48 protein-coding genes (1 of these 48 only partly in view) are annotated in these 57,195 nt (G+C 71.4%); 18 read left to right on the plus strand and 30 right to left on the minus strand.

What is annotated here, in order from left to right; genetic code table 11:
• Window positions 1–91 precede the first annotated feature (91 nt).
• The 4 genes from ACZ7L5_RS42140 to ACZ7L5_RS42155 all read right to left on the minus strand — a co-directional run bounded on the left by ACZ7L5_RS42140 (window position 92) and on the right by ACZ7L5_RS42155 (window position 3,038).
• Window positions 92–964, minus strand: coding sequence for a GNAT family N-acetyltransferase (locus ACZ7L5_RS42140; protein WP_471524036.1), 873 nt, complete (start codon window positions 962–964; stop codon window positions 92–94).
• Window positions 965–1,467: 503 nt separating this feature from the next.
• On the minus strand, window positions 1,468–2,112 hold the full coding sequence (locus tag ACZ7L5_RS42145; protein WP_471524037.1) for a GNAT family N-acetyltransferase: 645 nt from the start codon (window positions 2,110–2,112) through the stop codon (window positions 1,468–1,470).
• A gap of 23 nt (window positions 2,113–2,135) precedes the next feature.
• Window positions 2,136–2,534: a Zn-ribbon domain-containing OB-fold protein gene (locus tag ACZ7L5_RS42150; protein WP_471524039.1), complete on the minus strand. Its 399-nt coding sequence runs from the start codon at window positions 2,532–2,534 to the stop codon at window positions 2,136–2,138.
• Between the two features lie 57 nt (window positions 2,535–2,591).
• The gene (locus ACZ7L5_RS42155; protein WP_471524041.1) at window positions 2,592–3,038 is read right to left on the minus strand and encodes a DoxX family membrane protein; all 447 of its coding nucleotides are present in this window, start codon (window positions 3,036–3,038) and stop codon (window positions 2,592–2,594) included.
• A gap of 185 nt (window positions 3,039–3,223) precedes the next feature.
• On the opposite strand from ACZ7L5_RS42155, the gene ACZ7L5_RS42160 reads away from it, so the two are divergent.
• From ACZ7L5_RS42160 to ACZ7L5_RS42180, 5 genes are all read left to right on the plus strand, one after another.
• Window positions 3,224–4,912, plus strand: a complete 1,689-nt coding sequence (locus ACZ7L5_RS42160; RefSeq protein ID WP_471524187.1) for a subtype B tannase — start codon at window positions 3,224–3,226, stop codon at window positions 4,910–4,912.
• A 269-nt stretch (window positions 4,913–5,181) separates the two neighbouring features.
• Window positions 5,182–6,387, plus strand: a complete 1,206-nt coding sequence (locus ACZ7L5_RS42165; RefSeq protein ID WP_471524043.1) for a flavin-containing monooxygenase — start codon at window positions 5,182–5,184, stop codon at window positions 6,385–6,387.
• Between the two features lie 366 nt (window positions 6,388–6,753).
• Complete coding sequence (locus ACZ7L5_RS42170; protein WP_471524045.1) at window positions 6,754–8,163, plus strand: flavin monoamine oxidase family protein; 1,410 nt, start codon at window positions 6,754–6,756, stop codon at window positions 8,161–8,163.
• 179 nt (window positions 8,164–8,342) lie between these two features.
• Entirely contained in the window at window positions 8,343–10,568 is a 2,226-nt protein-coding gene (locus tag ACZ7L5_RS42175; RefSeq protein ID WP_365058720.1) for an acetate--CoA ligase family protein, read from the plus strand.
• A gap of 7 nt (window positions 10,569–10,575) precedes the next feature.
• Window positions 10,576–11,397: an enoyl-CoA hydratase/isomerase family protein gene (locus ACZ7L5_RS42180; protein ID WP_471524047.1), complete on the plus strand. Its 822-nt coding sequence runs from the start codon at window positions 10,576–10,578 to the stop codon at window positions 11,395–11,397.
• A gap of 9 nt (window positions 11,398–11,406) precedes the next feature.
• Here ACZ7L5_RS42180 and ACZ7L5_RS42185 read toward each other — a convergent pair whose 3' ends face one another.
• Window positions 11,407–12,351: a hypothetical protein gene (locus tag ACZ7L5_RS42185; protein ID WP_471524049.1), complete on the minus strand. Its 945-nt coding sequence runs from the start codon at window positions 12,349–12,351 to the stop codon at window positions 11,407–11,409.
• Window positions 12,352–12,433: 82 nt separating this feature from the next.
• Between ACZ7L5_RS42185 and ACZ7L5_RS42190 the strand changes: the two genes are divergently transcribed.
• Window positions 12,434–13,063, plus strand: a complete 630-nt coding sequence (locus ACZ7L5_RS42190; RefSeq protein WP_471524051.1) for a flavin reductase family protein — start codon at window positions 12,434–12,436, stop codon at window positions 13,061–13,063.
• A 115-nt stretch (window positions 13,064–13,178) separates the two neighbouring features.
• Here the strand turns inward: ACZ7L5_RS42190 and ACZ7L5_RS42195 are convergent, their stop codons facing one another.
• Entirely contained in the window at window positions 13,179–14,486 is a 1,308-nt protein-coding gene (locus tag ACZ7L5_RS42195; RefSeq protein ID WP_471524053.1) for an MFS transporter, read from the minus strand.
• A gap of 71 nt (window positions 14,487–14,557) precedes the next feature.
• Here ACZ7L5_RS42195 and ACZ7L5_RS42200 point away from each other — a divergent pair, with 71 nt between their 5' ends.
• A complete protein-coding gene (locus ACZ7L5_RS42200) occupies window positions 14,558–15,577 on the plus strand; it encodes a GlxA family transcriptional regulator (protein ID WP_471524055.1) in 1,020 nt (339 codons plus the stop codon).
• A 39-nt stretch (window positions 15,578–15,616) separates the two neighbouring features.
• Here the strand turns inward: ACZ7L5_RS42200 and ACZ7L5_RS42205 are convergent, their stop codons facing one another.
• From ACZ7L5_RS42205 to ACZ7L5_RS42215, 3 genes are read right to left on the minus strand one after another with little or no spacing between them, the layout of a single operon-like run.
• Window positions 15,617–16,666, minus strand: coding sequence for a Zn-dependent alcohol dehydrogenase (locus ACZ7L5_RS42205; protein WP_471524057.1), 1,050 nt, complete (start codon window positions 16,664–16,666; stop codon window positions 15,617–15,619).
• Window positions 16,666–17,817, minus strand: coding sequence for an acyl-CoA dehydrogenase family protein (locus ACZ7L5_RS42210; protein WP_471524059.1), 1,152 nt, complete (start codon window positions 17,815–17,817; stop codon window positions 16,666–16,668). Before ACZ7L5_RS42210 ends, ACZ7L5_RS42205 begins: the two co-directional genes overlap by 1 nt.
• 49 nt (window positions 17,818–17,866) lie before the next feature.
• On the minus strand, window positions 17,867–18,778 hold the full coding sequence (locus ACZ7L5_RS42215; protein WP_471524061.1) for an SDR family NAD(P)-dependent oxidoreductase: 912 nt from the start codon (window positions 18,776–18,778) through the stop codon (window positions 17,867–17,869).
• Window positions 18,779–18,874: 96 nt separating this feature from the next.
• Between ACZ7L5_RS42215 and ACZ7L5_RS42220 the strand changes: the two genes are divergently transcribed.
• Window positions 18,875–19,801 carry a cyclase family protein gene (locus ACZ7L5_RS42220; protein WP_471524063.1) on the plus strand — a complete coding sequence of 309 codons (927 nt, stop codon included), beginning with the start codon at window positions 18,875–18,877 and terminating at the stop codon, window positions 19,799–19,801.
• A 400-nt stretch (window positions 19,802–20,201) separates the two neighbouring features.
• On the opposite strand, the gene ACZ7L5_RS42225 is transcribed toward ACZ7L5_RS42220, so the two are convergent.
• The 3 genes from ACZ7L5_RS42225 to ACZ7L5_RS42235 form a co-directional block, all read right to left on the minus strand.
• Entirely contained in the window at window positions 20,202–20,675 is a 474-nt protein-coding gene (locus ACZ7L5_RS42225) for an ATP-binding protein (RefSeq protein WP_471524065.1), read from the minus strand.
• Between the two features lie 493 nt (window positions 20,676–21,168).
• Window positions 21,169–22,044 carry an acyl-CoA dehydrogenase family protein gene (locus tag ACZ7L5_RS42230; RefSeq protein WP_471524067.1) on the minus strand — a complete coding sequence of 292 codons (876 nt, stop codon included), beginning with the start codon at window positions 22,042–22,044 and terminating at the stop codon, window positions 21,169–21,171.
• A 3-nt stretch (window positions 22,045–22,047) separates the two neighbouring features.
• Window positions 22,048–23,181: an acyl-CoA dehydrogenase gene (locus ACZ7L5_RS42235; RefSeq protein WP_471524069.1), complete on the minus strand. Its 1,134-nt coding sequence runs from the start codon at window positions 23,179–23,181 to the stop codon at window positions 22,048–22,050.
• Between the two features lie 156 nt (window positions 23,182–23,337).
• On the opposite strand from ACZ7L5_RS42235, the gene ACZ7L5_RS42240 reads away from it, so the two are divergent.
• A complete protein-coding gene (locus tag ACZ7L5_RS42240; RefSeq protein ID WP_471524071.1) occupies window positions 23,338–24,846 on the plus strand; it encodes a class I adenylate-forming enzyme family protein in 1,509 nt (502 codons plus the stop codon).
• 3 nt (window positions 24,847–24,849) lie between these two features.
• Here the strand turns inward: ACZ7L5_RS42240 and ACZ7L5_RS42245 are convergent, their stop codons facing one another.
• Both ACZ7L5_RS42245 and ACZ7L5_RS42250 read right to left on the minus strand, forming a co-directional pair.
• Complete coding sequence (locus tag ACZ7L5_RS42245; protein ID WP_328880942.1) at window positions 24,850–25,362, minus strand: EF-hand domain-containing protein; 513 nt, start codon at window positions 25,360–25,362, stop codon at window positions 24,850–24,852.
• A gap of 172 nt (window positions 25,363–25,534) precedes the next feature.
• The gene (locus ACZ7L5_RS42250; protein WP_328880941.1) at window positions 25,535–25,915 is read right to left on the minus strand and encodes an STAS domain-containing protein; all 381 of its coding nucleotides are present in this window, start codon (window positions 25,913–25,915) and stop codon (window positions 25,535–25,537) included.
• A 347-nt stretch (window positions 25,916–26,262) separates the two neighbouring features.
• On the opposite strand from ACZ7L5_RS42250, the gene ACZ7L5_RS42255 reads away from it, so the two are divergent.
• Together ACZ7L5_RS42255 and ACZ7L5_RS42260 are read left to right on the plus strand one after the other, a co-directional pair.
• Window positions 26,263–26,847 (plus strand): sigma-70 family RNA polymerase sigma factor, encoded by a 585-nt coding sequence (locus ACZ7L5_RS42255; protein ID WP_363039101.1) that lies wholly within the window; start codon window positions 26,263–26,265, stop codon window positions 26,845–26,847.
• Between the two features lie 104 nt (window positions 26,848–26,951).
• A complete protein-coding gene (locus tag ACZ7L5_RS42260) occupies window positions 26,952–28,229 on the plus strand; it encodes a zf-HC2 domain-containing protein (RefSeq protein ID WP_471524189.1) in 1,278 nt (425 codons plus the stop codon).
• Window positions 28,230–28,346: 117 nt separating this feature from the next.
• Here ACZ7L5_RS42260 and purU read toward each other — a convergent pair whose 3' ends face one another.
• Window positions 28,347–29,228 (minus strand): formyltetrahydrofolate deformylase, encoded by an 882-nt coding sequence (purU, locus tag ACZ7L5_RS42265; protein ID WP_471524073.1) that lies wholly within the window; start codon window positions 29,226–29,228, stop codon window positions 28,347–28,349.
• 47 nt (window positions 29,229–29,275) lie between these two features.
• On the minus strand, window positions 29,276–29,776 hold the full coding sequence (locus tag ACZ7L5_RS42270; RefSeq protein WP_471524075.1) for an SCO4402 family protein: 501 nt from the start codon (window positions 29,774–29,776) through the stop codon (window positions 29,276–29,278).
• A gap of 117 nt (window positions 29,777–29,893) precedes the next feature.
• On the opposite strand from ACZ7L5_RS42270, the gene ACZ7L5_RS42275 reads away from it, so the two are divergent.
• The gene (locus tag ACZ7L5_RS42275) at window positions 29,894–31,201 is read left to right on the plus strand and encodes an ABC transporter substrate-binding protein (protein WP_467479648.1); all 1,308 of its coding nucleotides are present in this window, start codon (window positions 29,894–29,896) and stop codon (window positions 31,199–31,201) included.
• 40 nt (window positions 31,202–31,241) lie between these two features.
• Here the strand turns inward: ACZ7L5_RS42275 and ACZ7L5_RS42280 are convergent, their stop codons facing one another.
• A complete protein-coding gene (locus tag ACZ7L5_RS42280; RefSeq protein WP_471524077.1) occupies window positions 31,242–33,098 on the minus strand; it encodes a hypothetical protein in 1,857 nt (618 codons plus the stop codon).
• Window positions 33,099–33,300: 202 nt separating this feature from the next.
• The gene (locus ACZ7L5_RS42285) at window positions 33,301–34,686 is read right to left on the minus strand and encodes a transcriptional regulator (RefSeq protein ID WP_362387929.1); all 1,386 of its coding nucleotides are present in this window, start codon (window positions 34,684–34,686) and stop codon (window positions 33,301–33,303) included.
• 317 nt (window positions 34,687–35,003) lie between these two features.
• On the opposite strand from ACZ7L5_RS42285, the gene ACZ7L5_RS42290 reads away from it, so the two are divergent.
• The 3 genes from ACZ7L5_RS42290 (at window position 35,004) to ACZ7L5_RS42300 (ending at window position 38,116) form a co-directional block, all read left to right on the plus strand.
• On the plus strand, window positions 35,004–35,666 hold the full coding sequence (locus ACZ7L5_RS42290; protein ID WP_471524079.1) for a bifunctional DNA primase/polymerase: 663 nt from the start codon (window positions 35,004–35,006) through the stop codon (window positions 35,664–35,666).
• Between the two features lie 93 nt (window positions 35,667–35,759).
• A complete protein-coding gene (locus ACZ7L5_RS42295; protein ID WP_328880933.1) occupies window positions 35,760–36,527 on the plus strand; it encodes an ABC transporter ATP-binding protein in 768 nt (255 codons plus the stop codon).
• The gene (locus tag ACZ7L5_RS42300) at window positions 36,524–38,116 is read left to right on the plus strand and encodes a transporter (protein ID WP_471524082.1); all 1,593 of its coding nucleotides are present in this window, start codon (window positions 36,524–36,526) and stop codon (window positions 38,114–38,116) included. Before ACZ7L5_RS42295 ends, ACZ7L5_RS42300 begins: the two co-directional genes overlap by 4 nt.
• A gap of 147 nt (window positions 38,117–38,263) precedes the next feature.
• Here ACZ7L5_RS42300 and ACZ7L5_RS42305 read toward each other — a convergent pair whose 3' ends face one another.
• Complete coding sequence (locus ACZ7L5_RS42305; protein ID WP_328884411.1) at window positions 38,264–39,133, minus strand: alpha/beta fold hydrolase; 870 nt, start codon at window positions 39,131–39,133, stop codon at window positions 38,264–38,266.
• Window positions 39,134–39,817: 684 nt separating this feature from the next.
• Window positions 39,818–40,510, minus strand: coding sequence for a metal-dependent transcriptional regulator (locus ACZ7L5_RS42310; protein ID WP_062703554.1), 693 nt, complete (start codon window positions 40,508–40,510; stop codon window positions 39,818–39,820).
• Window positions 40,511–40,892: 382 nt separating this feature from the next.
• Between ACZ7L5_RS42310 and ACZ7L5_RS42315 the strand changes: the two genes are divergently transcribed.
• Window positions 40,893–41,648 carry an SIS domain-containing protein gene (locus ACZ7L5_RS42315; RefSeq protein ID WP_471524083.1) on the plus strand — a complete coding sequence of 252 codons (756 nt, stop codon included), beginning with the start codon at window positions 40,893–40,895 and terminating at the stop codon, window positions 41,646–41,648.
• Between the two features lie 50 nt (window positions 41,649–41,698).
• On the opposite strand, the gene ACZ7L5_RS42320 is transcribed toward ACZ7L5_RS42315, so the two are convergent.
• Entirely contained in the window at window positions 41,699–43,129 is a 1,431-nt protein-coding gene (locus ACZ7L5_RS42320; protein WP_471524085.1) for a PAS domain-containing protein, read from the minus strand.
• Window positions 43,130–43,670: 541 nt separating this feature from the next.
• A complete protein-coding gene (pdxH, locus tag ACZ7L5_RS42325; RefSeq protein WP_471524087.1) occupies window positions 43,671–44,339 on the minus strand; it encodes a pyridoxamine 5'-phosphate oxidase in 669 nt (222 codons plus the stop codon).
• A 294-nt stretch (window positions 44,340–44,633) separates the two neighbouring features.
• On the opposite strand from pdxH, the gene ACZ7L5_RS42330 reads away from it, so the two are divergent.
• Together ACZ7L5_RS42330 and ACZ7L5_RS42335 are read left to right on the plus strand one after the other, a co-directional pair.
• The gene (locus ACZ7L5_RS42330; protein ID WP_328880928.1) at window positions 44,634–45,734 is read left to right on the plus strand and encodes a citrate synthase 2; all 1,101 of its coding nucleotides are present in this window, start codon (window positions 44,634–44,636) and stop codon (window positions 45,732–45,734) included.
• Window positions 45,735–45,969: 235 nt separating this feature from the next.
• The gene (locus tag ACZ7L5_RS42335; protein ID WP_471524089.1) at window positions 45,970–47,478 is read left to right on the plus strand and encodes a serine/threonine-protein kinase; all 1,509 of its coding nucleotides are present in this window, start codon (window positions 45,970–45,972) and stop codon (window positions 47,476–47,478) included.
• A gap of 30 nt (window positions 47,479–47,508) precedes the next feature.
• Here ACZ7L5_RS42335 and ACZ7L5_RS42340 read toward each other — a convergent pair whose 3' ends face one another.
• From ACZ7L5_RS42340 to ACZ7L5_RS42375, 8 genes are all read right to left on the minus strand, one after another.
• The gene (locus tag ACZ7L5_RS42340; protein ID WP_471524091.1) at window positions 47,509–48,132 is read right to left on the minus strand and encodes a TetR/AcrR family transcriptional regulator; all 624 of its coding nucleotides are present in this window, start codon (window positions 48,130–48,132) and stop codon (window positions 47,509–47,511) included.
• Window positions 48,120–48,854 (minus strand): enoyl-CoA hydratase family protein, encoded by a 735-nt coding sequence (locus ACZ7L5_RS42345; protein ID WP_471524093.1) that lies wholly within the window; start codon window positions 48,852–48,854, stop codon window positions 48,120–48,122. The genes ACZ7L5_RS42340 and ACZ7L5_RS42345 overlap by 13 nt, the downstream gene beginning before the upstream one ends.
• The gene (locus ACZ7L5_RS42350) at window positions 48,851–50,428 is read right to left on the minus strand and encodes a 4-coumarate--CoA ligase family protein (protein WP_471524095.1); all 1,578 of its coding nucleotides are present in this window, start codon (window positions 50,426–50,428) and stop codon (window positions 48,851–48,853) included. Before ACZ7L5_RS42350 ends, ACZ7L5_RS42345 begins: the two co-directional genes overlap by 4 nt.
• Window positions 50,429–50,465: 37 nt before the next feature.
• Window positions 50,466–51,605 (minus strand): acyl-CoA dehydrogenase family protein, encoded by a 1,140-nt coding sequence (locus ACZ7L5_RS42355; protein WP_471524097.1) that lies wholly within the window; start codon window positions 51,603–51,605, stop codon window positions 50,466–50,468.
• Between the two features lie 87 nt (window positions 51,606–51,692).
• On the minus strand, window positions 51,693–53,540 hold the full coding sequence (locus ACZ7L5_RS42360) for an acetyl/propionyl/methylcrotonyl-CoA carboxylase subunit alpha (RefSeq protein ID WP_471524098.1): 1,848 nt from the start codon (window positions 53,538–53,540) through the stop codon (window positions 51,693–51,695).
• 4 nt (window positions 53,541–53,544) lie between these two features.
• Window positions 53,545–55,143: an acyl-CoA carboxylase subunit beta gene (locus tag ACZ7L5_RS42365; RefSeq protein WP_471524100.1), complete on the minus strand. Its 1,599-nt coding sequence runs from the start codon at window positions 55,141–55,143 to the stop codon at window positions 53,545–53,547.
• Window positions 55,140–56,858 (minus strand): acyclic terpene utilization AtuA family protein, encoded by a 1,719-nt coding sequence (locus tag ACZ7L5_RS42370; protein ID WP_471524102.1) that lies wholly within the window; start codon window positions 56,856–56,858, stop codon window positions 55,140–55,142. Before ACZ7L5_RS42370 ends, ACZ7L5_RS42365 begins: the two co-directional genes overlap by 4 nt.
• On the minus strand, window positions 56,855–57,195 hold the final stretch of the coding sequence (locus ACZ7L5_RS42375; RefSeq protein WP_471524104.1) for a TIGR03084 family metal-binding protein. The gene runs 454 nt beyond the window's last position; the window shows 341 of its 795 coding nt (coding positions 455–795); the start codon falls outside the window, past its right edge; the stop codon is at window positions 56,855–56,857. Before ACZ7L5_RS42375 ends, ACZ7L5_RS42370 begins: the two co-directional genes overlap by 4 nt.

Here is a 57,195-nt window from a genome sequence, read left to right on the forward strand (position 1 = left end):
CGTTCCCACTCGGCATCCGTGAGATCACCCCGCCCCATGAGCACATCAACGTCCTCGACGCGAAGTAGTCACATGATCGGCCGGACAGGTCCTAGATGCCCCGGGCCCCCCGGAAGTCGTACGCCGCGAAGTCGGCCACGGCCCGGTACCCGATGCGCTGGTAAAGGCTGTTGCTCGTCTGGTTGGCGAGGTCGGTGAAGAGCAGTACCTCACGCACCCCGGAGGCGAGTACGGCCCGGCTGACCTGGGCCGTGACCGCGCCCGCGTAGCCGCGTCCGCGCAGATGGGCCGGGGTGTAGACGGGGGCGACCCGGACCTGGCCGGCGACCACCGGGGTCACGCCGGCCATGGCGAGGGGAGTGCCGTCGACGTCCTCCCAGATGGTGATGCCTCCGTAGGAGATCCGCGAGTCGGCCCACGCGGCGGCGTCACGGGCGGCGTGGTCACCGACGGCCTCGATGAACTCGCCGTACCAGAGCGTCAGTTGCTCCCGGTCCTCCTTGCCCGCGACCCGCGCCCGGCCGGCCGGGAAGGGCTGCGGCAGGGTCAAGTTGCCGAGTCGGTACAGGCGTTGGCTCTGCCCGGCCGTGGCCCGGCCGCCCGCGTGCCGGCGCCAGGCGGCGGCGAACGCCTCGGCGGTCTCGCGCGCCGCGATGACGCCGGGGACCGAGTGACCGAGGGCGACCAGATGGGCGGCGAGGGAGTCCGCCTCGTCCGGGGTGAGCGGGGTGACGTTCAACCGGTAGGGCGGGGTGCGGAAGTAGGCGGCCCGTACCTGCCCGCCCACCTCCAGCACCCCGAAGACCGGCGCCTCGTCGCCGTACGCACGCAACCCGCTGGTGCGCAGCGTCTCGGTCACCGTCAGGACGACGGTGTGCAGATCGGGGCGTGAGCGCAGGAAGCCACCGGCGTGGGAGAGGAAGCCGGTGAGATCCTGGGTGCAGTACCAGTCGTCCGGGCGCATACCTCATGATCCCGCGCCCCGGCGCCGACTGTGCACTTTTTCCCGCTGTGGACACCAACCCGACACAAGACCCCACTCCCAGGCGGGGGTCGAGGGGCTCGGGGTTCACGGGTCTGCGGGTCTACAGGTTGACGTTCGGGGCGGGGTGGGGCCGGTTGCGGGGCTGATTCCGGGCGCGGGGTTGAGTCCTTGGCCGGGGCCGAGTCTGGGTACGAGGCCGGGAGAGGGCTGGGTCTGGACGCGGGCGGAGCCGGGGCCGGAACTGAATCCGGAGCTGAATCCGGAGCCGAGGTTGGAGTTGAGGCCGGAGCCGAGGCCGGAGTTGGATCCGGGCCCGGAACCGAGGCCGGGGTCCGAGAACCGGGGCGAGCCCAAAGCCGAGACCGGGACCGGAGCCGATCCCAGGACCGGGACCGGAGCCGATCCCCGGGCCGGGACCGAGTCCGAGACCCAGGTGCGAGGCCAGCCCCAGACCGGGTGTCAGGCCCAGTTCGGAGCCGGGCCTACTCCGGAGCTGAGCGCGCGGCCGCGTCCGGCTCCGGGTCAGCAGCCAAGCGCGCGTGCAGATGGACGTCCCGGTACGCGTCCTTCCGCCCCGCCTCCCACATCGCGTCCCGCAGTGTCCCCTCGTACCGGAACCCGCACCGCTCGGCGATGCGGCAGGAGGAGTCGTGGCCGACGGCATGGCCGAGTTCGAGACGGTGCAGGGCCAGGCCGGGCTCGGCGAGGGCCCATTGGGCGACGAGGGTGAGCGCGTGGGTGGCGACACGGCGGCCGCGGGCCTCGGGGAGGACCCAGTAGCCGACGCGGGCGGAGCGCATGATCCAGTCGATGGCGTTGATGGCGACATGTCCGACGGCGGTGCCGGTCGCCGCGTCGGTGACGCAGTACGCCGCGGAGGCGCTCTCCCTCATGTTCCGTGCCGCGTCACGGAGGGACTCCCGGGCGCTGTCGAGGTCCGTCGTGATCCGCAACGGGGTGTTCCAGCGCCGGAATTCAGGGTCGCTGCGGCCCCGGAACCAGGTCGCGGCGTCGTCCTCGGAGTCCGGGTCCCAGGGGCGCAGGCGCAGGCCGTGGCCGTGCAGGTCGGGATGGGCGTACGGGTGGGGGTGCGGGTGACCGGCGGGGCGTATGTCGGGGTGAGGCATACGGCCATTGAAACCCGCGTGGGTCAACCGGCAGCGCGGAACACCGGTACCCCGTCCCGGAAGACGACCGACAGCTCCATCCCGGCCCGCAGCCGCCCGGCGTCCGCGCACTCCACGACCTCGGTCATCATCCGCGGCCCCTCGACGAGATCGACCACGGCGGCGACGTACGGCGTCCGCTCCCCGAAGGGCGGCAGGTCGTTGCGGTGCACGACGGACCAGGTGTAGAGGGTGGCCCGGCCGCTCGCGGGCTCCCACGCCACGTCCTCGCTCCAGCAGTGGGGACAGAACTCGCGAGGGTAGTGGTGGGCGCGGGCGCAGGCGCGGCACTTGCGGATGAGCAACTGCCCCTGCGCCGCCGCGTCCCAGTAGGCGCGGGTGAAGGCGTCGGCCTCCGGGATGTCGTACCGCTGCACGCTCATCAGCGCTCCCCATCAGAACAACACCCGTCAGAGCAACACCCGTCAGAGCAACACCCGTCAGAACAACCCCAGCGCGCTGTCCACCGACCACGACTGCCACGACATCCCGAACAACGCGACCACCGAGATCAGCGCCATCATCGAGTTCTGCCCCTGCTCACCCCAGTCGTGGATCATGAGGGTGAAGTAGAGGACGTTGAGCAGCAGCCCGCCGACGAGGGCGGCCGGGGTCAGGAACCCGAGGATGAGCCCGAGCCCGAGAGCGAACTCCGCGTACAGGACGACGTACGCCATGGTCCGCGGCCGGGGTGTCACGACGGCCTCGAAGCCGGATCGTACGGCGTTCCAGCGGTGCTTGGCCGCCACGTCCGCCGCCCAGGAGATCCCCGCCCCCTCGAACCAGCTCTTCTTGTCCTTGTGCCGCCAGCTCTCCAGCCACCACACCCCGAGGCCTATGCGGAGCACGGCCAGCCATTCCGCACCTGTGAGCCAGATCGCGTCCATGGATCTGACGGTACGTCAGATAAGAGGAGCCTGACAATCGCCTGTGCATCCCGGATGAGTCCCACGGATTGTTGGCAATCCTGTCCACAATTTGGCTAGGTTCGCAGAGACGCAAGCCGAGGACACCGAATGAGCCGAGGGAGCCGGACGTGAGGCACAGGGCAGTCAAGCGCAGGAGCGTGGTCATGGGGATCGGGGCGACCGCAGGGGTCGCGGCGGTCGGGGGCATCGCCCTGACCGCGCAGGCGTCGAGCGGGTCGAGCGCGTCGGGATCCTCCGGGGCGTCCTCCGGGGCGTCGTTGGGATCGCCCTCGGGATCGTCCTCGTCCGACGCCCTGGTCTTCGACAAGGACGCCTACTCGACCCTGACGACGACCATCACGGACGCCGGCGGGGCCGAGCACGACGTGGAGTACCGCTTCTACAAGGCGATCACCTACGTCGCGAAGCCGGTCGACGAGAAGTACCAGAGCCTTAACGTGAGCGTCCCCGTGAAGATCGACGGTACGGCCGTCGACGCCACGCACGCCCCGATCCTGTTCGCCAACTCGGTCGGCGGCTACATGCCGTCGTCGGTCGCGGACGCGACAGGCGTGGGCGGCGGCGGGACGACCGGGGCGCCGGGTGGGGGCGCGCCGAACGCCTCCGCGTCGCCGAGCGCCTCCGCGTCATCAGCCTCCGTCTCGCCTAGCGCCTCCACGTCGGCCTCGGGTGAGGTCGCCTCCGGCGGCAATGGCATGGTGAACGCCCAGGGCGGAATGGTCAGCCTCCCCAAGCTGGCGCTCGCGGCCGGTTACGTCGTCGTCGAGCCCGGCGCCCGCGGCCGTACGCTCAAGAACTCCGCCGGCGAGTACTACGGCGTCGCCCCCGCGGCGATCGTCGACCTCAAGGCCGCCGTCCGCTATGTGCGGTTCAACAAGGGCCGCATACCCGGCAACGTCGACCGCATCGTCTCCTCCGGCACCAGCGCGGGCGGCGCCCTGTCCTCCCTGCTCGGCGCGTCCGGCGACAGCCCGCTTTACGCCAAGCACCTCAAGGCGATCGGCGCGGCCGACGCGAGCGACGCCATCTTCGCGACCGGCGCATGGTGCCCGATCACCGACCTGGAGCACGCGGACGGCGCCTACGAGTGGAACTGGGGTTCCAACGCGACGAGTTCCGGCGCCGAGGTCGACCGGACGGTGTCAAAGGAACTGCAGTCGCGCTTCGCCGAGTACCAGGCGTCCCTGAAGCTGAGGGGCCTCGGCGGCTTCGGCACGCTCACCGCACGCAACTACGACGAGTACCTGGTCAAGCAGTACTTGGAGCCGTCAGCGACCAAGTACCTGACGGCCCTGTCGAAGGCGGACCGCGAGTCCTACCTCTCCTCCAACACCTTCATCACCTGGTCCGGCGGCAGGGCGACCTTCTCCTGGGCCGACTTCCTCACCCACGTCGGCGCCCGTAAGAAGACCGCGCCGTCCTTCGACGCCTTCGACCTGTCGACGGGCGAGAACAACCTCTTCGGCCTCGGCACCACCCAGGCCCGCCACTTCACGGCCTACGGCGCCAAGAACGACACCACGGGCCTGAGCAGCAAGCGGGTGCCGAGCGACATCCCCGACACCCTGCGGCTGATGAACCCGATGCCCTTCCTGGTCGCGAAGCCCAACCCGCACCGCACCAAGCACTGGTGGATCCGCCTCGGCACCAACGACTCCGACACCTCCCACACCGTCTCCGCCAACCTCGCCGCCGCCGCCCACACCCTCGGCGACGACGTAAGCCACCTCTACTACTGGGACGAGGGCCACGGCGCCAACTCGGACCCGGGCGACTTCATCGAGTGGATCGCCGGGATCAGCGGCTACGAAGCCAAGCGCTCCGCCGGGTAACCACCCGCCGAAGCAGCCCCTCAGAACGCGGTACCGGTCTCCCGTCATGACGCCGGCCACCGCCCCAGGACGCCGAGTCCCGCCATGCCTGCGGTGGCTCGGCGTCCTGTCACGCCATCCGTCCTGTCACGCCACCCCCACCCCACCCCCACAACCAGGAGACCTACGCCACAGATCCCACCCACCCCTCCTACAGCCGTGATCGATCCGCAACCAATTCCGGTCTTGACCGAGACCCATCAACCGGCTGCGTGATTACGCTCGCGAACATGGCCGACTCCATAGCGTCCCCGACCCCCACGGACCGCCCCGTCTACGTCATCGGCGGCGGCCCCGGCGGACTCTCCGTCGCGCACGCGCTGCGTGCCCGGGGACTGCGTGCGGTGGTGCTGGAGAAGTCGGACCGGGTCGGCGCCTCCTGGCGGCGCCACTACGACCGGCTCCATCTGCACACCACCCGACGACTGTCGGGCCTGCCCGGGCTGCCGATACCGCGCCGGTTCGGGCGCTGGGTGGCCCGGGACGACGTGTCGCGCTACCTGGAGAAGTATGCGGAGTTCCACGACCTGGAGATCGTCACCGGCGTCGAGGTCTCCCGCGTCGAGCCCGCCCCCGACGGCTCCGGCTGGCTGCTGCACGCCACCGGCGGCCGGGAACTGACCGGCGCCGCCGTCGTCGTGGCCACAGGCCACAACCACACCCCGCGCATCCCGGACTGGCCCGGCCTGGACACCTACAGCGGTGAGTTCCTGCACGCCGGCGAGTACCGCAACCCGGCGCCCTACGCCGACCGCGACGTCCTGGTCGTCGGCATCGGCAACACCGGTGCCGAGATCGCCGTGGACCTGGTGGAAGGCGGCGCCTCGCGAGTGCGGCTCGCCGTGCGTACGGTGCCGCACATCGTGCGCCGCTCCACCGCCGGGTGGCCCGCCCAGCGCACCAGCATCCTCGTACGGCGGCTGCCGGTCGGGCTCGTCGACCGGCTGGCCAAGCCCGTGGCGAAGCTGAGCGTGCCGGACCTGTCGGCCCAGGGGTTGCCGCGCCCCGACACCGGGCTCTACAGCCGGGTCAAGGAAGGCGCGATCCCGGTCCTCGACGTCGGCCTCATCGACGCCGTGCGCAAGGGCCGCATCGAGATCGTGGCCGCCGTCGACGGCTTCGAGGACGGGAAGGTCCTCCTCGCCGACGGCACCCGCGTCTCACCGGACGCCGTCATCGCGGCCACCGGCTACGTCCGCGCCCTGGAAGGCCTCGTGGGCCACCTCGACGTCCTCGACCCCCGCGGCAAACCCGTCGCCCAGGGCGCCCGCACCGCCGCCGTCGCCCCCGGCCTGTACTTCACCGGCTACACCAACCCCATCAGCGGCAACCTCCGCGAGATGGCGATCGACGCGCAGAAGATCGCGAAGGCCGTCGCCCGCGGCGCTGACGGTGACAGGGATGGCGGCCGACGGGTCTCCCGGCTGCCGGTCTGACCCTGGGGGCCTCAGGCCTCTTCCTCCCTCGAACACCTCAACTCCCCTCAACTCCCCTACATAGATCTCGCGTTACTTGAGGGCCAGAAGTTACGCAAGGGCTGTACCGCGCCACCGCACGGAGCCAGAATGTGAGCCCTGTTCACCTTTTCGTTCCGGCTCCACTCCCTCTCGCTACGACGGAGGACGCACGTGGCAAGCGAAAGACAACTCCCCCGGGTTTCCGGGACTTCCCCCGCCCTTAGGTCCCCCGAGGCTCGGGTCCCCAAGTCTTCCAAGCCCTCCAAGCCCCTCAAAGCCCCTAAGTTCTCCCGGCGTTCCCTACTCGGCAGCGCGGCCGCCGCGGCCGGTGCCGCGACTCTCGCCGTGACCGGCGCCGGCACCGCCTCCGCGGCCACCCGCGACGTGGATGTCGCGATCGTCGGCGCCGGTCTGGCCGGCCTCACCGCGGCCCGCGACCTGGTGGCGGCCGGCAAGTCGGTCGTCGTCCTTGAGGCCCGCGGCCGAGTCGGCGGCCGGGTGCTGGGGCTCGACCTGGCGGGCGGCGGCGTCACCGAAGGCGGCGGTGAGTTCATCGGCCCCACCCAGGACCGGATCAAGGCCCTCGCCGACTCCCTCGGCGTGGAGACCTTCACCACCTACAACACCGGCAACAACCTCCTCTACAAGGACGGCAGGAAGACCCCCTACGCCACCGACGGCATCCTCGGCGCGGTCCCGCCCATCGACGCGGCCGGCCTCGCCAACGCCGCGATCGTGCAGGCCACGCTCAACGACCTGGCCAAGAAGATCCCGGTCGACGCGCCCTGGACCGCGGCGAAGGCCGACGAGTGGGACCGGCAGACCTTCGAGACCTGGCTGCGCGCCAACGCGGTCATCCCGTCGGCCAAGTTCCTCTTCGACGTGGCCTGTACGTCGATCTTCTCGGCCGAGCCCCGTGAACTCTCCCTCCTGTTCGTCCTCTTCTACATCGCCGCCGCCGGCAACGCGTCCGCCCCCGGCACCCTGGAACGCCTCACCGAGACCGCTGACGGCGCCCAGGAACTGCGCTTCGTCGGCGGCTCCCAACTGGTGCCCCTCAAGCTCGCCGCAGCCCTCGGGGACCGGGTGGTGCTGAGCGCCCCGGTGCGCACGATCAGCAAGTCCGGCGGCGCTTACGTCGTCACCGCCGACGGCATCACCGTCACGGCCAGGAAGGTCGTCGTCGCCGTACCCCCGCCCCTCGCCGCCCGCATCACCTACGCGCCTCTTCTCCCCGCCGCCCGCGACCAGCTCACCCAGCGCCTGCCGATGGCCTCGGTCGGCAAGGCGATCGCGATCTACGACACGCCCTTCTGGCGCGCCGACGGCTTCAACGGCCAGGTCGTCAGCGATACCGGCGTCATCAGCTCGACCTTCGACAACTCCCCGCCCGACGCCTCCTACGGCGCTCTGATGGGCTTCATCGAAGCCGACGAGGCCCGCAAGCTGGACGCGGCGAGCGAGGCGGAGGTCCGGGCTGCCGTGCTGAAGGACTACGTGACGTACTTCGGCGAGAAAGCGGCCTCCCCCACCTCCTTCGTGCTGCAACGCTGGAACAACGAGGCCTACACCCGAGGCGGCCCCGTCTCCATCGCCGCCCCCGGCGTCCTGACCCGGTACGGACCCGCCCTGCGGGAGCCGGTCGGCGGAATCCACTGGGCCGGGACGGAGACCTCCACGCACTGGATGGGCTTCATGGACGGGGCGGTGCGGTCGGGAGAGCGGGTGGCGAAGGAGGTGCTGGCGGTGCTGTGAGCGGGGGCCCGCAGACCGGCGCCCCGACAACGCCACCGACATCGACCCCGACATCGATCCAGAGATCGACCCCGACATCGCGACCAACTTTGCGTGCACAGCCGTTCCTGACATGGCGTCAGTTCCTTTAATCTGACACTGCGTCAGTTAATCGCTGTCACACAGGAGCGGGCGGACCGATGCTTGGATCAACCCACGGCACCCTCACCACCGACTCCCGCCGGGCCCGGGTCATCGCCTGTGGCGAGCAACCCGGGCCCGCCGTCCACGGCCGGCCGGCCGAGGTCGACGATCTCGACGTCAGCGGTCGTCCGCTGTACTGCGACGTGCCCGATCTGGGCCGCTTCTTTCGGCCGGAGTCGGTCGCCGTGATCGGCGCCTCGGACGCCGACGGCCGGCCGAACACCGGTGTCACCCGCCAGCTGATCGCCTGGTCCGAGCGGGTCGGCGCCCGGCTCCATCCGGTGCATCCGAGCCGTCCTTCGGTCTTCGGCATCCCCTGCTTCCCTTCCGTCGCCGACCTGCCCGAGCAGATCGATCTCGCCGTGCTGCTGGTCGCCGACCCCCTTCCGGTGGTCGAGGAACTGGCCGAGGCCAAGGTGAAGTTCGCCGTCGTCTTCGCCTCCGGGTTCGCGGAGACCGGCGAGGAGGGGGCCGCCGCACAGGACCGGCTCACCGCCGCCGTCGAACGGTCCGGCATGCGGCTGCTGGGCCCCAACACCAACCTCAACGCCTTCGAGCGGTTCCGGGACGACCTGGACGGTCCGGCGATCGCCCTGATCACCCAGTCCGGCCACCAGGGCCGCCCCGTCTTCGCCCTCCAGGAACTCGGCATCCGCCTCACCCACTGGGCACCCACCGGCAACGAGGCCGACCTGGAGACCGCCGACTTCATCTCCTACTTCGCCGAGCAGCCCGACGTGGGCGCCATCGCCTGCTACGTCGAGGGCCTCAAGGACGGCCGCTCCTTCCTCCTCGCCGCCGATCGCGCCGCCCGCCGCAAGGTGCCCGTCGTCGCCGTGAAGGTGGGCCGCACCGAGACCGGCGCCCGCACGGCCGCCTCACACACCGGCAAGCTGACCGGCGCGGACACGGTGGTGGACGCGGCGATGCGGCAGTACGGGGTGATCCGGGTCGACGGCCTGGACGAACTCCAGGACACCGCAACCCTGTTGGCCCGTGCCCGGCCGCCTCGCGCCGACGGCGTCGTCGTCTATTCGATCTCGGGCGGCACGGGAGCGCACTTCGCCGACCTGGCGACCGAGGCGGGGCTCCCCCTGCCGGTGCTGTCGGAGGCCAGGCAGGCCGAGCTGCACCAGTGGATACCCGAGTATCTGAGCGTGGCCAACCCGGTCGACAACGGCGGGCACCCGGTCGGGGACTGGCGCGGCCGGAAGATCATCGACTCGATCCTCGACGACCCGCAGGTCGGCGTCCTGATCTGCCCGGTCACCGGGCCCTTCCCGCCCCTCAGCGACCGGCTCGTCCAGGACCTGGTGGACGCCGCCGAGCGGACGGACAAGCTGGTGTGCGTGGTGTGGGGGTCGCCGGTCGGCACCGAGCCGGCGTACCGAGACGTCCTGCTCGGCTCCTCGCGCGTGGCCACCTTCCGGACGGTGGCGAACTGCATCACCGCCGTCCGCGCCTACCTCGACCACCACCGCTTCGTCGCCGGCTACCGCTCCCCCTTCGACGAGGCCCCGCGCACGACCTCGCCGTCCTTCCGCAAGGCGCAGGCACTGATACGCCCGGGCGAGCAGCTGAGCGAGCACGCGGCGAAGCAACTGCTGCGGGCGTACGGGATCCGTGTCCCGCGCGAGCAGTTGGTGACCAGCGCGGCGGCTGCCGTACGGGCCGCGGGGCTGGTGGGCTACCCGGTGGTGATGAAGGCGTCCGGCGCGCGGATCGCCCACAAGACCGAGCTCGGCCTCGTCAAGATCGGGCTGACCTCCGCCAGCCAGGTCCGGGACGCCTACCGTGAGTTGACCGACATCGCCCGCTACGAGGACGTCTCGCTGGACGGTGTCCTGGTCTGCCAGATGGTCGAGCGGGGCGTCGAGATGGTTGTGGGCGCCACGCACGACGACCTGTTCGGACCGACCGTGACGGTCGGGCTCGGCGGGGTGCTCGTGGAGGTACTCGGCGACACCGCGGTGCGTGTGCCGCCCTTCGGGGAGGAGCAGGCCCGCGACATGTGCGCCGAATTGCGCGGGCGGGCCCTCCTCGACGGGGTCAGAGGGCGGCCCCCGGCGGACCTCGACGCGCTCGTGGAAGTCGTGTTGCGTGTGCAGCGCATGGCGCTGGAGCTCGGGGACGACCTGGCGGAGCTCGACATCAATCCGCTGATGGTGCTGCCCAGGGGGCAGGGCGCGGTGGCGCTGGACGCGCTGGTGGTGTGCCGCTGAGATGGACATGACCGATTCCCCCCGTGTGCCCCGAAATTCCGTCGATTCATTGGTACAGCACGCCACTGACAACCAGGTCTGCCGCATCACCCTCAACCGCCCCGAAACCCTCAACGCCATCACCCCTGACCAGCGCGAACGCATCATCGAACTGCTCACCGACGCCTCCGCGGACCCCGGCGTACGGGCCGTCGTACTCACCGGAACGGGCCGGGGTTTCTGTGCCGGCGCGGATCTGCGGGGCGGGTCGGCGGCCGGCGAGCGGGTCCCCGGCGATGTCGCCCGCACGATCCGCGTCGGCGCCCAGCGGCTGATCTCGGCCGTACTCGACTGCGAGAAGCCGGTGATCGCGGCGGTGAACGGCACGGCGGCCGGCCTCGGGGCGCACCTCGCGTTCGCCTGCGACCTCGTACTGGCCGCCGAATCCGCCAAGTTCATCGAGGTGTTCGTGCGACGCGGCCTGGTGCCCGACGGCGGTGGCGCCTATCTCCTCCCCCGTCTCGTCGGCCCCCAGCGGGCGAAGGAGCTGATGTTCTTCGGCGACGCGCTCACCGCCGCCGACGCGGAGCGGCTCGGGCTCGTCAACCGGGTCGTGCCCGGCGGGGAACTGGACAAGACGGCCAGGGAGTGGGCGGCCCGCCTCGCCACCGGCCCGACCCGGGCCCTCGCCCTCACCAAACAGCTCGTCAACGCCTCCCTCGACTCCGACCGCACCACCGCCTTCGCTGCGGAGGCGGCCGCGCAGGAGATCAACATGACGACGGAGGACGCCCGGGAGGGGGTGGCGAGTTTCGTGGAGCGCAGGGGCGCCGAGTACCGGGGGCGTTGAGTCCGGGACTCAGCCCCGCACCAGGATCCACACCTCACTGGCATCCGGGTCGCCGAACTGGGCGAAGAGCTCGGGGGCGCCCTCCGTGCCGCCGATCCTCCAGTACGTCTGCCGCCCGCATCCGCTGTCGAGTCGTACGACTACGGCGTCACGTTCACCGAACCTGCTCGTCGACCAGGTACCGGTGCCCTCGCACACGGTGTAGGGCGGGTCGGCGAACCAGTCACCGGACTCGGACTCGGTGGGCAGCCTGGTGAGCTCGGACTTTCCGCCCGGGTCCAGCCGCAGGGCGGCTCCGTCCGCGCCGCGCCAGACCCCGGTGAGCTGACCGGCGGACAGCGCAGGGGGCTGGTACCCGACGAGCCCCGCGACGGTGCCCAGCACACCACCGACGAACACCAGCAGGAAGAGAGTGACGGAGGCGAACAGCGAGGGGAGCCACACGGCCCAGAACCCCTGCGGGCGGCCCGTGACCCGCGCGCGTCTGCGGAGGTATCCGAGGCCGAGCACCGGCAGCACGCCGAGGGCGGCGAGGAGAGCCGCCGTGACGGTGACCGGCCAGCCCCACAGCAAGGCAGCGACGGCCGCCCAGACGACCGCGAGCGCCACGGTGCACACCAGATGCCAGGCCCATGCGGGCCCACGTACGTGACGAGCGACGAGGCGGGCGAGATGGCCCGCGGGCACGATGTGAGCGACCGCGTGCGCGATACCGACGAACGGCATCACCAGCGGCGTCACGAGGACCACGAGGCCCAGGGCGAGATAGAAGAGGAGCGTGTACGAGCCGCCGTAGTCGTCCCCCTGCTGCGTCCCGGCCCACCAGATGAGGCCGGCCGTCGGAAACTGGGCAGCGCACACCGCGGCAGCCGCGTTCAGTTCGGCCAACGACCGGACCACGTCGCCGGGTCTGTCACCCTCCGGGTCGTCATCAGCTCTGTTCTCCCACCCCATACGCGCAGCGTACGCACCGTTCGCGTGCGCCTTTGCACAGCCCTTCCAATCTGACGCTCCGTCAGTTTCAATGGATGTCGTGATGGGACACGCAGGAATGGCCGCCGCCGCCGTCCGCTACCTCAGGTCGGCCGACGCACCGCCCGTGGAGGCGCTGCCGCGCCCGGCGCTGCGCTGTGTCCGCGAGGACGAGCGGGCGCCGGTCCCGCAGGCACAGTTCCGGCGAGTGCTCGGGAACTTCGCGTCGGGGGTGGCCGTTGTCACGGCACCTGCCACCGCCACCGCCACCGATCCACAAGTCACCGCCGACGCCCCTCAGGGCGCAGCCCCCGCCGGTTTCGCATGCCAGTCCTTCTCCTCCCTCTCCCTCGACCCGCCCCTGGTCGCCTTCATGGTCGGCCGTACGTCGACGACGTGGCCGCTCATCGCCCGCGCGGGCGTCTTCTGCGTGAACGTCCTGAGCGCCGGCCAGGGCGAGTTGTGCCGCGCCTTCGCGGTGAGCGGCGCGGACAAGTTCGCGGGGGTCACGTACGACGCGGCCCCCGTGTCCGGCTCGCCCCGCCTTGCGGGCACGCTCGCGTGGATCGACTGCACGATCCACGCGGTGCACACGGGCGGCGACCACCTCATCGTCGTAGGACGGGTGGACGCCCTGGGGGCGAGCGAGGGCGACGAGGCGCCGCTGCTGTTCCACAAGGGGCGGTTCCTCTAGGCAGTCCGACGCAGCGCCGAGCCGCACCGCCCGCCGCCGCACCGCCCGCGCCGTCTGCGCCGCACCGCCGGCCGATCCAGCCGCCGTCGGGCCCCGGCCGCCCCCGGCGAGGCCGTCACGCCACCGCCACCACCGGCGGGGCCGGCCTTCGCCGGATCACCAGCGCCATCAGTGCCGCCGCCGCGCACAGCGCGCCCGAGGCGTACCAGACCATGTCGTACGTCCCGAAGACGTCCCGCGCGACCCCGCCGAGGAAGGCCACCAGCGCGGCGCCGACCTGGTGGGAGGCGAGGACCCAGCCGAAGACGATGGCGCTGTCCTCGCCGTAGTGCTCCCGGCACAGGGCGACGGTGGGCGGAACGGTGGCGACCCAGTCGAGGCCGTAGAAGACGATGAAGAAGAGCATCGACGGGTGGACCGTGGAGGCAAGCAGCATCGGCAGGAACAGCAGCGAGATGCCACGCAGGGCGTAGTAGACCGCCAGCAGTCGGCGTGACTCGAAGCGGTCGGTGAGCCAGCCGGAGGCGATCGTGCCGACCACGTCGAAGACGCCGATGACCGCGAGCAGCGAGGCAGCCGCCGGGACGGGCATGCCGTGGTCGTGGGCGGCGGGCACGAAGTGGGTCTGGATGAGGCCGTTGGTGGAGGCGCCGCAGATGGCGAAGGTGCCGGCGAGCAGCCAGAAGGGGCCGGTGCGGGCCGCCGAGAAAAGCACCGTCACCGCCCGGCGCGCGGCGCCCCGGGCGGGGGGCGGCTTGGGCACGAACTCCTTCGCGCCGTAGGGCTTCACGCCCACGTCGGCCGGGTGGTCGCGCAGCAGCAGCCAGACGAACGGGACCACCACGAGGGCAGCGAGGGCGACCGTGACGGCGGCCGGGCGCCAGTTGCCCGCATCGACCATCAGGGCCAGCACGGGCAGGAAGATCAGCTGGCCGGAGGCCGAGGCGGCGGTGAGGATGCCGGTGACCAGACCGCGCCGCTCGGTGAACCAGCGGTTCGTGACCGTCGCGGCGAAGGCCAGCGCCATCGAACCGGTGCCGAGCCCCACCAGCAGGCCCCAGCACAGCAGCAGTTGCCAGGCGGCCGTCATCCACACCGTCAGACCCGAGCCGATCGCGATCATGGTGAGCGCGAACGCGACCACGCGCCGCATGCCGAAGCGGTCCATCAGGGCGGCGGCGAAGGGGGCGGTCAGGCCGTACAGGGCAAGGTTGATGGAGACAGCGGCCCCGATCGTGCCGCGTGACCAGCCGAACTCCTCGTGCAGCGGGTCGATGAGCAGCCCCGGCACGGAGCGGAAGGCGGCGGCGCCGATGATCGTCACGAAGGCGACGGCGGCGACGAACCAGGCGCGGTGGATACGGTTACGACCGGGCCTCGGCGGGGTCCGGTCGACGGCGGCGGCTTCGGTTGTCTGCGTCACGACAACGAGCTTCGGGCCTGCGCCGCCGCGGATCCATTGGCCCGAAGGACAGCATTCGTTAGGATCGGGCCATGAGCCCTCAGCCGGAGTTCCGACCGCACCGCGTGGTCGTCCTCGCCCTGGACGGGCTGCTCCCCTTCGAGCTGGGCATCCCGCACCGCATCTTCGGCCGCCCCAAGGACTCCGAGGGACGGCTTCTGTACGAGGTCGTCACCTGCTCGATCCGGCCGCCCGGACCCGTCAGGACGGACGCCGACTTCGACATCCAGGTGGGCTGCGGCCCGGAGGCGCTGGCCACCGCCGACACCGTGATCATCCCGGCGTCGTACGAGCTCGGCCCGGTCTTCGAGGAGGGCGTCCTGACCGACGAGCTGGCCGCCGCGCTGGCCCGCATCCGCCCCGGCACCCGGCTCGCCTCCATCTGCACCGGCGTCTACGTCCTCGCCGCCGCCGGCCTGCTCGACGGCCGCCCGGCCACCACGCACTGGGCCGACGCCGAGCGCTTCCAGCGGCTGTTCCCGAAGATCAAGGTCGACGCGGACGTCCTGTTCATCGACGAGGGCGACGTGCTGACCTCGGCGGGCGTCGCGGCCGGGATCGACCTGTGCCTGCACATGGTCCGCCGCGACCACGGCACGGCGATCGCCAACGAGGTGGCCCGCCGCACGGTCGTACCGCCCCATCGGGACGGCGGCCAGGCCCAGTACATCCACCGCCCGGTCCCCGACCCGCAGCAGGCGTCCACCACCAGCGCCCGCGCGTGGGCGCTGGGCCGCCTCCACGAGCCGATCCAGCTGCGCGACATGGCCGAGCAGGAGTCCATGTCCGTACGGACGTTCACGCGCCGCTTCCGCGAAGAGGTCGGCGTCAGCCCGGGCCAGTGGCTCACCCAGCAGCGCGTCGAACGTGCCCGGCATCTCCTGGAGTCCACCGACCTCTCGGTCGACCAGGTGGCCGCCGACGCCGGCTTCGGCACGGCCCAGTCGATGCGCCAGCACCTGCAGACGGCGCTCGGCGTCACACCCACCAACTATCGCCGCACCTTCCGTACCGGAAGCCAGACCGACGCCCGGGCCACCAGCGGCACGTGAGCCGCTCCGCCGGGCGGCCGGCCCCGCACGGACTGAACCTCAGAACGTGAGCACGCCCCGCGCCACCTTCCCCGCCTCCGCATCCGCCGCCGCCCTCTCGAACTCCTCGACCGGATACGTCTGCGTCACCAGCTCGTCCAGCAGCAGCCGCCCGTCCCGGTACAGCTCGGCGTACAGCGCGATGTCCCGCTGCGGCCTGGACGAGCCGTACCGGCAGCCCAGGATGGACTTGTCGAGGTACATGGAGGACACGACGAAGGAGGCCTCGGCGCCGGCCGGCGGAACTCCCAGGAGAATCGCCTGCCCGTGCCGGTCGAGCAGGTCGACGGCCTGCCGGACGAGCTCCACCCGTCCGACGCACTCGAAGGCGTGGTCCGCCCCCGTCGGCAGCAGTTCCCGCACGCCCTCGGCCGAGGTCAGAAAGTCGGTCGCCCCGAACTGCCGCGCCACCGCCTCCTTCGCCGGATTCGCGTCCACGGCGACGATCCGCAGCGCACCCGCGAGCCGCGCACCCTGAAGAACGTTGAGGCCGATACCGCCGGTGCCGATCACGACCACGCTGTCCCCGCGGTCCACCTTCGCCCGGTTCAGCACGGCGCCCACGCCCGTCAGCACCCCGCACCCGATGAGCGCGGCCGAGGGCATGGGAATGTCCTTCGGGATACGGACGACCTGTACGGCCTTCACCACGGTCCGTTCCGCGAAGGCGGAGTTGGACGCGAACTGGAACACCGCCTGCTCACCCCGCCGGAACGGCCGCCCCGGCCGCCCGATCGCCTGCCGGCACATCGTCGGCCGCCCCCGGTCGCACTCCGCGCACGTACCGCAGTTGGCGAGCGTGGACAGAGCCACATGATCCCCGGGCTCGACATGGGTGACGCCCACACCCACCGCTTCCACGACTCCCGCGCCCTCATGGCCCAGAACCACAGGAACCGGGAAGGGTATGGTCCCGTCCACCACAGACAGATCGCTGTGGCACAGGCCGGCCGCCGAGATCGCGACCAGCACCTCGCCGGGCCCGGGTTCCCGCACCTCCAGATCGTCCACGACCTGCACCTGCTTGCCGTCGAACAGCACACCGCGCATCAAGCGACCCCCTTGGGCTCCCTGGGCAGACCGAGCACCCGCTCGGCGATGATCGTGCGCTGCACCTGATCGGACCCGCCGTAAATGGTGTCGGCCCGGGAGAAGAGGAACAGCTGCTGCGCCTCGTCGAGTTCATACGGCGCCGAGGGCGACCACTCCCCGGGCCCGACCCCGGCAGCCGCGCCCCGCACCAGCACCGCCAGCTCCCCGAGCCGCTGATGCCAGCCACCCCACAACAGCTTGGCAACGCTGGGCGCACCCGCGTCCCCGGAACGCCCCAGAGTGCGCAAGGCGTTCCACCGCATCACCCGCAGCTCGGCCCACTGCCGCACGAGCCGCTCACGCACCGCGGGGTCCTCGACCGCCCCCGACTCCAAGGCGGCCCGCACCACCCGCCCCAGCTCCTCTGCGAAGCCGACCTGCTGGGCCAGCGTCGACACGCCCCGCTCGAATCCGAGCAGACTCATCGCGACCTGCCAGCCACCGCCCTCGCCCCCGACGACGTGCTCCACGCGCGCGTGGGCCCCGTCGAAGAACACCTCATTGAAGTCGCTGGTCCCCGTCAGCTGCCGAATGGGCCGCACCTCTATGCGCCCCGGCTGGTCCATGGGCACGAGCAGGAACGTCAGCCCACGATGCCGGCTCGACTCGGGGTCCGTGCGGGCGAGTACGAAGCACCAGTCGGCCTCGTGGGCGAGAGACGTCCAGATCTTCTGCCCGGTGACCCGGTACGCCCCGTCCGACCCGAGCTCGGCCTTGGTCCGAATCCCGGCGAGATCCGACCCGGCGCCGGGTTCGCTGTACCCCTGACACCACAACTCGTCCCCGGCCGCGATGGCCGGCAGGAAACGACCCTTCTGCGCCTCGGTCCCGTGCGCGACGAGAGTGGGCGCGAGAAGCTTCTCCCCGATGTGCCCGGACCGCGCCGGCGCCCCCGACCGCGCGTACTCCTCGGCCCAGACGACCTGCTGGGTGAGGGTGGCGCTCCGGTTGCCGTATCCGTGCTCGGCCCAACCGAGCCCTATCCATCCGGCTTTGCCAAGCACCCGCTCCCAACTGCGGCGGTCCTGAGCGTCCTTGGCGTACTCGTCGAGCCACGCCCGCGCTTCCGCACGAAACGCTTCGTCCTCCGCCGCGAACCCGAAGTCCATAGGGGTCTCCTTGTAGTTTGGCCAGGAACAACGCCCTTCCTCCGAACTTTCAGGCGTTGGGCCGTGATCCCTCCGCCGCAGCCCGCGCCATCGCCTCCACCCGCTCCAGCATCGGCATCGGGTCCACCCCGACCGACCCCGGCAGGCACTCGGCAATCCGCTCCGGCGTCCAACCCCCCTCGGCATACGCGGCACGCAGCTCCCGCGGCTGCGCCCACACCGCGATCTTCGGCCCGGCGACGGTGTAGACCTGCCCGGTCACCCCGTGCTCCCGAGCCGCGTCCGACAGCAGGTAGACCACCAGGGCCGCCACATCCTCCGGCTCCCCGATCTCCGCCAGCTCCATGGGAACGCCCGCCGACATCCGCGTACGAGCCACCGGCGCCACCGCGTTGGCGGTCACCCCGTACCGGTGCAGGCCCAGCGCGGCGCTCCGCACCAGCGAGATGATCCCGCCCTTCGCCGCGCTGTAGTTGGCCTGCGACACCGACCCCTGATGGTTACCGCTGGTGAACCCGATCAGGGTCCCGGCCCGCTGCTTGCGCATGACCGCCGAGGCGGCGCGGAACACCGTGAACGTCCCCTTCAGATGAGTGGCGATCACCGGATCCCACTCCTCCTCGGTCATGTTGAACAGCATCCGTTCGCGCAGGATCCCGGCGACACAGACGACCCCGTCAAGGCGTCCGTACGACGACAGCGCGACGTCCACCAGTCGCTGCCCGCCCGCCATCGTGGAGATGTCGTCGGCGACGGCGACCGCCTGTCCGCCCGCCGCCTCGATCTCCTTGACCACGGCCTCGGCGACCTCGCTCGTGGGTGAGCCGCCCTCCACCGACACCCCGTAGTCGTTGACGACGACCCGCGCGCCCTCCGCGGCAGCCGCGACCGCGACCGCCCGGCCGATGCCACGCCCGGCGCCCGTGACGGCGACGACCTTGCCTGCCAAGAAGTTCCCCATGCCCCGGCCCCTTCCCGCAGTTTCTGACGGTCCGTTAGATTCGATTTGATTCTACGACCCGTCAGATACGCGGAGACAAGCCCCCGGGGAGTACTCATGTCACTGCCGGACGCGTTCCACGAGATCGCCAAGCGCGTGAACAACTGGGGCCGTTGGGGCGCCGAAGACGAGATCGGCACCCTGAACCTGATCACCGACGAGGTGGTCCGCGAGGCCGCCGCCCGCGTCCGCACCGGCCGTCGCATCCCCCTCGCGCTGCCCCTCCAGCAGGACGGCGTGCAGACCGGGATGATCCCCGGCCGCGTCAACCCGCTGCACGCCATGGTGCAGATCAACCAGGAGATCTTCGGCCCGGGAACCGTGGCCTGCAGCGACGACGCCGTGACCATGGGCCTGCAGGCCGCCACCCACTGGGACGCGCTCACCCATGTCTCGCACTCGGGCCGGCTCTACAACGGCCGCCGCGCCGACACCATCACCCCACACGCCGGCGCCGAGTTCAGCGGCATCGACAAGGCACGGCACATCGTCTCGCGCGGGGTGCTGCTGGACGTGGCACGCGCGCGTGGCGTCACACGGCTCGACGGCGGGCACGCGGTCACGCCGGAGGACCTGGAGGCGGCCGAGGAACTCGCGGGCACGCGCGTGCGCGGCGGCGACGTCGTGCTCGTACGGACAGGGCAGATCCAGGTCTATCTCGCCGGCGACAAGCATGCGTACGGCTATCCGTCGCCCGGTCTGTCGATCCGTACACCGGAGTGGTTCCACGCGCGTGATGTGGCGGCCGTCGCGAACGACACCCTCACGTTTGAGATATTTCCGCCCGAGATAGAGGATTTGTGGCTGCCCGTGCACGCGCTGGACCTGGTGGAAATGGGGATGATCCAGGGTCAGAACTGGAATCTCGAAGAGTTGTCCACAGCCTGTGGACAAGAGGGTCGCTACGCATTCCTGCTGTCGGCGATGCCCGAACCGTTCGTCGGCGGTACGGGGACTCCGGTCGCACCCGTGGCCGTGCTCTGACCAGGCCGGTTGGCGGCGCGGCTTCCCCAATCGGCTCCACCCGAGCGGGAGGTGCCCCCATCCGCCCCGAGCACGGCACCGCGCGCCGCCATCCGACTCCGGCGTACCCGCCCCTGCCCTCCTGGCCCCCGGGAGAACCGACGCCGAATCACGACCCACACTCGGCAAGGGCCTCCGTCACCGAAGCCCTTGTCGTCCCCTCGCGGCGAATCGCTGACCACCAGCGTGATCAGCCGACCACGCGGCGTCAACACCCAGTCGGGGATTTGTTACTTACGCCCTATTTGCAGGAGACGCGCATAGAAGCATGCCCGGGCGCATCGATGCTCCACCGAGCTGGAGGTGCAGCACGTTCTGCAACCGTGCACCGGATCCGGCGACATTGCAGCCTTGTGCGCCGTCACACCGCTTCGTACGCGAGCCCCTCGTAGGCCGACGCCCCACTCCCGTAGGCGGACGCGCCGCGTGACTGAGCGCCCCGGTCCAGTTCGCACCAGATCCGCTTGCCGGCACCCTCGGAGCTCCAGCCCCACCGGTCGGCGAGACCGTCGACGAGTGCGAGTCCACGCCCGCCCGTCGCGTCGCCGTCGACGCAGCGGGGCACGGGCGCACGGTCACTGCGGTCGGCCACCTCAAGTCGCACAGTGGCGCAGCCCTGAGCCGCTCCCTGCAGCGACAGCCGCAGCACGGCCGGACAACCGGTGTGCACCACGGCGTTGGTGACCAGTTCGGAGACGAGCAGGATCAGCGTCTCGGCGAGCGGCTCGTCGGCCTCTATCCCGGAGCCTGCGAGCCGCGAGCGGGCCCACCGCCGGGCTCGTCCCACCTCAGCGGGATCGGGCCGGATCTCCAGCTGCACTTGAAGCACCTGCACCGCTCACACCATCCGAACCGGCGGACACAAAGCCCCGCGCCTCACGAGGGCCACGATCCTAGCCATTCTTTTCATGGCCAGAACAATGGCCAAAGCCAGGGTCACGGAACGTGAATCCCTTAGCTGACAGCATGGTTGACGTACAGTCACCCCAACAAGCGCTTCGGGCATATTCCAGCGCGAAGGAGTACCCCTGCGGCATACTGTGCGACGCTTGTCGTGGGGAGTCGAACAGGCAGGGACAGAGCGCCCTCCCGCCCCGCAAGCAGCGGCGAGCACCGCCGGATCCGGGGCCGCCTCAAGGGCAACTCCGGGATGGCTCGTGCTCGGAACCACTCGCATCTCACACAAGGTACCGGAGCGGACGGCCGACTCCAGGCCGTGACGAGTCACACGTAGGACACAACCCGATATCAACGCTCCGTAATTCCGGTATGCCACAATCCGCGACATCCGTGCGGGCGCCTTGGGCGATGCCGCAGACCAGGGGCTCTTAGATCGGCTGTGCGAGAAGTTCGGCGGCCAGAGCTTCCTCACTCTGCGTAGCTTCTCCCGCACGGTGCGTCCGGACCCACGCGCGCTTGAGATGCAGATGGAGCTCGAACTCCCAGGTGAACCCCATGCCGCCGTGCACCTGGAGGCAGTCGCGGGCGCCGCGCACGGCGGCCTCGTCGGCGAGCAGCCGCGCGGTGTGGATGTCGGCCGGGTCGGCCGTGACGGCCGCCGCGTAGACCGCGGCACGGGCCGTCTCGGTGCGCACGAGCATCTCCGCACACAGGTGCTTGACCGCCTGGAAGGCCCCGATCGGCTGCCCGAACTGCTCACGCGTCCGGGCGTGTTGCACGGCCAGCTCGCACGCGCGTGTGGCCCCGCCCAGTTGCTCGGCCGCGGTGAGGAGGACGGCGACGGGGTCCACGGTGCCGGCGGCGGGGACCCGGTGCAGGGGCGTCAGCGGGTCCACCGACCGCAGGGGTACGGCCCCCGCCGCATCGCCCCGCACGACGTCCGCCTGTTCCAGCCACTCCACGAGCCCGTTGCCGGCGGCCGCCACGACCGCTTCCCCGGTGGCCGCTCCAGGCACCGTCCCGGCCGCGAGGTGCGTCGCCACGAGGGGCCCGGGCAGCAGCGTCCGCCCCGCCTCCTCGAAGGCCAACACCGCTTCGGGCAGCCCGAGTCCGACGCCGCCGCGCGCCTCCGGCAGCCGCAGCGCGAAGAACCCGGCCGCACCCAGCTCCCGCCACACCGCCCGGTCCAGGCGGCCCGGCTCGTCGATGGCGGCCCTGAGCTCCTGCGGGCCGAAGCGGCGCGCCAGCAGCTCGCGCACCCCGGCCCGCAACGCGAGCTGGTCCTCGGTCAGTTGGAAACGCATTGCTCAACGCCCCTTCGGCAGTCCGAGGATCCGCTCGGCCACGATGTTCCGCTGGATCTGCGAGGTGCCGGCGGCGATGGTGTACGACAGCGAGGACAGCCGGTCGAGGACCCACGGCCGGTCCAGGTCGAGGGACTCCGGCCCCAGCACGTCGGCCGCGGCGTCGTAGAGCTCCTGACGGGCGTGCGAGTACCTCAGTTTGAAAACCGAACCCCCGACGCCGGGCACCCCACCGGTCAGCTCGGCCTCGCTCACGTTCCACTGCGTCAGCCGCCACAGCGCCCGGAACTCGGCGTTCAGCCGCCCCAGCCGGCGCCGCAGTGCCGGATCGTCCCAGCGCCCGTTCTTGCGTGCCTCGACGGCGAGTTCGCGCAGTACACGCCGGCAGGCGACGACCTCGCCGACGAAGGCCGTACCGCGCTCGAAGGAGAGGGTCACCATCGTCACGCGCCAGCCGTCGTTCTCGGCGCCGACCCGGTTGGCGACCGGCACCCGCACGTCGTCGAGGAACATCTCGGCGAACTCGGCCGACCCGGCGAGGGTCTTCAGCGGCCGTACGGTGACGCCCGGCGCGTCCATGGGCATGGCCAGCCAGCTGATGCCGCGGTGCTTGGGCGCCTCGGGGTCGGTGCGCACCAACAGCTCGCACCAGTCGGCCACTTCGGCATGGGAGGTCCAGATCTTGGACCCGCTCACCACATAGTCGTCGCCGTCCCTACACGCGCGCGTGCGCAGTGCCGCGAGGTCGCTTCCGGCGTCCGGTTCGCTGAAGCCCTGGCACCAGACCTCGTCCCCGCGCAGGATCGGCGGCAGCCAGCGGGCCCGCTGCTCGGCCGTTCCCTCGGCGGCGATGGTCGGCCCCGCGTGCAGCAGCCCGACGAATCCCGCCCCCACATAGGGCGCGCCTGCCTTCTCGGTCTCCTCCAGGAAGATCAGCCGTACGGTCGGGGAGGCGCCCCAGTGGACGTCGCCGTACCCGGCGTCGTGGAGCATGCGCTGCCAGCCGAGGTCGTGGGCGCGGCGCCCCGGCCAGTCGTCGGGAGACGGCTTCGGCGGCAGCGTGGGCAGCGCCTCGCGCAGCCACTCCCGCAACCGGGCGCGGAACTCCTCTTCCTCGGGTGTGTACGCCAGATCCACGGACCGGTCCCCCTCCGCCGCAAGAGCACGTACCTGACGTTCCGTCAGATCTCATCACCACAGGAAGGCTAGACCCGCACCCCTGGACCGACAAGGCGGTGAGCCCTACGCTCTGCCCACGATCTGACTGACCGTCAGCTGACGCAGGGGGCTGTCATGAACGACACCGCTCACGCCCTGAGTTCCTCGCGCACTCTCTGGGACCTGGTCACCGGCCGCGCCGACCGCACCCCCGACCGCCCCGCCCTGCTCCAGGAGGACCGCTCGCTGTCCTTCGGCGCCCTGCGCGCGCGTGCCGAGCGCGTGGCGGCGGGCCTGTACGACATGGGCGTACGCCCCGGCACGGTCGTCGCCTGGCAGCTGCCCACACGTATCGAGACGGCCCTGCTGTCCTTCGCGCTGGCGCGCCTGGGTGCCGTGCAGTCGCCGGTCATCCCGTTCTACCGGGACCGCGAAGTGGGCTTCGCGCTGCGGGAGTCGAAGGCGGAGTTCTTCGCCGTGCCGGGCGAGTGGCGGGGCTTCGACCACACGGAGATGGCACGGCGCCTGGGCGCGAAGGGCGTCTTCGAGGCGTACGGCACCCTGCCCGACGGCGATCCCGCGGTCCTGCCCCCGCCGCCCGCCGAAGGCACCTCGGTGCGCTGGATCTACTGGACCTCGGGGACGACGTCCGACCCCAAGGGCGTCCTGCACACCGACCGCTCCCTGCTCGCGGGCGGCTCCTGCCTGGCGCACGCCCTGCGCCCCACGTCGGCCGACGTCGGCTCGATCGCCTTCCCCTACGCCCATATCGGCGGCCCGGACTACATGGTGATGCTGCTGCTGTACGGCTTCCCCGCGGTGATGTTCGAGCAGTTCGCGCTGCCGGACGCGCTGGAGGGGTACCGCCGGCACGGGGTGACGATCGCGGGCGGGTCCACGGCGTTCTACTCGATGTTCCTGGCGGAGCAGCGCAGGATGCCGGCCGGCGAGAAGGCGGTCCCCTCGCTGCGGCTGCTGGCGGGTGGCGGGGCACCGAAGCCGCCGGAGCTGTATCACGCCGTGGTGCGCGAGATGGGGGTGCAGCTCACCCACGGGTACGGCATGACCGAGGTGCCGATGATCACGATGGGGGCGCCGGACGACACGGCGCAGAACCTGGCGACGACCGAGGGACGGCCGCCTCGGGAGATGGCGATACGGATCGTCGACGGCGAGGTGCGACTGCGCGGGGAGGCGGTCTGCCGGGGCTATCTGGACCCGGCGCAGTCGGCGGCTGCCTTCGACGAGGAGGGGTTCTTGCGGACCGGTGATCTCGGGCGGCTGACGGACAGCGGGCACCTGGTGCTGACCGGCCGCCTCAAGGACGTGATCATCCGCAAGGGCGAGAACATCTCGGCGAAGGAGATCGAGGACCTGCTGCACCGGCATCCCGAGGTCGGGGACGTGGCGGTGATCGGGCTGCCCGACGCGGCGCGCGGGGAACGGGTGTGCGCGGTCGTGGAACAGCCGCCCGGCGCGGACGGGCTGACCCTGGAGGCGCTGACGTCGTATCTGCGCGAGGAAGGGCTGTCGACGCACAAGCTGCCGGAGCAACTTGAGGTGGTGGACGCCCTTCCACGCAACGAGACCCTGCGCAAGGTGCTCAAGTACAAGCTCAGGGAGCGCTTCTCAGGAACGGCGTAGGGGTCACTCCGGAACCGTGAAGTAGCGGGCGAACGCCGTCACGACCTCGCCCTCCGCCACCTTGCCGTCGCCGTCCGTGTCGAGCGTGGCGGCGGCCGCCCGGGCGACGTCCTGCGCCACACCGAGGCAGCCCAGCACGCGCGCGGTGTCGGTGACGGTGGCGGATCCGTCGCCGTCGGGGTCGGCCACGGCGAGGGCGGCGTGCAGGAAGGGGCGGGCGATCTCGGCGAACCGGTCCGGGTTGTCGCGCAGCCGCTTGACCGCGCCGTTCACGAACTCCTCGCGCGTGATGCGCTGGTCGCCGTCGCGGTCCGCGATACCGGCCATGCCCTGCCAGAAGGCCTCGGCGCCGATGTAGAGCGACTGGCCCTTGTCGGAGCGCGCGGCGGTGTCGAACTCGGCGAGCACGGCCTTGGCCGCCGCGTTGAAGTCTTCGCGGTCGATGTAGCCGTTGCCGTCCTGGTCGAAGCCGGCGAACCGGGCCGCGATCCTGCGCTCGTACTCGCTGCTGACCATGTCTTATCGGGCCGCCTTACGTCATGTGGGGTGCATCTGCCACGGAGCGTACGACGCCGGGGGCCGTCCGGGCGCCGGAAAGCGGCGGTTGTGCCAAGACCGGGGGAATTTTGGGACAACGGTGTGGCACTTCCGGGGCTTCCGGGGGACCGGCCGGAGGGAACCGGGCTGTTCAGGCCGACAGCGGCCGGGCGTCGTCCGCGACCGCCGCCGCAACGTCCGGGTACACCTCGAAGAGCCTGCGTACACCCAGCGCCCCGAGCACGCGGTTCACGTGCGAGCCGTCCACCGCGCCCTGCGCCGGGAGTATCAGCCGCAGGCTGCCCTGGCAGGAGCGGATCAGCCGGCGGGCGGCGATGAGGACGCCGACGCCGCTGGAGTCGCAGAACAGGACCTCGGAGAGGTCCAGGACGAGACTGTGGCGCCCCTCGGCCACCACGTCATGGATGTGCTGACGCATCACCGGCGAGGTCACCAGATCCAGCTCGCCCGACACCTGGAGCACAGCCCAGTCGCCTCGCTCGCCGCCGGTCACTTTCAACGTCACCACCACGCCCCTCGCTCGCCGAACCGGAAGCGATACCTACGCTTCCTTGCAGCGCGGCTGCCCAGCGGCTGTTCCCTGAAACACCGTCCAGAAAACGGTCACCGATCAGAAAAGGCTTGTTTCAATCGCATTCGATCCTGTTCGATCGAGTCTGATCGCACGATGGTCGGGTAGCCGAGCGAGTGCGAGGGCGGGCGCGAGCTCCTCTATCACGAGTGCGAGGTACGTCACCAGCCATGACTGTTCAAGGGGCGCACATTGCGACAAAGGGGCGTGCGCTGTCCGACGTGCCGACTACATTCGGGGGGACGAAGGACGCACGCTGGACAGGGCGGACCGGTGAGGGGGGCCTGATGGCGAAGAAGGACGCACTGCCCCGCTGGGACCGCAAGATGCAGCAGCGCCTGGCGCGCGGCGAGGCGGCCGCCCTCGGCGAGCTCTACGACCGGTTCGCCTCGCTCGTGCACGGCCTCGCCCACACCGTGCTGGGCGACGAGCGTGCCGCCGACCACATCACCCGCGACGTCTTCGCCCACGTCTGGGAGCACCCGGACAGCTACGACCCCAAGCAGGGCCCGCTGCGCTCCTGGGTCGCCACGCTGACCCACCGCCTGGCCGTGCAGCGGCTGCGCGCCACCGAGACCGCCGCTCTCGTCCAGGCCGGCCGGGGCTCCACCGAGGAGCTGGAGCGCAAGGTGCGGCACGCCTCGGTCGCCGCCCGCGCCGACTACATCGTCCAGTCCATGCCCGTCCCACTGCGCGCCGCCCTGGAACTGGCCTACTTCCAGCGCCGCGACTACCGCCAGACCGCCACCGACCTCGGGGTCACCGAGGACGAGGCCCGCCGCCGCCTGCGCCTGGGCCTGCAACTGCTGTCCACCGCCCACGACGCGGGAGCCGCCCCCGGGGCGCCACCGGGATACGGGGGTGCGGTGTGAACGAGGCGCACGACAACTCCTCCCATGACCCCACCCCGGACAAGGATCATGAAAAGCACCAGGAGGAGAACGGCTTCGGAGAGGTCACCCGCGGAGCCTCCGGCATGAACAGCGGCAACGGCGACGACCAGCACCCCGCCCCGCGGCCGGCTCCCGACCAACCGCCCCGCATACCGCTCCCCCGCGCCTCCGTCGAGGACACCGGACGCCCTCTGCCCGCCCTGGAGGACCGCGGCGACCCTGCGCCCGGCGCGGCCCCGCTCGTCCTCGAACACCGCGTCCTGAAGGCACTCCTCGGCGCCTGGGCACTGGCCGCCTGCTCGCCGGAGGAGACGGCGGCCGTGGAGGAGCACCTCGGCGACTGCGGTTCCTGCGCGGACGAGGCGCGGCGGCTGCGCGAGGCCGTGGGTCTGCTGCACCCCGCCGAGAGCCTCGATCTGGACCCGGCCCTGCGCACCCGCGTGCTGCAGGGCTGCCTGGAGCGCCGCCCGCCGCGCATCCCGGTGCCCGAGTGGGCGGCGCCGTACGACGCCGAGACGGCCCGCCTCGACGCCCTGCTGCAGGACTTCGGGGACGCCGAGTGGCACGCGCCCGTGCGGCTGCGGTGGTTCGAGAAGGACGAGCCGACGAGCCGCCGTACGACCGTCGCCGGGGTCATCGCGCATCTGCTGACGGTCGACGGGCTGGTGGCGCTCGCGCTCGGCCTGACGGACCCGATGGGCGACGTCGCCGCGGACCGGCCGACCCCGTCCGGGCGCACGGAGGCGTACTGGCGGGCCTCGCACTTCCCGCCGACCCGCGCCGTGCGCGCACCCTGGCGCGAACAGACCCACGCCCTGGTCCGCACGGTGTCCTTCACGGGCGGCGGCACCGGCAAACTGTCCGTGGCCTACGGCGACTTCGAGCTGCCGCTGCGCGACGCGATGCTGGACCGCGCCTTCGAGTGCTGGGTGCACGCGGAGGACATCGCCGACGCGGTGGACTATCCGTACGAGGCGCCGGTCGGCCGCGATCTGCACCACATGGTCGATCTGGCGGCCCGCATGCTGCCGACAGTGCTGGCCGCGCGGCGGCGGGCGGGGTTCGCGGCGCCGCCGCCTCCCGGCCCGCACCGCCGCCTCGTGCCCGCCGGCGAGCCCGGCCGCAGCCTGCGGCTGGAGATCGAGGGTTCGGGCGGCGGCCAGTGGCTGATCCCACTGGACTCCCCGGCGGCGGTTGGCTCCGCCGAGCACGAGGTGGCCCATGTCGCGCTGGACGGCGCGGAGTTCTGCCGGCTGGCGGCGGGGCATGTGCCTCCGGCGGAGGCGGCGGCAGGGCAGGTCGGTGACCGGGAGGCGATCAGGGATGTGCTGTTCGCTGCGGCGAGCTTGAGCCGGATGTAGGGGCCGCTGCGGTTTCGCGGGCGGGTGGGGGCTGGTCGCGCCTCCAGGGGCGCAGGGAACTGCGCGAGGAACCACGAACCACCCGCAGCCGCCTACGAAACAGCTGCCCCCGAGCTGTTAGGCGAACACGACCGTCCGCCGCCCGTTCAGCAAAATCCTCCGCTCAGCATGCCACTTCACGGCCCGAGCCAACGCCTGGCACTCCACATCGCGCCCGATCGCGACCAGCTGGTCCGGCGTGACGTCATGCCCCACCCGCTCGACCTCCTGCTCGATGATCGGCCCCTCGTCGAGATCCGCGGTGACGTAGTGAGCCGTGGCGCCGATCAGCTTGACGCCCCTGGTGTGAGCCTGGTGATACGGCTTCGCGCCCTTGAAGCTCGGCAGGAAGGAGTGGTGGATGTTGATGATCCGCCCGCTCAGCTGCTTGCACAGGTCGTCCGAGAGGACCTGCATGTAGCGGGCCAGCACGACCAGCTCCACGCCCTCCTCGCGCACGATCTCCAGCAGCTGCGCCTCGGCTTCGGACTTGTTGTCCTTCGTCACCGGGATGTGGTGGAAGGGGATGTCGTACGACCCCACCAGCTCCGTGAAGTCGGTGTGGTTGGACACCACGGCGGCGATCTCCACCGGCAGCGCGCCGATCCGCGCCCGGAACAGCAGGTCGTTCAGGCAGTGCCCGAACTTGCTGACCATCAGCACGACCCGCATCTTCTCCTCGGCCCGATGGATCTGCCAGTCCATCTGGAAGGAGTCCCCGATCGCCGCGAAGCTCGCCCGCAGCTTGTCCACCGTCACCGGCGCATCCGCCGAGAAGTGGACGCGCATGAAGAACAGTCCCGTGTCGTGGTCACCGAACTGCTGGCTGTCCTCGATGTTGCAGCCGGTCATGAAGAGGTAGCTCGACACGGCGTGCACGATGCCCTGCTTGTCGGGGCACGACAGGATGAGGACGTACTGGTCGGCGGGGACCGCGGCTCGGGTGGACTGCTGGTTCATGCAGCACAGGGTCCCATATCCGGCCCCCTCGGCGGGCAGTCGTCCCGTTACGCGGACCGCGTCATGATCCGCAGCACCTCAAGGGTGCGCGGCGGGGCGTCCGGGTCCTCGCCGTCGGCCGTGGCCATCCGGACATGCGCGTCCCGCGCCGCCCGCACCGCCTCCGGCCACCCCTGGTTCTCGACGTACGCGGAGACCGCCGCGTCCGGGCCGACCTGGTGCATGATCCGCAGCACGCGCAGCACGGCGGTGTCGACGAGCGCCGCCTCCTGCGAGTCCCGGAAGATCGTGCCGACGTACTTCTCGGCGGACCAGTTGTCCAGCCAGGTGTCCTCGACGAGGCGGTACACGGCGTCGGTGACGTCGCCGTACCCGTCGACACCGGCCAGCCAGACGTCCCTCTGGAACGTCTGGTCGGAGAGCATGTGCAGCGCGGAGCGCACATTGCTGCGCCAGCGCCACCACGGCATGTCGTTGAGTGGCATGCCGCCCATGGTGGAGGAGCGACGGTCGCGACGGGAAGAGCTATCCGAACCTTGCACGGTCATCGATCGTACGTTCTCCTTCACAGCGGCCTCACCAGCCCCCGTAATTCACCTTCCGGTCACCCCGGGATAACCGTGGGTGATGCCTGGGTTTGTTGTGTGGCGGAATCGTGCGTGTCCATGACCGGCAGGCGACGCACCCGAAGCACGCTCCTCCCCACGATCACCGACCGGCCCGTCAGAGCAGCCGCCCGCTCTGCGGCTGCCGTGGTGGCGTGTGCGTCGCTCGCCGTCGGTTGCGGGGTCGTCCCCGGTGCCACGGGGGGCTCCGGGGATGACACGATCACCGTCATGACCTGGGCCCCGGAGGGCACCAAGGCGACCAACAAGCCCGGTATGCCCGCCTTCGCGCAGGCGTACGCCCGCTGGATCAACGCCCACGGCGGCATCGGCGGCCGCAAGCTCGAGGTCCTCACCTGCAACGACCGCAACGACAGCGTGGCCGCGGCCCGGTGCGCCGACCGCGCGGTCGAGGAGAACGTCGTCGCGGTCATCGGCTCCTACAGCCAGTTCGGCGAGACCTTCCTGCCCTCGCTGGAGGGCGCCGGAATCCCGTACATAGGCGGCTACGGCGTCACCAACGCCGAGTTCACCAGCCCGCTGTCCTACCCCGTCAACGGCGGCCAGCCCGCCCTCCTGGCGGGCCTCGGCAGGGAACTGGCCGGCTCGTGCGGCCCCGTGGCCCTGGTCCGCCCCGACAGCATCGCGGGCGACGAACTGCCGCCGCTGCTCGACTCCGGCCTCAGGGCGGGCAGGCACTCGTCCTCCGCCGACCAGCTGGCCGCGGAGGACGCCACCGAGTACGGGACCCAGTCGGAGCGGGCGCTGGAGTACGCCACCACCGACCTGGCGGAGAGGGGCTGTGTGGTGCCCGCCCTCGGCGACCGCACCAGCACCTTCATGGACTCCTTCCGGCGCTCCCGCGAGGACTACCGCGACGTGCGCACCGCCACCGTCCTGGGCAGCGTCGACCAGACCGTGATCAACACGACCGGCGGGGCGTCGGTGTACGACGGTTCGTACATCTCCGGCTGGTACCCGGTCACGAGCGACCCGCGCTGGGACGCGATGAAGAAGGTGATCAGCGAGCAGGCCTTCGGCGACAACCGCATCGACCCCGCGGACGCCGGCGTGCAGACCACCTGGATCGCCTACACGGTGTTCAAGAAGGTCGTCGAGTCGCTGGGCGACGGCGAGGTGACCGCCAACTCGGTGCGCGGGGCGCTGAACAAGGGCCTGAAGGTGTCCACGGGCGGGCTCACACCGGCGCTTCAGTGGAAGTTCCAGGACGTCCTCGCGACCGTCGGCTATCCCCGTCTGGTCAACCGCAAGGTGACCCTCCAGGTCGTCCGGGACGGTCAGCTGGTGGCGGCACGCAAGGGCTTCATCGACGTGACGAACACGCTGCAGAACGCCGACGTGAACTGACCGCCCGGGCCTTCCGGGCAGTCGTCGGCCCCGCCCCGTACTACAGCTGGGTGGGCTGGCGCTCGGTCAGGCCGTACTTCTTGGCGATCGTGTTCCACAGCTGCGCGGCGGTCTTCTTCTCCGTGCTGGCGGTGCCGCTCGCGCGGTTGCCGGCCTGGGTGTGACCGGTTGAGCGGGCCTGGCCCTTCTTGCAGAGCTGCCCCTTCTTGGCCGCCACCTGGTCCGCCCACGCCGCGTAGTGGTTGTCGGCGGACGCCGACGCCTGCCACGCCTTGTTCAGCGCGCTGGTCAGCTCGGTGTGACTCGGGAGCTGGTCGACGGAGAGCTTGGACAGGTCGGTGACCAGCTGGTTGCGCTGCTTGGCCGCGCCCCTGAGGTCCGTGGCGGCCTGAGCGAGGTTGCCGCAGGTCTTCACGGCGGCCACCGCGTTGATCACGGCGGTACGGCTGTCACCACTGTCGGCCAGCAGCTTGTCCAGGGCGACCGCCTGCTGCTCGGCCGGATCGTCCGTCGGCGAAGCCGAACCCTCGGTCGCCGGGGCCGTGGCGGAGACGGGCTTGTTGTCGTCGGCTTTCGGATCGTCCCCGCCCCCGGCGGCGAGCATCGCGCCCGCACCGATGCCGAGGACGACGATCCCGACACCGATGGCCGCGATGAGCGGCACCTTGGATCCCGTACGGCCGCCGCCGCGGCCTCCCCGGCCGACGTCGTCGGTGCCCGGGCCGGACGGACCGGGCGGGAAGTACCCCGACTCGTGCCGGCCCTGTGGCTGCGGCTGGTGCTGCTGGATGCGCGGCATCTGCTGGGTGGCACCGGCCGGGGCCGCACCGCCCGGCTCGCTGCGGAAGAGGTTGTCGAAGTCGGACAGCGGCTGCCGGCCCTGCCCCGCCTGCGGCGCCCCGCCCGGCTGCTGACCCGTCACCGGCGGGATGAACTGCGTGGCGTCGGCATCGCTCCCGGCAGCGGCCGGCATCGGCCCGGCGCCACCCTGAGGACCGCCACCGCCCTGCCGGACCCGCCCCAGGACCTGCGTGTGCTCGCTGGGCGCCTCGGGCGGCAACGCCCCGGGCCCCACCGGCGGGATGTACTGCGTCGCCCCTTCGTCGGCGGCGGGTGCGGCGACGGGCGGTATGTAACGGGTGGCCTGGTCGTCCGCGACCCCAGGGGCGGCGGCGACCGGCGGTATGTACTGAGTGGCGCCCTCGCCGGCCGGAGGCATCGGCGCCCCGTAGCCGCCCGAACCGGCCTGCGGGTAGGGCGCGTTGGAGCCCTGGGCTCCGTACTGCGCGCCCGGGTCACCGTGCCCGGCGGACGGCAGAGCACCGCCCTGGCCCGGAGCGCCGTACGCCTGCCCGCCGGCGGGCGGCAGCGCCCCGTGCGTGCCGTGCTGCCCCTCGGGCGGCAGCGGCGCGCTCGCGTACCCCTGACCGCCCTCGGGCGGCAGCGGCATCGACGACGGATCGCCGTGCCCGTACGGCTGCTGCGGCGCGGGCGGCTGCGACCCTGCCGGGTCGCCATGGCCGTACGAGGGCGCGCCCTGGACGCTCCCCGAGGCATCCGGCGCAGCGCCCCACTGCTGCGGGGGCGGCGACTGGTACTGCTGTTCCTGCCCGCCCCAGGACTGGTCGGGCGGGGCGCCCCAGGCCTGGCCGGGCGCGGCCGGCGGCGGGGCCGGGTGCTGGTTCTGGTCGGGTCCCCAAGGGGTGCCCCAGGCCTGTCCGCCGGGCGGTGCCGAGGGCGGGGGTGCGGTCGGCGGCGCGGCCGGTACCGAGGCCGGCCGGCCTGCCTGCGCGCCCGTCATACCCGGCAGCAGCGGCTCACCACCGTCTGAGGGCAGCACGATGCCTTCGCGCGCGGGTCGCGCCGAGGGCTCCTCGCCCCGTCCACTCTGCGTCACCGGGACTCCTACTAATGGGGGACCTTGTGAATCGTCGGGTCACGCTACCGGCTCCGCCGAGCCGGGTGCCACGCCGCCCAGGACGTGACCTGGGTCCCTGTGACCGCCGTAACAATTCCGGGCCCCCATCCGCTATATACGTCCCCCTTTCGTCACCGTCGCCTTCATTTCCCTGCCGTTCACGCCCAGGTACCCCGCGGTTTCACGCCGCCGCCGGAAGGTCCAGCCGCGCCCCGAACTCCCTGACCACCGGCTCGTCCCGGTACGGCTCCAGGCGCTGCTGGAAGTCCTCCAGATACTCGGCGCCCCGGTTGGACCGCAGGGTCTCCAGCAGCTCCACGGCCTTCAGGCCGGTGTGGCAGGCCTGCTCGACCTCGCGCTGCTGCACCTGTGCTGTGGCGAGCAGCACATAGCCGATCGCGCGGCGCCGCGCCTTGGTCTCCGGGAGGCCGGCCAGCGACTCCTCCGCGCGCCGCGCCGCCGCCTCGGCCTGGCCGAGGTCGCGGTGGCAGTGCGCCAACTCGTCGGCGAGATAGGCCTCGTCGAAGTGCGCGATCCACGCCGGGTCGTCCCCGGACTCCGGATCCGCCGTCTCCAGCGCCGTCACGGCACGTCCGGACGCCACCTGGGCGGCCCGTGCGTCGCCCATCAGCGCATGCCCTCGTGCCTCGGCCGCGTAGAACATCGCCTCAGCGCGCGGTGTCACGCGCCCCCGCGCCCCCTCCTGCGCCGCCCTCGCGAGCTGCGAGATCTCGCGCGGGTTCCCGAGCTGCGCGGCGAGGTGGCTCATGGAGGCGGCCAGCACATACCCGCCGTACCCGCGGTCCCCCGCCGCCTGCGCCAGCCGCAGCGCCTGGATGTAGTACCGCTGGGCGAGCCCCGGCTGCCCGGTGTCGATCGCCATGTACCCGGCGAGCTCGGTCAACCGCGCGACGGCGGCGAACAGTTCCCGCCCGATCGCCTCCCGGTACGACCCGGCCAGCAGCCCGGAGACGACACTGTTCAGGTAGTGCACGACGACCGGGCGCACATGCCCGCTGCCGTACTGGTGGTCCAGGTCGACGAGCGCCTGGGTCATCGCGCGCACGGCCTGCACGTCGGACTGCCCCACCCGCGGCCCCGCCGAGCGCGCCACCTGTGAGTCGGGCGACGAGATCAGCCAGTCGCGGCTGGGCTCGACGAGTGCGGACGCGGCGACGGACGATCCGGACAGGAAGTCCCGGCGCCCGACGTCGCTGCGCCACAGCTCGCAGACCTGCTCGATGGCCCCCAGTACCGTCGGCGAGAACTGGAGACCGACGCCGGACGCGAGGTTCTTGCCGTTGGCCATCCCGATCTCGTCGATCGTGACGGTACGGCCAAGCTTGCGGCCGAGCGCCTCGGCGATGATCGCCGGTGCCCGTCCCCGCGGCTGCTGTCCCCGGAGCCAACGGGCCACGGACGTCTTGTCGTAGCGCAGATCGAGTCCGTGCTCGGCACCGCACATGTTGACCCGGCGGGCCAGCCCGGCGTTCGAGCAGCCCGCTTCCTGGATGAGCGCCTGCAGCCGTTCGTTCGGCTGTCGCGCGACGAGAGGCCTTGCGGCCATGGCGTACCCCCTGTGGCTGCGGTGCCTGCCCACGCACCGAGTTGATGTGTCTTCCACCACCGAATCCGACCCGGGGCACTGGCTGTGCACCGCAGAATTCCGGCCGTGAAGATCAATGCCCCGTCGACATACCTAAAATGCGAGGCTTGTGAGGATTGCCGGGGTAAAGGCGGAAGCCGACCCCACAGTGGGCTACCCAGCTCCGGCCACGGATCCTCCCGCGCGCCCCCACACGTGCACCCATGCGCCCCAGATGAGGAATCAATGCTCCTCCCCCGCGCGCGCGACGCCCGTAACCCGAGGTGGGTGCGGGAGTTGTGTTCAGCGTGGAAGAGACGATCCCGGCCACCGAAGCCGCACAGATTCCCAAGCAGCGCGGCGAAACGCTGCTGGAGACCGCCGTTCGCTATGCCGAGGAGCGTCACTGGGACGTGTTCCCCGGGACCTGGCTGGAAGCCGCGGACGGGGTGCAGCTGTGCTCCTGCGGCGACACCGCATGCCCCGCGCCCGGCGCGCACCCCGCACGCCCGGACTGGGCGACGCAGGCGACCGGGAGCGCCACGGTCGCCCGTCGGATGTGGCAGAAGCAGCCGAACGCGTCGATCCTGCTGCCGACGGGGCGCACCTTCGACGCGATCTCCGTCCCGGAGACGGCCGGGTTCCTCGCCCTGGCCCGTATGGAGCGGATGGAACTGACGCTGGGGCCGGTGACGTTGACACCGGACCGCCGGATGCACTTCTTCGTGCTGCCGGGGGCGTCGGTGAAGGTGCCCGAGCTGGTGCGCAAGCTGGGCTGGTCCATCGGGTCGCTGGATCTGATCGCGCTCGGAGAGGGCGCGTGGGTCGCCGGGCCGCCGACTCGGTTCGGGTCTCGGGGAGCTGTGCAGTGGGCCTGCCGGCCCACACCGGCCAATCGGTGGCTGCCGGACGCGGAGGAGTTGATCTCGCCACTCGCGTATGCCTGCGGCAGGGATCGGTAACGCCTGCTCGTCTGCCTGATTGAGGTTCGTCGGCGACTGCGGGTTCGTCGTGGCTGGTCGCACAGTTCCCCGCGCCCCTTAGGGTTGGCATTCATGACGTCGGCCGTGAGTGTGCGTGGGCTCTGGAAGCGGTTCGGGCAGCAGGTCGCTGTCGCCGGTATCGATCTGGATTTGCCCGCTGGGAAGTTCATCGGGCTCGTGGGGCCCAATGGCGCCGGGAAGACCACGACCCTCTCCATGGTGACCGGGCTGCTCAGGCCCGATCAGGGGTCCGTCGAGGTCGTCGGGCACGACGTGTGGCGGGACCCCGTCGAGGTGAAGGCACGGATCGGGGTGCTGCCCGAAGGGCTTCGGCTCTTCGAGCGGCTCTCCGGGCGGGAGTTGCTCGCGTACTCGGGGCGGCTGCGCGGGCTCCCCGGCGCCGAGGTCGACAAGCGGGCCACCCAGCTGCTGGACGTACTCGATCTGGCGGGGGCCCAGCACAAACTGGTCGTCGACTACTCGACCGGTATGCGCAAGAAGATCGGCCTCGCGGCGGCGCTGCTCCACAATCCCGAAGTGCTGTTCCTTGACGAGCCGTTCGAGGGCGTCGACCCCGTCTCCGCCCAGACCATCCGGGGCGTCCTGGAGCGCTACACCGCCTCCGGCGCGACCGTCGTCTTCTCCTCCCACGTCATGGAACTCGTCGAGTCACTGTGCGACTGGGTCGCCGTGATGGCCGCCGGGCGCATCCGGGCCCACGGCCCCCTCGCCGAGGTCCGCGGCGACGCGGCCTCGCTGCAGCAGGCGTTCCTCGAACTCGTCGGCGCGAACGCCCGCGACACCGGGTCCGACCTCGACTGGCTGGGCGGGGCCCGATGAGCACCGCCGTGACCGGAGTCGTCGTACGGCTGAAGCTGTCGCTGCTGCGGAACGGCCTGCGTCAGTCCGGTGGCCGGCGGGCCGCCTACATCGCCTCGGCCGTCGTGGTCCTCCTCTTCGCGGCGCTGCAACTCCTCGGCCTGATCATGCTGCGGGGCACCGCGCACGCCGACTCCGTGGTCGTCCTCCTGGTGGCCGTCCTGGCGCTCGGCTGGGCCGTGATGCCGCTGTTCTTCCCCGGCGGCGACGAGACCCTCGACCCGACCCGGCTGGTGATGCTGCCGCTGCGCCCCCGGCCCCTGGTGCGGGCACTGCTCGCGGCCTCCCTGGTCGGCATCGGCCCCCTGTTCACCCTGTGCCTGTTCACCGGTTCGGTGATCGCCCTCGCGCGGGGCGGACCGGCGTACGTCGTCGCAGTGATCGCCGTCGTGCTGGCCCTGTTGGTGTGCGTGGCGCTCGCGCGTGCCGTCGCCACGGCCAACATCCGGCTGCTGACCAGCCGTAAGGGACGCGATCTGGCGGTGCTGAGCGGGCTGGTCATCGCGATCGGGGCGCAGGTCGTGAACTTCGGTGCACAGCGCCTGGGTTCGTCGGGACTCGCCCAGCTCGATCCGGCGGCGGATGTGCTGAGGTGGGTGCCGCCGGCGTCCGCGATCGGGGCGGTGGAGTCGGTGAGCGAGGGGAGTTACGGGACCGGCCTCCTCCAACTTGCCCTGAGCGCAGGCGCGTTGGTGGCCCTGATCGCCGTATGGTCACGTCACTTGACCCGGCTGATGACGTCCCCCGACGGCTCCACGCTCCAGGCGGCCACGGAGTCCGCCGTACGCGAACGGAACTCGACGGGCCTCGCCCGTCTCCTCCCGCCCGGCCGCACCGGCACTGTCATGGAACGCAGTCTGCGCTACGTCTGGCGCGACCCGAAGACCAAGGCGGCCTGGGTGACCTCGCTCGCCATCGGCCTGATCGTGCCGCTGTTCAACGCCCTGCAGGGCACCGGCTCGATCTACTTCGCCTGCTTCGCGGCCGGGATGCTCGGCATCCAGATGTACAACCAGTTCGGGCAGGACACGTCCGCCTTCTGGATGGTCGCGATGACGATCTCGTCCCCACGGGACGCCTACGTCGAGCTGCGCGGCCGAGCCCTGGCGCTGCTGCTGATCACCTTCCCGTACGCCGCCCTCGTCACCGTCCTGACGACAGCGCTGCTCGGCGACTGGGCCAAGCTCCCCGAGGTCCTCGGCCTGTCCTTCGCGCTCCTCGGCGCCATGCTGGCGACCGGCACCTGGACGTCGGCCCGCTTCCCGTACTCCATCCCGCAGGAGGGCTACAAGAACGTCGCCCCCGGCCAGACGGGCCTCGCGTGGATCTCGATCTTCGGCGGCATGATCGCGGCGGCCCTCCTGTGCGCCCCCGTGATCGCGGTGACGATCTGGCTCAACGTGAGCGACGGCGGGGACGGCTGGACCTGGCTGCTGTTGCCGGGCGGGACGGTCTACGGGGCGGCGATCACGCTGCTGGGACTACGCCTGGCGGCACCCCGCACGGCGGCCCGCCTCCCGGAGATCCTGACGGCAGTGAGCAAGGGATAGCGGGCCCTGCTGACCGAGGGGGCCTGCAACGCCCCTTGGGGACACGGGGCTGTATCGATATGCGGCTCCGCCGCGTGGGCGCCACAAGCCACGAACAACCCGCAGCCGCCGTCACTCGGCACGCACCGAGCTCACGGGCGCCCGGCGTCACCCCGTGCGCACCGCGTCCAAGAAGGGCTCGATGGCCCCCCGCCATCCCTCGGGCTGGTCGTAATGCACCAGGTGACCCGCGTCGGCCACCTCCGCGTACTCCCCGCGCGGCAGCACCCGCACCATCTCCTGGGCCTCGGCCCGCCCCAGCTCACCGTCCAGCCCCCGCACAACCAACGCCGGGCACTGAACCTGGGCGAGCTCCTCCCAGTGCGCGTCGAAGACCCACGTCTCCCGCGACCGGAGCATCTGGTCCGGATCGAAAACGGGCCGCCACCCGTCCTCGCACTCGTGCATCACCTCGGCGTAGAACTCGCCCCGCGCGGGATTCGGCCGCTCGACCCAGGGGTCGTCCTCACCGAACCACTTGCGTACATCGGCGAGCGTGGCGAAGGGCACGGGCCAGGCCTTGAACCAGTCCGACCACTCCCGCTGCGAGGCCGAGCCGAGCGCGGACGCCCGCATGTCGCAGATGATCACGCCCCCCACCAGATCGGGCCGCCTGGCGGCGAGCTGCCAGGCGGTGAGCGCGCCCATGGCGTGGCCGATGAGTACGACGGGGGCGAGGCCGAGCTGCTCCAGGGCGGCCTCGGCGTCGTCGACGTACGCCTCGCGCGTGAAGGAGGCCTGCGAGGGCTTTTCGCTACGGCCGTGGCCGCGCTGGTCCAGCGCCACGGCGCGGTGCCGCTCGGAGAGCCAGCGGGCGGTGGAGGTCCAGTGCGAGGCACGGCCCATCAGGCCGTGCAGTAACAGCACACCGGGCGTGCGCTCATGCTCCCTGGCGGGGTCGGTCTTCGGAGGGTCGCCGAACTCCCAGGCCGCGAGACGTACGCCGCCCGTGCCGGTCACGTCGATGCGCCGCACCATTGGTCCTGGCACCCCCTAGCTCCGCTCGGACCGCTCGAGCCGACCGGTCCTGTGAACCGTGTCCTGCCTGCCGTACGTGTCGTGCCTGCCGTATCTGCCGCCGCTCACGCGAGCACCACGTGCCACCTGCGTCGCACGCGTCGTGAATGCCCCCGGACGCGATGTGCATGTCCTGTGTGTCTGACGTGATCTTATGCGCACACTCCTGAAGCGCACGTTCCGCCTGACCCGTCACCGCAGACTATCGAACTCCTATTCGAAAATACGGCTCTCGCGGCCAACACCCCTCATTCGAGTGACCTCCCGCAAGGATTGATCGCCGGCACCGAGGGGAGATCTTCAGCGGGAGGCGGACCGCTCGGGGAAACCGGTCCGAGGGGAATGACCCTGAGAGCTCGGGGCTCCGGGTCAGCACAGGGGAGGACAGGCCCCGGCGCCATGTGGCGCCGGGGCCCTCTCCACACTTCCGGCACATCCTCGCGCCCCCTCCCCGGCCGGACGCATCGCTGTCGATCACGGCCCAGAGCTCTCAGGTCATATGCCTCACGCGACAGCCTCGCACGCGAATCGCCGGAGCGCTGCGATTCGACCTACTGGATCTTGGAATGGGCGAGATCCAGGATCGCCACAACTCCCGCTTATTTACCGGGAGTTACACACACGGGAAGCGAAAACCACCGGCCGTCAGCGCTTGGCGACGAAGACATGGGAGGCGACGTCCGCCTCCAGCTCGGCCGCCTCGCCGCCGCTGCCCACCAGCACGCCACCCGCCGACTCGGTCACACTCACCACGGAGCCGGGCTGCACGCCGGCCCGACGCAGCGTGTACATCAGCTGCGCGTCGGTCTGGATCGGCTCACCGATCCGCCGGACGACGACCGTCTTGCCCTCGACGCCCGGGTCGAGGTCGGCCAGCGAGACCATGCCCTCGTCGAGGAACGGATCGGCACCGTCCTTCTCGCCGAGCTCCTCCAGACCGGGGATCGGATTGCCGTACGGCGACTCGGTCGGGTGCCTCAGGAGCTCCAGCACGCGCCGCTCCACGGCCTCACTCATCACGTGCTCCCAGCGACACGCCTCGGCGTGCACCTGCTCCCACTCCAGCCCGATCACATCGACGAGCAGACACTCGGCGAGACGATGCTTGCGCATGACGCGGGTGGCAAGCCGCCGCCCCTCGTCCGTCAGCTCCAGATGCCGGTCGGTCGCCACGGACACCAGCCCGTCACGCTCCATCCGCGCCACCGTCTGACTGACGGTCGGCCCACTCTGGTCCAGCCGCTCGGCGATACGGGCGCGCATGGGGACCACACCTTCCTCCTCCAGCTCGAGGATGGTGCGGAGATACATCTCCGTGGTGTCGATCAGTCCGGACATACGTGCCCCTCGATTAGCTCTGCGATTAGCTCAGCCGGAAGCGAGACAGCTCCACGGCGCGTGCGCTGGCCCTGCCCTCAATTCTGCCGGATAGCACTGACAACCGTGCCGCGCCGTTGAAACCAGCGGGTTACACGAGGGTATGCACCCGGCCCGCGGGCGCACCCCCACGGCGCGGCAGCCGCGTACGGCGGCACGGCCCCGACCCCGAGCGCACCGTCAGGCGCCACGCGAACCCCCGCCGAACAACAACGGGCCGTCGCGGGCTCCCCCGCCCCACCGCCGGAGGCACACCGTATTGACACCGCACTGGTCCAGACCGCACGGTGATCCGCGACACACCCCCACCCCCGCCGACCGCCCCACCCCCGGAGGGCCCCGCATGAGCGACAGCAAGCCGGCCGACCAGTTCTTCGACGCCGCCATCGCCCTCCTCCAGCGGGCCCGCGACGAGGAGACGGAGAACATCGAGGCAGCCGGCACCCTGCTCGCCGACACCGTCGCAGGCGGCGGCCGTCTCTTCGCCTTCGGTGCCGGTCACTCCTCGCTCGCCGCCCAGGACGTCGTCTACCGCGCAGGCGGCCTCGCCCTGATGAACCTGCTCGCGGTCCCCGGCGTAGTAGGCGTGGACGTCATGCCCGCCACCCTCGGCTCAGCCCTCGAACGCGTCGACGGCCTGGCCGGTGCGGTCCTGGACAGCTCACCTCTGCGGGACGGCGACGCCCTCGTCATCATCTCCCTCTCCGGCCGCAACGCCCTGCCCGTGGAGATGGCCATGAAAGCCCGCGACCTGGGCGCCAGGGTCATCGGCGTGACCTCGGTGGCGTACGCCTCGGAGACGAGTTCCCGCCACACCTCCGGCACCTACCTCAAGGACCACTGCGACATCGTCCTCGACTCGAAGATCGCGATCGGCGACGCGGAACTCACCCTCGACACCATCCCGGCCCCCTTCGCCCCCGCCTCCACGGTCGTCACCGCGGCCCTCCTCCAGGCCGTCATGGCCACGGCAGCCGCCTCCCTGGCAGGCCGCGGCATCGAGCCCCCGCTCCTGCGCTCGGGCAACGTCGACGGCGGCCACGACTGGAACGGCAAGGTGTTCGAAAAGTACGGGGACCGGATCTTCTACCGGCAGTAGCGGTCCCGATCTTCTACCGGCTTCTACCGGCAGTAGGGGCCCCGCACGGCCTAACCCCGCCCCACGACCCCCGCCAGGTCCAGAGCGGAAGCGATGCGCACCGCCACGTCCTCCGCGTACACCGCATCGCTCCGCTCGAACGCACTGCGCCCGGCGCCCCGCAGGAACGTCACGACCCCCACCGTCCGCCCCCGGCTCCGCAGCACGGCACACAGCGCGTGCACCGAGTCCGCGGGCCACTGCCGCCCCACAGCCCACTCACGCGCCCGCTCCGCCGGCATCCGGCCCGCATCGGCCCGCACCGACCCGTTCCGCGTCACGCACTGCAACGCCGGATGCCCCTCGGCGTACCGCACAGGCAGCCCGGCCTCCCCGCCGAGCAGGCTCGGTCCTGGCGCGCCCGAGGGGGTCACGGCGACCCGAACGAGTCGTACCGGCTCCGCGGCCTCCGCATCCGGCACCGCCCCGCCCGAGACCCGGTCGATCAGCGCGTGATCGGCGAAGCCGGCCAGCGCGAAGTCCAGGTGAACGGTCGCCGCGTCCGCGGGGTCCTCGCACTCCGCGGCGGCCCGCGCGGCCCGGTGCAGCTGGTTGGTCCGGAACCGCAGCAGTGCCGCCTCCTGTTCCGCCTGCTTGGCCTCGGTCATGTCCTGGAAGAGCCAGCCCACCCCCAACGGCACCGGCTCCTCCGCGAGCGGAGAGGCCAGCCGTACGAAGCCGCACCGCCAGCACCGCCGCCGCTCGCCCTCCGGCGTCCGAACGCTCACCCAGATCTCGGCCGGCGCGGGTGGCGCGCCCTCCGCCAGCACATGCGTGAGCGCGCTCTCCAGCTCCTCCACACCCTGGGCGAGCAGATCCCCGAGCGGCCGCCCCAGCACGGATGTACGGCCGATGCCCAGGGCCCGGGCCGCGTGCGCGTTCACCACCGCGGGCCGCAGATCGGCGTCGACGAGGACGACACCCCAGGACGCGTCCTCGAACAACGCCTCACTCAGCGCGATCGAACGCTCCAGATCGATCTGCGTGTGCACCTCGCTGAAGGCGCAGTACACCCCGGCGGGCTTCCCGTCGGGCCCGCGGACGGCCGCCGACTGCGTCCTTACGAGGACCCGCCCGCCGTCCTTGGTCAACAAGGCGAACTCGTGCACCTGCCGCCCCGGAGCGTGCATGGCGGACATCAGCCGCCCCTCCACCTCCTCGGCGTCGGCCTCGCGCACCGCCCACCCGGCGAACCCGTGCCGCCCCACGGCCTCCGCCGCACTCCACCCGAGGATCCGCTCCGCCTCACGGTTCCAATGGGTGACGACCCCGTCCGCGTCGAGGGCGCACAAGGCCGCGTCCATCCCGTCCAGCAGCGCGGCCAGCAGATCGGAACCGCCTGCCGAACCCTCGGAACCGGCCGACGAACCCTCCGGACCGTCCCGCTCGGGTTCGTCCGGTCCCAGCTCGTCGGTGGTCCCACTACGCCGGGAAGCACTCACCTGGACCCCCTGCCAAGCTGCGTCCGCACGTACGACGCGTCGGTTCGCTCACTCGCAATCATCTAACTGGAACGTGACGCAGCACACACCGGGTTCCCACAAGATTGAAGGAATCGTTGTGTGGCGGAAATCCTCCGCGCCCGAAGGCATACGAAGGCCCCCGCGACGCTCGGCCCCTACGCCCCGCTTCCCCTCCTCGCACAGTTGTCATGCACGGAACGCTAGGTGACCAGCGCAAACAGGTACAGGGAAAAAAGAGGTTGATCGGGGGCCGACGTGGTTCCTAGGGTGTGGAGCACACGAGAAGGGAGGTGGTTCGGCAGATGTATGAATACCGGACGCGTGAGGTGGCTGCGGGCTAGCGGCCCGTCACCCCACCCAGTGCGGTGCCGGACCAGCACGTGACAGATGCGTGCAGCCGGCCCAATCCCAGGCAGTCACCCGACCCGCGAGCTCGCCGGTACGTCCGGCCGGCTCCTCCGCCACGGCGGAGGAACCCGAGCTCGCGGGTCGTCTGCGTTTCAGGGGACTCAGGTCGCCCTCACGGGCTCAGACGCTCGATGCGCCAGCTTCCGTCCCGTTCCGCCACGTACCGAAGCCGGTCGTGCAGCCTGTTTTCCCGCCCCTGCCAGAACTCCACCGCCTGCGGTGCCACCCGGAAGCCGCCCCAGTGCGGCGGCACCGGCACCTGATCGCCCTCGGGATGGCGCGCGGACAGTTCGGCGTACGAGGCGTCGAGGTCGGCGCGGGTGGCGATGACGGAGGACTGGGCGCTGGCCCAGGCCCCGAGCTGGGAGCCGTGCGGGCGGCTCCGGAAGTACGCGGCCGTCTCGTCGCGCCCGGTGCGCCGCGCCACGCCCGTGACGATGACCTGGCGGGCCATCGGATGCCAGGGGAAGAGCAGGGACAGGTACGGGTTCTCGGCGAGGTCGCGGGCCTTGCGGGAGTCGTAGTTGGTGTAGAAGACGAAGCCCTGCTCGTCGAAGTGCTTCAGCAGCACGGTGCGGGAGCTGGGCCGCCCCTCGGCGTCCACGGTGGAGACGATCATCGCGTTCGGCTCGAAGAGGTGGGCCTCGGACGCGGCCTGCTTGAACCAGCGCGCGAACTGTTCCACCGGGGTGGCGGCCAGGTCGTTCTCGGCGAGGCCCTCGGCCCGGTACTGCTTGCGCATCGCGGCGGGGTCGAGGGGGGCGGCGTCTCGGTCGGTCACGCGGTCATCCTGCCGTATGTGACGGACGCCGTACGGCGCGGTGCCGCCCTTCGGCGCTGCATGGCACTGAGTGCCGCATTACCCTCCCGAAGATGACACTCAGGGACTATCGTGCTGTTGTCGTCGTGGTTGGATGACCGCCGACCGCACGGGGCATCACAGGGGTACGCCCCGGACCGCGAGTCAGAGCGCCTGACCGTGGATCCAGCAGGCGTGCGCCCCATCTCTGTCGAGTGACACGTGATCGTTCCACCCACAACCCCATCCGTCGCACACATCACGAGGAGCCGCCTGATGTCCGACTTCGTACCCGGACTCGAGGGAGTCGTCGCGTTCGAGACGGAGATCGCCGAACCGGATAAGGAGGGCGGCGCTCTGCGGTACCGGGGCGTCGACATCGAGGACCTGGTCGGGCATGTCTCGTTCGGCAACGTCTGGGGGCTGCTCGTCGACGGTGCCTTCCGGCCCGGCCTGCCGCCCGCCGAGCCCTTCCCGATTCCCGTGCACTCCGGCGACATCCGCGTCGACGTCCAGTCCGCGCTCGCCATGCTGGCCCCGGTGTGGGGGCTGAAGCCCCTCCTGGACATCGGCGAGGAGCAGGCCCGGGAGGACCTGGCCCGAGCCGCCGTCATGGCCCTGTCCTACGTCGCCCAGTCCGCGCGCGGTCAGGGCCTGCCCATGGTGCCGCAGAGCGAGATCGACAAGGCGCAGTCCGTCGTCGAGCGCTTCATGATCCGCTGGCGCGGCGAGCCCGACCCCAAGCACGTGGCCGCCGTCGACGCGTACTGGACGTCCGCCGCCGAGCACGGCATGAACGCGTCCACCTTCACGGCCCGCGTCATCGCGTCGACCGGCGCCGACGTGGCCGCGGCGCTCTCCGGTGCCGTAGGTGCCATGTCCGGCCCGCTGCACGGCGGTGCCCCGTCCCGGGTCCTGCACATGATCGAGGAGATCGAGCGCACGGGCGACGCCGAGGCGTATGTGAAGCAGACCCTCGACAAGGGCGAGCGCCTCATGGGCTTCGGCCACCGCGTCTACCGCGCCGAGGACCCCCGCGCGCGGGTGCTGCGCCGCACCGCACGAGACCTGGGCGCGCCCCGCTTCGAGGTCGCCGAGGCGTTGGAGAAGGCGGCGCTGGAGGAGCTGCACAATCGGCGCCCGGACCGGGTCCTGGCCACGAACGTGGAGTTCTGGGCCGCCATCATGCTGGACTTCGCGGAGGTCCCGGCGCACATGTTCACCTCCATGTTCACCTGCGCCCGTACGGCGGGCTGGTCGGCGCACATCCTGGAGCAGAAGCGCACCGGCCGCCTCGTGCGCCCGTCCGCGCGCTACATCGGCCCGGGCCCGCGCGACCCGCGCGCGGTCGAGGGCTACGCCGACATCGCGCACTGACCCCTCACCGAGCCGCCGATCCACGGATCCCGAACGGTCGTCACGCGGAGCCGATCAGCTCCGCGTGACACCGCTCGGCCACCGGTGAGGCCGGCTTCGGCATACGGACCGTGACTGATCCACTCCGCCAGTATGCTGGGGCGGCTGCGGCGCACCTTCCACCATCACCCGTCCCCACGTGGTGAGTTCATGCCTGCGGCGATCGAGACGTCCCACGGCATGAGGATGAGAACAGGTGCTGATAGCGGGCCGTTACCGGCTGAGCGAGTCGATCGGGCGCGGTGGGATGGGGGAGGTCTGGCGGGCCTACGACGAGACGCTCGGCCGGCCCGTGGCCGTCAAGCTCCTGCTGCCCCAGGACACCGACCCCACCGCCACGTCCCGGTTCCGTCTCGAGGCGCAGACGGCGGCGCGGATCGCCCACCCGAACGTGGTCGGCGTACGGGACTTCGGCGAGCACGAGAACCGGCTCTTCCTGGTGATGGAACTCGTCCAGGGCGACAGCCTCGCGCGCGTGGCCGCGCAGTTCGGCGCGCTGCCCGCCGAACGCGTCGCCCGGATCGCCGCCGAGGCCGCCGCGGGGCTGGCCGCCGCGCACCGGCAGGGCATCGTCCACCGGGACATCAAGCCCGGCAACCTGCTCCTGGACGCCGACGGCACCCTCAAGATCGGTGACTTCGGGATCGCCCGCTTCCTCGACGACCCCGGCGCCGCGCTGACCGCCACCGGGCAGATCGTCGGCACGAGCCTCTACCTGGCCCCCGAGCGGGCGCTGGGGAAGCCGGCGGGCCCGGCCTCCGACGTGTACGCGCTGGGCTGTGTGCTCTACCAACTGCTCACAGGCCGCCCGCCGTTCCACGCCGACACCGCTGTCGCGATCCTGCACCAGCACCTGGACGCAGTGCCCGTACCGCCCCGCGAGCTGGGCGTCCCCGGGCTGCCGCCCGCCTTCGAGAGCTACCTCCTCGGCCTGCTCGCCAAGGACCCCGAGCACCGGCCCGCCGCCCAGCAGGCCGCCGACTGGTTCGCCGACGGCGCCTGGCAGGGCCGCCCCGAGCCGTTGCCCGAGGCCACGTCGCCGTCCCGGGGGCCGGCGGTCGCGTCGGCGGACACGGCCGGGTCGTCGCAGGTGGGCGGGACCAGCAGTCCGACCACGTACATGCTGCCCTCCGCCCAGGGCCCGGCATCCACCGGAAGATCCGGATCCCGTTCCAGGTCCAGGTCCGGCTCCGGCTCCGGCTCCCGGTCGCAATCCCGTTCCCGGTCCGGCTCCCGGGCTGCGGGCCCGGCGCGTCCCGGGTCCCTCGCGCTCCTCGTGCGCCGGCCGCGGGTGGCGGCCACGGCCGCTGCGGTAGTGCTCTTCGCGGCCGCGATGCTCCTCGGCATGCTGTGGTTCGCTCCCGGCAACACCGCGACGAAGGGCACGAAGTCCGAGGCCCCGCCGAGCCCGCCCGCCTCCGCGTCCACGACCCCTGCGGCCTCGATCCCGTCCCCTGCCGCCTCCCCGATCCCGGCGGCGGCGGAGACGGGCGGAGCCCTTGACGAAGAGCAGGACGAGCCGGACGAGGCGAAGCAGCAGGAGGAGCAGCGGGAGCAGGCCAGGCAGGAACGGGAGCGGCTGGAGCAGGCTGAGCGCGAGCAGGAGAAGCGCGAGCAGGAGAAGCGGGAACAGGAACGGCAGCGCTCAGTGCCGCAGGACGACGACGATGGCGGCGACGATGACGACGACGGGGGCGACGACTGACGGGCGGCCGGGGGCCGGGGCCCGGGGGCCTCAGACCAGCGTCTCCTCCAGCAGCAACGCCCACTGCGTCACCACGCGGTCGCGGCGGGCCGCGTCGTCGGTGAGGAGGTTGGCCAGGCCCAGGCCGCGGGCCATGTCGAGGAGGCCCTGGACCGTCTCCCGTACGCCGGGGCGGGATTCGTCCGCGCCCAGCAGGTCCACGGCTATCCGGTGGGTCTCGCGGCCGACCCGGGCCTCCAGCTCCGTGACCCGTGGCCTTAGCTGATCCTCGTTGGAGGCGGCCACCCACAGGTGCAGGGCCGCGCGGAACAGGGGGCCCGTGTAGAGGTCCACGAGGGCGGAGACGACCGCACGCCGGTCGCCCGCCGCGCCCTGCGGGAACAGGGCGCGCAGGGCCGTCGAGCGTTCCTCTGCGACGTACTCGACCGCCGCCGTGAAGAGGTCCTCGCGAGTCGGGAAGTGGTGCTGGGCGGCGCCCCGGGAGACGCCGGCGCGTTCGGCGACGACGGAAACCGTGGAGCCCGCCCAGCCGTGCTCGGCGAGGCAGGCCACGGCGGCTTCCAGGAGGCGTTGCCGGGTGGCACGGCTGCGGTCCTGCTTCGGAACGCGGTCGGCGCGGTCCGCGCGGTCGCCGACTGTGGTCACACCACCCATGCGGGATCCCGTCTTTCGAGGAAGGCCGTCATCCCCTCGCGGGCCTGGGCGGAGGAGAACAGCCGGGCCGAGAGCGCGGTCAGGTCCGCCGCGTCCCGGTCGAAGGCTTCCAGCACCTTAGCCGTGAGCAGTGCTTTCGTCTCGGCCAGGGCTTGGGGGGAGGCCCGGCGCAGGCCATCCAGGATGGGGGTCAGTGCCTCGTCGACGTCCTCGTCGGCCGTGGTCAGGAGGCCAATGCGGGCTGCCTCCGGCGCGGTGAAGCGTTCGCCGGTGAGGTAGTAGCGGGCCAGGGCGCGGGGGTCCGTGCGGGGCAGGAGGGGCAGCGAGATCACCGCGGGGGCGACGCCGATGTGGACCTCCGTGAAGGCGAAGGTGGCCTGCCAGGAGGCGGCCGAGATGTCGCAGGCCGCCAGCAGGCCGAGGCCGCCCGCGCGGACGTGGCCGGTGACGCGGGCGACGACCGGTTTGGGCAGCTCGACGATCTGCCTCAGCAGGGCCACCAGCGCGTCCGGTGGCGGCGGGTCGCGCAGGTCCGCTCCCGCGCTGAACGTGTTGCCGGTGTGGGTGAGGACGATCGCGCGTACGTCGGCGTCCTTGGCGCAGTCCGCCAGCGCGTCGGTCAGCTCGCCCACGAGGGCGGCCGAGAGCGCGTTGCGGTTGTGCGGGGAGTCGAGGGTGAGGCTCTCGACGCCCCGCGCGCGTGTACGGCCGATCAGCGTCACGTGTTCTCCTTGAGTGCCCGTAGTTCGCGGCGCAGGATCTTGCCGGAGGCGGCCCGTGGGACACCGTCTATGAAGGTGACCTGGCGGACGCGCTTGTAAGGGGCGACCTTTTCGGCGACGTACATCATGACCTCTCCTTCGGAGAGGTCGGTTGCGGTCGGCTGGCGGACCACGTACGCGTGCGGGACCTCGTTGCCGTCGTCGTTGTAGACGCCGATGACCGCCGCGTCGGCGATGCCGGGGTGGGTGAGCAGGAGGGCCTCCAGTTCGGCGGGGGCCACCTGGAAGCCCTTGTACTTGATGAGTTCCTTGACGCGGTCCACGACGAACAGCCAGCCGTTCTCGTCCACATGGCCCACGTCACCGGTGTGCAGCCAGCCATCGGTGTCGATCATCGCGGCGGTGGCGTCGGGGCGGCCGAGGTAACCCTTCATGACCTGGGGACCGCGGATGAGGATCTCGCCGGCCTCGCCGGCGCCGAGGTCCTTGCCGGGGTCGTCCAGGGAGACGATGCGCATCTCGGTGCCGGCGATGAGCTTGCCGACGGTTCCGGCGGGCGCGTCGTGCATGGCGGCCAGGGGGACGACGTGGGTGCCGGGGGACAGTTCCGTCATGCCGTAGGCCTGGCCGACCGGCGGCAGGCCGAGGCGCTGCGAACAGGCGGCCGCGAGCTTCGCGTCCAGCGGTGCGGCGGCGCTGACGATGTACTTCAGGGACGACAGGTCGTAATGCGCGACCAGGGGGTGCTTGGCGAGGGCCAGCACGATGGGCGGGGCCACGTACAGGCCGGTGATGCGGTGGTTCTGGATGGCCGCGAGGAAGGTCTCCAGGTCGAAGCGGGGCAGCACGACGACCGTCGCGCCCAGCCTCAGGGGCGCGTTCATCAGGGCGGTCAGGCCGTAGATGTGGAAGAAGGGCAGCACGGCGAGGACGCGGTCGCCGGGGCCGGCGGATATGGCGGGTTCGAGCTGGGTCAGGTTCGTGGCGATCTGGCGGTGCGTGAGCATCACGCCCTTGGGGATGCCGGTGGTGCCCGACGAGTACGGCAGGGCCGCGACGTCCGCCGCCGGGTCGACGTCGACCTGCGGTTCGGGGGCGGCGGACGCCAGCATGTCGATGAGCGACCGGTGTCCGGGCGCGCTGTCGCACACGAAGATCTCCTGCACGCCGCCCGCGAGTTCGGCGGCCCGGCGTGCCGCCTCCAGCAGCGGCGAGACGGTGACGATCCAGCGGGCCGCCGAGTCCTTCAGCTGCTTGGCGAACTCCTCGGGCGTGGCGAGCGGGTGCACGGTCGTGACGGAGGCACCCGCGCGCGTGGCGGCGTAGAACGCGGTCGGGAAGGCGACCGTGTTGGGGCTGTGCAGGGCGAGGACGTCGCCCTTGCGGACGCCCGCCTCGGCCAGGCCGGCGGCCACCCGCCGGTGGAAGCGGTCGAGCTGTTCGTACGTGAGGGTGGTGCCGTCCGTGCCGTCGATGAGCGCGGGTGCGTCACCGAACTCGGCCGCCCGGCCCAGTACGAAATCGTGGATGGGGAGATCTACGGCCGGAACGTCTGCGTACTCGCTGCGGAACACGGTTCCTCCTCGCGACACGGTGCCGACAGGGTGCCCGTCAGTACGACTTGGGCAGGCCCAGGGTCTGGTGGGAGACGTAGTTGAGAATCATCTCCCGGCTCACCGGAGCAATACGAGACACGCGCGCTGCGGTTATCAACGAGGCGAGACCGAATTCGCGGGTGAGGCCGTTTCCGCCGAGGGTGTGCACGGCCTGGTCGACGGCCTTCACGCAGGCCTCCCCGGCCGCGTACTTGGCCATGTTGGCTGCCTCGCCCGCGCCCACGTCGTCCCCGGCGTCGTACAGGTGGGCCGCCTTCTGCATCATCAGGCGGGCCAGTTCGAGGTCGATGTGCGCCTGGGCCAGGGGGTGCGCGATGGCCTGGTGGGCGCCGATGGGGGCCTTCCAGACGGTGCGCTCGCGGGCGTACTCGACGGCGCGCGCGAGAGCGTAGCGGCCCATGCCGATCGCGAAGGCGGCCGTCATGATGCGCTCGGGGTTGAGGCCGGCGAAGAGCTGGAGCAGGCCGGCGTCCTCGTCGCCGACCAGGGCGTCGGCGGGGAGCCGTACGTCGTCGAGCGTCAGCTCGAACTGCTTCTCGGCGGCGCTCAGTTCCATGTCGATCTGGCGGCGCGTGAAGCCTTCGGCGTCGCGCGGGACGATGAACAGGCAGGGCTTGAGGCTGCCGGTGCGGGCGTCCTCGGTGCGGCCGACGATGAGGGTCGCGTCCGCGATGTCGACGCCGGAGATGAAGACCTTGCGGCCGGTGAGCAGCCAGTCTCCGGTGTCCGGGTCGCGGCGGGCCGTGGTGGTGATGCGGTGGCTGTTGGAGCCGGCGTCGGGTTCTGTGATGCCGAAGGCCATGGTGCGGGTGCCGTCGGCGAGGGCGGGGAGCCACTCCTGTTTTTGGCCTTCCGTGCCGAAGCGGGCGATCACTGTGCCGCAGATCGCGGGCGACACGACCATCATCAGCAAGGGGCAGCCTGCGGCGCCCAGTTCTTCGAGGACGATGGAGAGTTCGGCGATGCCGCCGCCTCCGCCGCCGTGTGCCTCCGGCAGGTTGACGCCGAGGTAGCCGAGCTTGGCTGCTTCGGACCAGAGTGCTTCTCGGTCGTAGGTGCGGCCGTGGCGTTTGCCGAGGGCGGCTACGGCGGCTCGTAGGGCCTTGTGTTCCTCGGTTTCGAGAGTGGTGGGCATGGGACTCCTCCCGGGTGCGGGTGCGGGTTGTCTGTGGCTGGTCGCGCTCACGCGGCGGTAGCCGCATATCGATACGGCCCCGCGCCCCTAAGAGGTCGGCTGTACTACCGCCAGTAGGGCGCCGACCGTTACCTGTTGTCCTGGTGCGGCGTGCAGAGCCGCCAGCGTGCCCGTGCTCGGTGCCGTGATCTTGTGTTCCATCTTCATCGCCTCCAGCCACAACAGGGGCTGTCCGGCCTCCACGGTGGCCCCTACGGCCAGCCCCTCCGCCACCCGGACGACCGTTCCCGGCATGGGCGCGAGGAGGGATCCCGGCGCATGCTGTGCCGTCGGGTCCGGGAAGCGGGGCAGGGAGGTGAGGCGGGTGGCGTTGACGTGGATCTCGTCGCCGTACCTCGCCACCTCGAAGTTCCTTCGTACGCCGTCCACTTCGAGTACGACCAGGGCGGCATCGGCGTGTACGACCCGTACCCCGTCGGCCTCAAGGCCCGCGCGGGTGTGGCGGTAGTGGACCTCGATCTCCTCGCCGGCCGCCTCGTAGCGCTTGGTCTGGGGCTGGGAGGGGACGTTGCGGAAGCCGCCGAAGCGGGAGCGGGCGTGGGCGTCGGCGAGGGCCGCTGCCAAGGGGGCGTACGGGTCGCCCGTCCCACAGAAGGCCAGGTCGGTGAGGTGGCGGTCGTAGAAGCCGGTGTCCATGCGGGCGGACGTGAACTCCTCGTGGCGCAGCGAGCGTACGAGGAGGTCCCGGTTGGTGACCGGGCCGTGCAGCGTCGCCCGTTCCAGTGCGCCGGCGAGCTTACGGACCGCCTCCGCGCGGGTGGATGCGTGGGCGACGAGCTTGGCAAGCATGGGGTCGTAGTGGACGCCGATGTCGTCGCCGTCGGTGAAGCCGGTGTCAAGCCGGACGCTGTCGGGTACGGCGAACCGGTGCAGCGTGCCGGTCTGCGGGGCCCAGTCGCGGGCCGGGTCCTCGGCGTAGAGGCGGGCCTCGACGGCGTGGCCACGCGCGCGTGGCGGGACGTCGGCGAGGGCGTGGCCTTCGGCGACGCGGATCTGTTCCGCGACCAGGTCGATGCCGAAGACGGCTTCCGTCACGGGGTGTTCGACCTGGAGGCGGGTGTTCATCTCCAGGAAGTGGGCCTTGTCTCCGGCGACCAGGAACTCGACCGTGCCGGCGCCGACGTAGTCGACCGCGCGGGCGGCGCGTACGGCGAGCGTGTGCAGCTCGTGCGTGAGCTGCTCGGAGAGTCCGGGTGCCGGGGACTCCTCGATCACCTTCTGGTGGCGGCGCTGCAGGGAGCAGTCCCGGGTGCCGAGCGCCCAGACCGCGCCGTGGGTGTCGGCGAGGATCTGGACCTCGACATGGCGGCCGTTCTCGACGTACGGCTCCACGAAGACCTCGCCGTCGCCGAAGGCGCTCGCCGCTTCGGAGCGGGCGCTCTCCAGGGCGGCGCTCAGGTCCTCCAGGCGGCGCACGATCCGCATGCCGCGCCCTCCGCCGCCCGCGGCCGCCTTCACCAGGACGGGGAGGTCGGCCTCGGTGACCTCCCCCAGGGGGGCCAGCCCCATCAGCTCCTTCGCCCGGGTCTTGGACGCCATCGCCTCGATGGCCTCCGGAGGCGGGCCGATCCAGACGAGTCCCGCGTCGAGGACGGCGCGTGCGAAGTCGGCGTTCTCGGAGAGGAAGCCGTAGCCGGGGTGCACGGCGTCCGCGCCGGACGCCACGGCCGCCTTCACGATCAGCCCGGCGTCCAGGTACGTGTCGGCGGGCGCCGCTCCCGGCAGCCGTACGGCCGTGTCGGCCACGCGTGCGTGGAGGGCGTTCGCGTCGGCGTCCGAGTACACGGCCACCGTCCGGATGCCCGACTCACGGCAGGTGCGGAAGACGCGGCAGGCGATCTCGCCCCGGTTCGCCACCAGAACAGAAGTAATCATTGCCTCACATCCGGAAGACGCCGAAGCCACCGCGTGCGCCCTCGAAGGGGGCCGTGTGGATGGCGGACAAGCACATACCGAGGACGGTGCGGGTGTCGCGCGGATCGATGACGCCGTCGTCGTACAGCCGGCCCGACAGGAACATCGGCAGCGACTCCGACTCGATCTGCTGCTCCACCATGGCGCGCAGCGCCGCGTCCCCCTCCTCGTCGTACGGCTGTCCCTTGGCGGCCGCGGACTGCCGGGCCACGATCGAGAGCACGCCGGCGAGCTGCTGGGGGCCCATGACGGCCGACTTGGCGCTGGGCCAGGCGAAGAGGAAGCGGGGGTCGTAGGCACGGCCGCACATGCCGTAGTGGCCGGCGCCGTAGGAGGCGCCCATGAGGACGGAGAGATGGGGCACGCGGCTGTTGCTGACCGCGTTGATCATCATCGCGCCGTGCTTGATGATGCCGCCCTGCTCGTACTGGCTGCCCACCATGTAGCCGGTCGTGTTGTGCAGGAAGAGCAGAGGGATGTCGCGCTGGTTGGCCAGTTGGATGAACTGGGCCGCCTTCTGCGACTCCTCACTGAACAGGACCCCCTGGGCGTTCGCCAGCACGCCGACCGGGTAGCCGTGCAGGGCAGCCCAGCCGGTGGTCAGGCTCGTGCCGTACATCGGCTTGAACTCGTCGAAGTCGGAGGCGTCGACGATCCGGGCGATGACCTCGCGCGGGTCGAAGGGGGTCCTGAGGTCGCCGGGGACGATGCCGAGGAGTTCGTCGGCGGAGTACTTGGGGGGGTCGGCGGGGCCCGGATCGCCGTACGCCTTGCGGTGATTGAGCCGGGCGACGACCCTTCGCGCCTGCCGCAGCGCGTCCGGTTCGTCCACGGCGAAGTAGTCCGCGAGACCCGACACGCGCGCGTGCATCTCCGCGCCGCCCAGCGACTCGTCGTCGCTCTCCTCGCCGGTCGCCATCTTCACCAGGGGCGGGCCGCCGAGAAACACCTTGGCGCGCTCCTTGACCATGATCACGTGGTCGGACATGCCGGGGACGTACGCGCCGCCGGCCGTCGAGTTGCCGAAGACGACCGCGACGGTGGGGATCCCGGCCGCCGACAGCCTCGTCAGGTCCCGGAAGATGGCGCCTCCGGGGATGAAGATCTCCTTCTGGGACGGCAGGTCGGCGCCGCCCGACTCGACGAGGTTGACGACGGGGAGCCGGTTGGCGAGCGCGATGTCGTTCGCCCGCAGGGCCTTCTTCAGCGACCAGGGATTGCTCGCTCCGCCGCGCACGGTCGGGTCGTTGGCGGTGATCAGGCACTCCACGCCCTCGACGACACCGATGCCGGTGACGAGGGACGCGCCGACGGCGTAGTCGCTGCCCCAGGCGGCCAGCGGGGACAGCTCCAGGAAGGGGGTGTCGGGGTCGAGGAGCAGCTCGATGCGCTCGCGGGCGAGCAGCTTGCCGCGCTTGCGATGCCGTTCGACGTACTTGGGGCCGCCGCCGGCGAGGGCCTTGGCGTGCTCGGTGTCGAGGTCGGCGAGCTTGGCGAGCATGGTCTCGCGGTTGGCCCGGTGGTCGGGGCCGTTGGGGTCCAGGGTGGAGGGCAGGACGGTCACAGCAGACTCTCCGGGATGTCCAGATGACGGGAGCGCAGCCATTCCCCGAGGGCCTTGGCCTGCGGGTCGAAGCGCTGCTGGGCGGCGACGCCCTCGCCGAGGATGCCCTCGACGACGAAGTTGAGGGCGCGCAGGCCGGGGAGCGGGTGCCGGGTGACCTTCAGCTGTCCGCTCTCGGGAAGCAGCTCCTGGAACCGCTCGACCGTGAGCTCGTGTGCGAGCCAGCGCCACGCCTCGTCCGTCCGCGCCCACACACCGACGTTGGCGTTCCCGCCCTTGTCACCGCTGCGGGCGCCGGCGACAAGGCCGAGCGGGGCGCGACGGGTCGACTCCGCCACGAGCCGCGGCTCGGGCAGCGGGGGTTGGGGCGCTTCCTCCAGGACGAGGGTGTCGTGGGCCGGCGGCACAGTGATACGGCGGCCGTCGTGGAGGACGGCCACATGGTCGACGGCACCATGGGGAACGTACACATCCTCGAAGACCCCATACGGGGTGCCCTTGCCCGGTGGCGACAGCACATGGAAGCCGGGGTAGCTGGCGAGCGCCAGCTCCACGGCGGCTCCGCTCAGCACCCGGCCGACCTTCTCCTGGTCCTGGTCCCGGACGACCAGCCGGAGCAGCGCGCTCGCGGTCTCCTCGGTCGAGGCGTCGGGCCGGTCGGTGCGGACGAGGTCCCAACGGACGTCTTCGGGACGTGACTTGGCGAACGCCTCGTCCATCTGCCGCCGCACCAGAGCGGCCTTCGCCTCGATGTCCAGTCCGGTCAGGACGAAGACGACCTCGTTGCGGAAGCCGCCGAGGCGATTGAGGCCGACCTTGAGAGTCGGGGGCGGGGCCTCGCCCCGTACGCCGTCGATGCGGACGCGGTCGGGGCCGTCCTGCGTGAGCCGTACGGTGTCCAGCCGGGCGGTGACGTCCGGTCCCGCGTACCGGGCGCCGCCCGTCTCGTACAGCAGTTGGGCCGTCACCGTGCCGACGTCGACGAGGCCGCCGGTGCCGGGGTGCTTGGTGATGACGCAGGTGCCGTCCTCGTGGAGCTCGGCGAGCGGGAAGCCGGGGCGGCGGAGGTCGCCGCCCCTCTTCTGGAACTCGTCGAAGAACGCGTAGTTGCCGCCGGTCGCCTGCGCCCCGCACTCCAGCACATGCCCGGCGACCACCGCGCCCGCGAGCCGGTCGTGGTCCCCGGGGCCCCATCCGAAGTGGGCGGCTGCGGGGCCGGTGACCAGGGCCGCGTCCGTCACGCGCCCGGTGACGACGATGTCCGCGCCCTCCCGAAGACAGGCCGCGATGCCGAAGCCGCCGAGGTAGGCGTGGGCGGCGAGGCTGCCCGGATACCGGTCCTTGAGGTCATCTCCCTCGACATGGGCGACGCGTACCGGGACGTCGAGCCGGTCCGCCAACTTACGTACGGCGTCGGCGAGTCCGGCCGGATTGAGCCCGCCGGCGTTGGCGACGATCCTGACGCCCCGCTCGTGCGCGAGCCCCAGGCACTCCTCCAGCTGGCGCAGGAAGGTGCGGGCGTATCCGGCGCCCGGGTCCTTCAGCCGGTCCCGGCCGAGGATCAGCATGGTCAGTTCGGCGAGGTAGTCGCCGGTGAGGACGTCCAGTTCGCCGCCGGTGAGCATCTCGCGCATGGCGTCGAAGCGGTCGCCGTAGAAGCCGGAGGCGTTGCCGATCCGCAGCACCGGCCCTGCCGGGTGGGTGCGCGAGGTCACCGGGCCGCCCCCTTGGGCGCGCGGCCCGCGCCGGGCGGGCCCGCGAAGACCTGGGCGATGTCGAACCAGCGGTCGGCGTCCGGGCCTTCGGCGCGCAGGGCGAGGTCGGAGCGGTGGGCACGCTGGGCGACCAGGAGGCAGAAGTCGAGGGCGGGGCCGGTGACGCGCTGCGGGGCGTCTTCGGGGCCGTATGCCCACACCTCACCGGAGGGCGAGACGAGTTCGACGCGGAAGGGGTCGGGAGGTGCCGGGAGTCCGTGCACACCGAAAGCGAAGTCGCGCGTTCGCACTCCGATCCACACCACATGCCTGAGCCGGTCCGTGGGTGTGCGCACCA

This window comes from Streptomyces sp. NPDC107528 (assembly GCF_055639295.1).

Bases quoted from the DNA above. Each gene is read 5' to 3' on its own strand.
- purU (WP_471524073.1), bottom strand. From the start codon at position 29,228: ATGAACCAGCAGTCCACCCGAGCCGCGGTCCCCGCCGACCAGTACGTC.
- ACZ7L5_RS42215 (WP_471524061.1), bottom strand. From the start codon at position 18,778: ATGGGGAACTTCTTGGCAGGCAAGGTCGTCGCCGTCACGGGCGCCGGG.
- ACZ7L5_RS42155 (WP_471524041.1), bottom strand. From the start codon at position 3,038: ATGGACGCGATCTGGCTCACAGGTGCGGAATGGCTGGCCGTGCTCCGC.
- ACZ7L5_RS42270 (WP_471524075.1), bottom strand. From the start codon at position 29,776: ATGACCGTGCAAGGTTCGGATAGCTCTTCCCGTCGCGACCGTCGCTCC.
- ACZ7L5_RS42205 (WP_471524057.1), bottom strand. From the start codon at position 16,666: ATGCGCGGTGTGCTGTTCGACGGCAAGCAGGTGCAGGTCGTGGACGAT.
- ACZ7L5_RS42260 (WP_471524189.1), top strand. From the start codon at position 26,952: ATGAACAGCGGCAACGGCGACGACCAGCACCCCGCCCCGCGGCCGGCT.
- ACZ7L5_RS42275 (WP_467479648.1), top strand. From the start codon at position 29,894: ATGACCGGCAGGCGACGCACCCGAAGCACGCTCCTCCCCACGATCACC.
- ACZ7L5_RS42175 (WP_365058720.1), top strand. From the start codon at position 8,343: ATGCTTGGATCAACCCACGGCACCCTCACCACCGACTCCCGCCGGGCC.
- ACZ7L5_RS42160 (WP_471524187.1), top strand. From the start codon at position 3,224: ATGGGGATCGGGGCGACCGCAGGGGTCGCGGCGGTCGGGGGCATCGCC.
- ACZ7L5_RS42185 (WP_471524049.1), bottom strand. From the start codon at position 12,351: ATGGGGTGGGAGAACAGAGCTGATGACGACCCGGAGGGTGACAGACCC.
- ACZ7L5_RS42330 (WP_328880928.1), top strand. From the start codon at position 44,634: ATGTCCGACTTCGTACCCGGACTCGAGGGAGTCGTCGCGTTCGAGACG.
- ACZ7L5_RS42190 (WP_471524051.1), top strand. From the start codon at position 12,434: ATGGGACACGCAGGAATGGCCGCCGCCGCCGTCCGCTACCTCAGGTCG.
- ACZ7L5_RS42245 (WP_328880942.1), bottom strand. From the start codon at position 25,362: ATGGTCAGCAGCGAGTACGAGCGCAGGATCGCGGCCCGGTTCGCCGGC.
- ACZ7L5_RS42230 (WP_471524067.1), bottom strand. From the start codon at position 22,044: ATGCGTTTCCAACTGACCGAGGACCAGCTCGCGTTGCGGGCCGGGGTG.
- ACZ7L5_RS42165 (WP_471524043.1), top strand. From the start codon at position 5,182: ATGGCCGACTCCATAGCGTCCCCGACCCCCACGGACCGCCCCGTCTAC.
- ACZ7L5_RS42240 (WP_471524071.1), top strand. From the start codon at position 23,338: ATGAACGACACCGCTCACGCCCTGAGTTCCTCGCGCACTCTCTGGGAC.
- ACZ7L5_RS42285 (WP_362387929.1), bottom strand. From the start codon at position 34,686: ATGGCCGCAAGGCCTCTCGTCGCGCGACAGCCGAACGAACGGCTGCAG.
- ACZ7L5_RS42360 (WP_471524098.1), bottom strand. From the start codon at position 53,540: ATGATTACTTCTGTTCTGGTGGCGAACCGGGGCGAGATCGCCTGCCGC.
- ACZ7L5_RS42300 (WP_471524082.1), top strand. From the start codon at position 36,524: ATGAGCACCGCCGTGACCGGAGTCGTCGTACGGCTGAAGCTGTCGCTG.
- ACZ7L5_RS42355 (WP_471524097.1), bottom strand. From the start codon at position 51,605: ATGCCCACCACTCTCGAAACCGAGGAACACAAGGCCCTACGAGCCGCC.
- ACZ7L5_RS42220 (WP_471524063.1), top strand. From the start codon at position 18,875: ATGTCACTGCCGGACGCGTTCCACGAGATCGCCAAGCGCGTGAACAAC.
- ACZ7L5_RS42140 (WP_471524036.1), bottom strand. From the start codon at position 964: ATGCGCCCGGACGACTGGTACTGCACCCAGGATCTCACCGGCTTCCTC.
- ACZ7L5_RS42340 (WP_471524091.1), bottom strand. From the start codon at position 48,132: ATGGGTGGTGTGACCACAGTCGGCGACCGCGCGGACCGCGCCGACCGC.
- ACZ7L5_RS42295 (WP_328880933.1), top strand. From the start codon at position 35,760: ATGACGTCGGCCGTGAGTGTGCGTGGGCTCTGGAAGCGGTTCGGGCAG.
- ACZ7L5_RS42310 (WP_062703554.1), bottom strand. From the start codon at position 40,510: ATGTCCGGACTGATCGACACCACGGAGATGTATCTCCGCACCATCCTC.
- ACZ7L5_RS42315 (WP_471524083.1), top strand. From the start codon at position 40,893: ATGAGCGACAGCAAGCCGGCCGACCAGTTCTTCGACGCCGCCATCGCC.
- ACZ7L5_RS42180 (WP_471524047.1), top strand. From the start codon at position 10,576: ATGACCGATTCCCCCCGTGTGCCCCGAAATTCCGTCGATTCATTGGTA.
- ACZ7L5_RS42145 (WP_471524037.1), bottom strand. From the start codon at position 2,112: ATGCCTCACCCCGACATACGCCCCGCCGGTCACCCGCACCCCCACCCG.
- ACZ7L5_RS42305 (WP_328884411.1), bottom strand. From the start codon at position 39,133: ATGGTGCGGCGCATCGACGTGACCGGCACGGGCGGCGTACGTCTCGCG.
- ACZ7L5_RS42210 (WP_471524059.1), bottom strand. From the start codon at position 17,817: ATGGACTTCGGGTTCGCGGCGGAGGACGAAGCGTTTCGTGCGGAAGCG.
- ACZ7L5_RS42255 (WP_363039101.1), top strand. From the start codon at position 26,263: ATGGCGAAGAAGGACGCACTGCCCCGCTGGGACCGCAAGATGCAGCAG.
- ACZ7L5_RS42150 (WP_471524039.1), bottom strand. From the start codon at position 2,534: ATGAGCGTGCAGCGGTACGACATCCCGGAGGCCGACGCCTTCACCCGC.
- ACZ7L5_RS42200 (WP_471524055.1), top strand. From the start codon at position 14,558: ATGAGCCCTCAGCCGGAGTTCCGACCGCACCGCGTGGTCGTCCTCGCC.